The following is a 47117-nucleotide window of genomic DNA, read 5'->3' as shown; positions in this document are numbered from 1 at the left end:
CTCGCAGAACACCTACACCGCCAAGCAGTTCACCGGCGTTGAAGGCTCGACCGTGAGCATCAAGGACACCATCGAAGGCTTCAGCGCCATCTGCAACGGTGACCTCGACCACATCGCCGAGCAGGCGTTCTTCAACATCGGCGGGCTCGACGACGTCGAGCGCCAGTGGGCGAAGATCCAAGAGCGGACCGGAAAGTAAAGCTCATGGCCTCTGCAGAGCTCGAAGTCGAAATCGTCGCAGCCGACCACTTCGTGTGGTCCGGCCCGGCGACCATGGTCAAGGCGCGCACCAGCGAGGGCGAGATCGGGATCCTTCCCGGTCACTCGCCGGTGCTCGCCCTGCTCGGGGAAGGCGAACTCGCCATCCAGCCGGTGAGCGGTGAGCGCATCGTGGTGGCGGTCGACAGCGGATTCTTCTCCGTCGACAGCAACCGCGTGGTCATCGTTGCCGACAACGCCACGATCGGCGATTCGGTTTCCGCGGGAAACCGCTGACACCACCACCATGGACGGTCTGAGTCTGCTGTTGATTCTCATTGCGGCCGTCTTCGGCGTGCTGGTTCTGCTGGTCGGTGCCTTCCTGCTGCGCCGCTACCAGCTGGGCCGGACGCTCGGTACCTTCGACGCCTCCATCCGCCTCCCCGACAAGGGGTGGCGGATGGGGGTTTGTCGTTATACGGACACCCATCTCGAATGGCTGCGGCTGATGTCGCTCAGCCCCGTGCCGCCCCACCGCTACCTGCGCAGCTCGCTTGAGCTCAAGGGATGGCGCCAGCCCACCGAGGCCGAGGTTGGCCGCGTACTGCCCGGCTGCATCGTCGTCACCCTGGCCTATGAGGGCTCCGAGCTGCAGCTGGCCATGAAATATCCGGTCTATGCGGGCCTGTCCTCCTGGCTTGAGGCCGGTCCGGTGATCGGCATCGGCACCTGGCGCTAGGCAGGCCCCTGCCGTCAGGGCAGTTTCAGCCAGACCCCGGCCCTCAGGACGCCCAGCAGGTCGAGCCCGGCCGACACGATCACCGCGTCGGCGCGCAGCCCCGGCCGCAGGCTGCCCAGCTCATCGGCCAGCCCGAGCACGCCGGCAGGCACCGCCGAGGCCGACACCACGGCGTCGCGGAGCCCCACGCCGGCCTCCACGGCGCAGCGCACCACCTCCAGCAGCGTCCGGGTGCCACCGGCCGGTGCTTCCGACGCGCCCCTGCGGGCCACACCGTTCCGCACCGTGATCTCGCTGCGGCCCAGCCGGAACACCCCTTCGCCGCGCCCCGCGGCCGCCGTCGAATCACTGACCAGGCAGACATTGGCCGGTCCGGCGAGCGTGAAGGCCATCCGCGCGGTGTCGGCGTGGAGATGCACATTGTCGGCGATCAGTTCGACGGCGATCTCCCCGGCGCGTGCCCGCTCGAGCAGCAGCGGCACCGGCCCGGGGGAGCGGTGGTGGATGGCCGGCATCGCGTTGAACAGGTGCGTCGCCATGGGCCGGCCGCTGAACCCGTCGAAGCCCGTCGAGGCGAGCTCCTCATTGATCAGGTCGAGGGCGGCGGAGGCCTGTTCGGCGGTGCAGTCGGTATGCCCGATGGCGGGGATGACCCCGTGCGTGACCAGGTCGTAGACGAGCGTGTCGGTGCCCTCGAGTTCCGGGGCGTACGTCATGGAGATCAGATGGCCCCCCGCCGCGGCCGCCAGTTCCGCCAGCAGGTCCTCATCCGGGTCGGAAAGATGCGCCGGGTCGTGCATGCCGGCGCGTGCGGGGGACAGGAACGGGCCCTCTGCGTGGATCCCCGCGATCAGGCCCTCGTCGGCCGCGGTGGACAGGAGCGGAAATGCCGCCAGGAGGTCCCCGCCCGGGGCGGCGCCCGTGCTGGCGAGCAGCGTCGTCGTTCCGCTGCGGTGCTGGAAGGACACGGCCGTGCGGATGTCCTCGGCGCTGCCGGAGGTGAAGTCCCCGCCCCCGCCGCCGTGGCAGTGGAGGTCGACCAGCCCGGGAAGGATCAGCGCTCCCTCGGGCAGCGGCGGGGTGCCTGCTCCATCGGAGGGCCGGGCGGGGCCGGCGTAGGTGATGCGCGAACCCTCCCAGCTGAGCACGGCGTCCTCGATGATGCCGGAATCGGTCACCATCCGCCCGGAAAGGTGGTTGGACGTGCCCTGCAGGTTGGCCATGGTCCGATTCTATGCGCCGGAAGGGGCCCGTGCCGGAGCCGGGCGGACTGCTAGAACAGGCGGGACTCTTTATCGTCGACGCCGCGCATCGCATCGTAGTCGAGCGTGAGGCAGTCGATGCCGCGGTCGGCGGCCAGCGTGCGGGCCTGGGGTTTGATCTGCTGGGCCGCGAAGACACCGCGCACCGGCGACATCAGGGGGTCGCGGTTGAGCAGTTCAAGGTACCGGGTGAGCTGTTCCACGCCGTCGATGTCGCCGCGCCGCTTCAGTTCAATGGCCACGGTGGCGCCCGAGCCGTCGCGTGCCAGGATGTCCACCGGCCCGATCGCGGTCATGTATTCGCGCCGGATCAGGGTGAACCCCTCGCCGAGCAGCGTGATCTGCTCGGCGAGCAGGCGCTGCAGGTCCGCCTCGACCCCGTCCTTCACCAGGCCCGGGTCGACGCCGAGGTCGTGGGAGGACTCGTGGAGCTGCTCGCGGATATTGATCACCAGCCGGTCATCGCTCTTGGCGTGCTGGACGGTCCACACCTCGGTGATGCCCTCGGCGGCGTCGGCCTCGTCGGGCGTGCTGACGCGCAGCGAGGCCGGCGGGCTCATCCAGTTCAGCGGCTTGTAGGAGCCGCCGTCGGAGTGGACGAGGACGGAGCCGTCGGCCTTGACCATCAGCAGGCGGGTGGCCAGCGGAAGGTGGGCGCGGAGGCGGCCGATGTAATCGACGGAGCAGCGGGCAATGACTAGACGCACACGTTTCACTGTACCGTTTGGCGCACCGGTCTCCGGGCCGCCCGCCCGGAAGTGCGGTCCGCGGCGCGCCGGCCCGCCCACGCGCGGAGTTTCGGCCCGGAGGTAAGTTCGGGCAGACTTGGACCATGCCCCGCTCGAACCGCCCCCGCCGCACCAAGGGCCACTCCCGCGGCACGGCGCCGGTTCCGGCGGAGCTCGACCTGGAGCGGGCACGGGCCGGGTTTCCGCTGCGCGTGAGCGCCCCCGACGGCGAATGGTCGGTGCGCCGGATCACCGAGCGCAACGCGGCCAAGGAGTACACCTGCCCCGGGTGCCACCGGGTAATTCCGCCCGGGGTCGCCCATCTCGTGGTGTGGCGTGAGGATTCGCTGCTCGGGGCGGAGTCGGCCCTGGCGGACCGCAGGCACTGGCATGTGCACTGCTGGAACACCCGCAGCTACCGGTACTGAGGGCGCCCGACGGCGCACTGCAGGCCGCCGCCGGGCACCTAGAATGGGGGGATGGCCAGTGATCCCCAGGACTACGAGTTCACCCCAAGCACCGGACCGATCGACATCCGCGCCGCGACGGTGCTGCCCGCCGACCGGCGGAACATCGAGCTGAAGACCGCCGACGGCCTGACGCTCGTCGGCGAGTTCGCCGCCCCCCTGGACGGGGAGCCGAAGGCGACCCTGGTCACGCTCCATCCGCTGCCGACCCACGGCGGGTTCATGGACTCGCACCTGTTCCGCAAGGCCTCCTTCCGGCTGCCGGCCCTGGCCGGGATCGCCGTGCTGCGGTTCAACACGCGCGGCACCTGCTCACCGCGGGGATGCAGCGAGGGAACCTTCGACGGCGGCGGCGCCGAACGCCTGGACGTCGAGGCGGCGGTCCGGTGGGCGGTCGACCAAGGCCTGACGAACATCTGGCTCGTGGGCTGGTCCTTCGGCACCGAGCTGTGCCTGAAGTACGGCGCCTCCGACCCGGTCGCCGAGCACATCGAGGGCGCGGTCCTGATCTCCCCGCCGCTCCACCGCGCGGACGACGCCGACCTGGACAGCTGGGCAGCCTCGGGGCTGCCCCTGACGGTGCTGGTCCCCGAGCTCGACGACTACCTCCGCCCGCCGGCCGCGCAGGAACGCTTCGCCGCCGTCCCGCAGGCGGTGGTGACCCCTGTCGACGGCGCGAAGCACCTGTGGGTGGGGGAGAAATACGCCGCCCGGGCGCTGAACGAGATCGTCGAGGTCGTCCTTCCCGGGCAGGGGGCACCGCTGCCCACCCAGTGGGAGGGCGAGTCGGCCACCGCCTCCTGAACGCCGGCCGGTGCCCTTACTGCTGGTCCTGCCGGGCGATGAAGACCTCCTTGAGCAGCAGCATGATCGCCGCCGCGGTGGGGATGGCGATGAGGGCGCCGAGCACGCCGAGCAGGCTGCCTCCCGCGATCACCGCGATGACGGCGACGGCGCCGGGCACCGCCACCGCCCGCTGCATGATGCGCGGGGAGATGAAGTAGGCCTCGAACTGCAGGTACGCAAGGTACGGGATGGCGAACAGCAGCGCGGTCTGCCACCCGACGGTCAGGGCCACCAGGCTGACGAAGCAGGCGGCGATGAGCGCCCCCACCAGCGGGATGAACGCCAGCAGGACGACGATGAAGGCCAGCAGCACCGAGAACGGCACGCCCACGATGGACATGACGATGAATGCGAACGCGCCGTTGAGCAGGGCCACGCAGGCCTGCCCGATCACGTACATGCCCACGCTGCGGGTGATCTCCTCGGACAGCGACTGCACGCGGGCCCGCCGCGACCGGGGTGCCAGCCGGTAGGCCCACTTCTTCATCGAGGGGAGCGAGGCCAGGAAGTAAAGGGTCAGGACCAGCACGATCAGGGTGCCAAACAGGCCGTTGAGGATGACTGTGCCCACCCCCAGGACGCCGCCGAAGATTCCGCTGACGATGCCGTCCTCGGCGAAGAAGTTGTTGATTTCCGCCGTGGCCCGGTCACGGACCTGGAACTGCTGGTCCAGGGTGCGGAAGAAGTCGGAGTTCAGGAAGGTCTGGGCGTAGGCAGGGCCGCGCTCGATGATCTGGGAGGTCTGGTTCACGATGGTGGGGATCAGCGTGGCGAAGAACCCCACCACCAGTCCCACCAGGAGCGTCAGGGACAGGGTGATGCCGGCGGGGCGCGGCACCCCGCGTTGGTCGAGCCACCTCACGATCGGGTCTAGTCCCAGGGCGATGAACAGGGCCGCCCCGATCCACAGCAGCAGCTGCCCGACGTTCATGATCATGAAGTAGGCAAGCAGCGCCAGGCCCACCCCGACGCTGGCCATGAACCCGAAGTGGATCGGGTGCTGGCGCATCGAGCGGGGAGGCAGCCCGCCGAACTTCAGCCGCTCGTCGGTGAGCTGGACCGAGGGGTCCACGGGCACGGCCAGCGGTTCCACCTCGGGCGGGAACTCGAACCGCCGCCGCGGCTGGGCTCCGGGGATCGGCCGCCGCAGCCGGGTGAACAGCGTAGCCATCCGGCCCCGGGCGAGGGCAGGGTCGCCTCCGGGTTCGGCCGGGTCGATTCCGCCGCCGTCGCCGTTGCGGTCCGCAGAGTCCCCGTCGGGCCGCGGCAGCGGCTCGTTGACGGGCACTTCCTCATTGTTCGTCACGGTGCGGTCTGCTTTCACTGGTGCTGCATTCCACTTTGGATCACAAGCGAAACACTACAGCCGGGCTCCCGGGAAGACAGGCCTTTCCGCGCACGGCAGGCGGGCGTGGTGCCCCGCACGCGGTAGAGGCTGGCGTCGGGCCGGAGTGAGCCGGTGCACACGAATCAGTTCCCCACGGGCAACTTCGTTACCATGGGAAGACTAATCGAGAGAAAGTACAGCCTGGCCCGTGCGTGCCCGCGGACGGCCGGCGGTGCGCCGCGGATCGGGAGGTCCGCTCCACAAGACAACGAATAGGTACCCGCGTGCGCGTGAAAACTGCAGTCCCGATCATTATTGCCGGCGTGCTGCTGATGCTGATTGGCATCGGCCAGCGCACCTTCTGGGCCCCACCGGAGACGGTGACGTTCAGCGTGCCCGCCGGGGCGGAGGCCGGGCCTGTGACGGTCATCGACGCCGAGGCCCGGAACGACGACGCCGGCGACGTCGATATCACCGTCAAGAGCGGCGGTCCGTTCACCCTGGCCGTGGGCAGGGCGGCGGACGTCGACGCGTGGGTCGGCGACGCCGCCCACCTGCGGGTCACCGGCGTCGGCGACGAGGAGCTCACGACGAAGTTCACCGAGGGCGAGGCCACCGTGCCCGATCCCCGCGGCGCGGACCTGTGGACGAGCGAGGAGACGGCAGAGGGCTCGGTAACCCATCACTGGATCAACCCGGCCGAGGGCGACTTCTCGATCCTGCTCGTCTCCGACGGAACCGCAGCGGCGCCCTCGGACATCGCCATCACGGAGCCGAACGATGCCTCGACACCGCTGGCCGTACCCCTGATCGTCGCCGGCGCCCTGCTCGCGGTCCTGGGGATCGCACTGCTCTTCATCTCACCGCGCAGCACCGGATCCGGCCGCGGCCGCCCGACCCCTGCGCCCGAGGGGTCACGGGCCTACCTCCGGCAGCAGCGCGCCGCCGCGGACCGCGGGGTCCGTGCGCGCCGCAGAGTCCACCCTGTGGCCGTGGCCGCAGCAGCACTCCTGGCCGGAACGGCCGTGGCGGGCCCCGCCGCCGCCCAGCAGACGGTCAAGCAGCAGACAGTCCCGCAGCAGACGGTCAAGCAGGAGACCAAGGCCGCAGAGGGCGGCTCCGGAAACGCAAAGCCGGGCGCCCCGGCCGTGCTCGAACCCCAGCTCGAGCGCATCCTCGAGTCCGTCGCGACCACGGTGGCCGAGGCCGACGCCGCGGCCGACTCCAAGCTGCTGCAACCCCGCGCCGGCGGTGCGGCGCTCGAACTGCGCACCGCCGGATACGCGGTGCGCGCCAAGGACAAGAAGGCCTCGGCCGCCGCACCGGTGGCCGGGTCACCGGTGCTGACCCGCGTCATTCCCACCGCCGGGGAGTGGCCGCGCACGGTCGTGGCCCTGACCCAGGGGGAGGGGAACCCTGTTCCGCAGGCGCTGGTGCTGACCCAGGACAACCCGCGGACCAACTACAAGCTGGTCTCCGCCATCCAGATGCTTCCGGGCACCACCTTCCCGGCCTCCGCGGCCGACGGGGCTCTTCAGGAACTGGCGCCCGATGCCGAGGAAGGGCTCGCCATGGCACCGCAGACCGCGGTGGCCGCCATCGCCGACTTCCTGACCTCGCCGAAGGGCAAGCACAAGGGAACCTTCGAGGCGAACTCCTTCGCCGACGCCATCACCGGATTCCAGGCAGGTGTCGTCGCAGACCGGGACAACGCCGCGGCCACCATCTCCTTCCGCCACGTCGCCCAGGCGCCGAGCACCCGGGCGCTGGGCACCGAGGACGGCGGCGCCGTCGTCTTCGGATACCTCAAGCACACCTACTCGAGCGTCCCCAAGGGCAGGGGCGATTCCATCGACCTCAACGGAACGATCTACGAGACCCTCACCGGCCGGGAAAAGACCGAAAAAGGAATTGACGTCAACTACGGTGAGGCCGTGATGATGTACGTACCACCGGCCGGCAGCAAGGACAAGATCCGCGTGATCGGTGCCGCGCAGCAGCTGCTGGCCGCCAAGCTGAAGTAGACGCCCCCGCACTCCGGTGCACGAACCCCCCCATCCGAAAGGCAAGCCATTGTCCACACCAGCCGGCCGCGGCAACGTGCCGCCGTCAATGAACCTTCACGGCGCCGTCGACCTCGCCGCCGTCAAGGCCCGCGCGGAGGCGGCGGCCCGGCCGGCCGCGGACCGGCCCGCCGCCGCCAGCCCGTACATCGTCCAGGTGACCGAGCAGACGTTCCCGCAGCTCGTCCAGCTCTCCGCCACGGTCCCGGTGATCGTGGACCTCGGCGCGTCCTGGAGTGAGCAGTCGACCCAGGTCAGCGCCGTCCTCGAGGCGGCTGCCATCGACTTCGACGGCCGGTTCCTGCTGGCCAAGGCAGACCTCCAGGCCCAGCCGCAGATCGCCCAGGCGTTCCAGGCCCAGGCCGCGCCCACGGTCGTGGCCGTGGTCAAGGGCCAGCCGGTACCCATGTTCGAGGGTGCGCTGCCGGCCGAGCAGATCCGTGCCTTCATCGACGAACTGCTCAAGGTCGCCGAGGCCAACGGCGTCACCGGCACCCTCAACGACGGCGCGCAGGCGCCGGCCGCGGCGCCCGCGCCGGAACCCGAACTGCCGCCGCTGCACCAGGAGGCCTTCGACGCCATCGAGGCCGGGAACTACGCCGCGGCCGCCGCGGCCTACCGCCGGGCGCTGGCCGAACAGCCGGCCGACGCCGACGCGAAGGCCGGGCTTGCGCAGGTCGAACTCATGCAGCGCCTCGAAGGAGCCGACGCGGCCGCGGTCCGCACCGCCGGGGCCGGGCGGCCCGACGACGTCGAGGCGCAGCTCGCCGTGGCCGACCTCGACCTGAGCGGGGGACACGTCGAGGACGCCTTCGCACGCGTCACCTCCTTCATCGCCCGCAGCGGCGGCGAGGACAAGGAAACGGCCCGGAAACGGCTCCTCGAGCTGTTCGAGATCGTCGGCCCCACCGACCCCCGCGTCACCAAGGCCCGGGCCACCCTCGCCCGGGCGCTCTTCTAGGCAAACCCTTACCGGTCAGCAGCAGACCGTACCGCAGCACCCACTTCGTTAGGACTCCATGACCTCCGGCACCACCACTCCCGGCCTGTTCGACCCGATCACCCTGCGCTCACTGACAGTGCCCCACCGGGGGTGGGTGGCCGCGATGTGCCAGTACTCCTGCGATCCGGTCGGTGCCCCGGGAGTACCGACGGACTGGCACCTGGTGCACCTCGGCCAGTTCGCGACCGGCGGTGCGGCGATGATCATCACCGAGGCCGCCGCGGTCAGCCCCGAGGGACGGATCAGCCCGCGCGATGCCGGCATCTACAACGCCGAGCAGGTTGCCGCCTGGCGCCGCATCACCGACTTCATCCACACCCAGGGGACACCCGGCACGCTCACCGGAATCCAGCTGGCCCATGCCGGGCGGAAGGCCTCGACCTACTGGCCCTTCAGCAGGCTTCACGGGTCGGTGCCCGAGGCAGAGGGCGGCTGGGAGACACTCGGCCCCACCGATGAGGCCTTCGACGGCTATGCCGCCCCGCGGGCGATGACCGAGGAGGACATCCTCGCGGTGATCCGCGACTTCGGCCAGGGTGCCCGCCGCGCCGTGGAGGCCGGCTTCGACACCGTGGAAATCCACGGCGCCCACGGCTACCTGCTGCACCAGTTCCTGACCCCGCTGGTCAACACCCGCACCGACGGCTGGGGAGGCTCCGAAGAGGCACGGTTCCGCCTCACGCTGGAGGTCATCGACGAGGTCCGCAGGAACATCCCGGCCGAGATGCCGCTGCTCCTTCGCATCTCCGCGTCCGACTGGGTCGAGGGGGGCCTTGACGGCGCCGCATCGGCGCGGCTTGCTGCGAAGGCGGCAGAGCACGGGGTCGACTTCGTCGATGTCTCCTCGGGCGGAGCGGTGGCACATGTGCGGATTCCCGTCGGTCCGGGCTACCAGGTGGAGTTCGCCGAGACGGTGCGGGCGGCAGGGCTTCCCACCGGCGCCGTCGGGCTGATCGACGACCCGGAGCAGGCGGAAGGCATCATCCGCGAGGGGAAGGCCGACGTCGTCCTGATCGCCCGGGCCGCCCTGCGCGACCCCCACTGGTGGCTCCGGGCGGCGCACGTCCTGGAGCGCGAGCTCGCCCCGGTGCCGCAGTACCAGCGGGCCGGATCGTTCGCCCGGACCAGGTAACCGGCGAGGGGCCGGCGGTAGACTGGTTCCATGACGATGCCCGCAGACCCCTTTGCCAACGACCCCCTGGACAGCCCCGGCGCCGGTTCGACCGCCACCCTCGAGCGGGAGGAACAGCGCCAGGAGGTGGAGCCGGGCGACAGTGAGCGCTTCGCGCACTACGTGCGCAAGGAAAAGATCATGGAGTCGGCACTCACCGGAGAGCCCGTCATCGCCCTGTGCGGAAAGGTCTGGACGCCGGGCCGCGACCCGGAGAAGTTCCCGGTCTGTCCCGAGTGCAAGGAAATCTACAACGGCCTGCGCCCCGGCAAGGACGACACGCCAAAGTAGGCCTCCGGGCCGGTGCCCGGCCCCACCGCCTCCTGCGCCGCGCGGGAGGGAAGCAACGACGCGTAAGGTGCCATGACGGATACCCCCGCGCCCGAATCCGCAATGGCGGCACGCCTGCGCCCGCTGACCTTCGGGCTGATCGCAATCATCACCTGTGCGGCCTTCGAGGCCATGGCCGTGGCCACCGCCATGCCTGCGGTGGCGGACGAGCTCGACGGTGAGGCCAGCTACGGGCTCGCCTTCTCGATGTACCTCACCGCCTCGCTGCTGGGCACGGTCCTGGCGGGATCCTGGACGGACCGGCGGGGGCCCCGCCCGGCGCTGAGGGTCGGCATGGCCCTGATGATCGCCGGCCTGCTCCTGTCCGGGGCCGCACCGGAGTTCTGGGTGGTGACGGCGGGACGGGCGGTCTCAGGGCTCGGCGGCGGCTTTCTGATCGTCGCCGTGTACGTGGTGATCGGCCGGGCCTTCCCCGCCGGCGCGCAGCCCGTGGTCTTCGGCTGGCTCTCGGCCGCCTGGGTGGTGCCCTCGCTGGTGGGGCCCTTCGTGGCGGGAGTGGTGGCCGAGGAACTGCACTGGCGGTGGGTGTTCCTCGGGGTGGCCCCGCTGGTTGCGGCGGCCGGAGTGGTCGTAGCTCCCCGGATCCGCTCGCTTGGCCCTCCGGCGGACCCCGGCACCGGCGGAACCGGCGGCGCCGGCTGGCGCCGCGCCCTGCGGGGCCTTGGGCTGTCGGGCGGAGTATTCGCCGTGCAGTGGGCCGTCATCCGGCTGGCGGCCGACGGCAACAGCGCCGCCGCGACGGGCCTGCTTGCCGCCCTCGCCGCCGTCGGGCTCGCGGCGGTGTTCATCACCCTCCCGGGGCTGCTGCCGCGCGGCACCCTGCGTTTCGGCCGGGGCCTGCCGAGCATTATCGGCACCCGCGGCCTCGTGAACGTCGCCTTCTTCGGCGCCGAGGCGTTCATCCCCCTGATGCTCGTCAGCGCCCGCGGAGTCGACGCGTCCACCGCCGGCCTGGCCCTGAGCGCCGGGGCGCTCGGCTGGAGCGCCGGGGCCTTCCTGCAGACCCGCGTCGGGTTCCGCCGCCAGTGGCTGCTGGTGGCCGGCTCGACCCTGCTCTCGCTCACCCTGGGCGGCTTCGCCCTCGCCTCGGGCGCCCAGGCGCCCCTGCCGGTCCTGATCCTCATCTGGGCCTTCGCCGGAATGGCCATGGGGATGACCCTTTCGAGCACCTCGGTCCTCGTCCTGTCGCTCTCACCCAAGGCCGAGCAGGGGCGCAATTCGGCGTCGCTGCAGATCGCCGACCAGCTCGGCGGGGTGGCCGGGACGGCCGGGGCCGGCACCCTCTTCGCACTGCTGCGCGATCCCTCGGCGCCGGGCCGCGTCGAGGTGTTTGTTGCGATCTGGCTGGCTCTGTGCCTGTTCGCGGCAGCAGGTATAGTTTCCGGTCTGAGAGGGGCACAGGCACCCAAGGCCGGCCCCACGAAAGACACCAAGAAGTCTATGGAAGGTACTGTCCCGGCGTGAGTAGTGACACCCTGTTCGGGGCCGGCCCAGCCCTGCCGCCCGCCTACCCGGAGCGAGCGGCGTGGGGCACGGCACCCAAGCTCCGGCAGTGGCAGAGCGAGGCCCTGGAGAAGTACTTCGCCAACTCGCCCCAGGATTTCCTCGCAGTGGCAACCCCGGGCGCGGGGAAGACGACGTTCGCCCTGCGGGTCGCCACCGAGCTCGTCGAGCGGGGCATCGTGAACCGGGTCACCGTGGTGGCGCCGACCGACCACCTCAAGCGCCAGTGGGCCGACGCCGCCGCGCGGGTGGGCCTGGCGATCGACCCGAACTTCAAGAACGCGGACGGCCGTCACGGCAACGGCTTCATCGGCGTCGCCGTCACCTACGCCCAGGTGGCCAGCAAGCCGATGCTGCACCGGGCCAAGACCGAGGCCGCGAAGACCCTGGTGATCCTCGACGAGATCCACCACGGCGGCGACGCCCTGTCCTGGGGCGACGGAATCCGTGAGGCCTTCGAACCGGCCACCCGCCGGCTCGCCCTGACCGGAACGCCCTTCCGCTCCGACACCGCGGCGATTCCGTTCGTCGAGTACGTCGAGGACGGCGACGGCATCCGCCGCTCGCGCTCCGATTACACCTACGGGTACGGCCAGGCCCTGCGCGACCACGTGGTGCGCCCGGTGATCTTCATGGCCTACTCGGGCCAGATGCGCTGGCGCACCAGCACCGGCGACGAGATGGCGGCGTCCCTCGGCGAGGCGGCCGTCACCAAGGACATCACCGCCCAGGCCTGGCGCACCGCGCTGAACCCGGCGGGGGAGTGGATTCCCGCGGTGCTGGCGGCGGCCGACAAGCGCCTCACCGAGGTGCGGCGGACGGTGCCCGACGCCGGCGGCCTCGTCATCGCCACCGACCACGACGACGCCCGCGCCTACGCGGGCCGGCTGAAGAAGATCACCGGAGAATCCCCGACGGTCATCCTCTCCGACGATGTAAAGGCCTCCTCGAAGATCGAGGAGTTCTCCGCCGACACCACGCGCTGGATGGTCGCCGTCCGCATGGTCTCCGAGGGCGTCGACGTGCCGCGGCTGGCGGTCGGGGTCTATGCCACCTCCACCGCGACCCCGCTCTTCTTCGCCCAGGCCGTCGGCCGGTACGTGCGGGCACGGCGCCGCGGCGAGACGGCGTCGATTTTCCTGCCCTCGGTCCCGAACCTGATGGCCCTGGCCAACCAGCTCGAGGCCGAGCGCGACCACGCCCTGGACCGCCCCTCGACGGGGGAGGAGGACGGCTTCGCCCTCGAGGAGGGCCTGATGGAGGCGGCGAACCGGGAGGAGAAGGCTTCCGATTCGCTCACCAAGCAGAAGTTCGAGGCCCTCGAGTCCCAGGCCTCCTTCGACCGGGTGCTCTTCGACGGCGGCGAGTTCGGCACCGGCGGCGAGATGGGCAGTGAGGAGGAGTTCGACTTCCTGGGCATCCCGGGGCTCCTTGACGCCGATCAGGTGGGGCAGCTGCTCCGCCAGCGCCAGCAGGAGCAGCAGTCGCGGCGGCGCGGACGCGCCCCCGAACCCGCACCGGCCGACCCCGCGGTGCCCGACCACCGGCAGCTGACGGAACTGCGCGGGCAGCTCGCCAAGAACGTCTCGGCCTGGTCGGCGCGGACCGGCACCCCCCACGGCGTGGTGCACACCGAACTGCGCAAGGCCTGCGGCGGCCCGGCGGTGGCCCAGGCCAACGAGGAGCAGCTGCAGCGCCGGCTGAAGAAGCTCCAGGACTGGTTCATCGGGCGGAAGTAATTCCGCCCCTGCCTGCTCCGGCACCCCGGTCAAGGGGCGCCGGAGCGTGGTCAAGGGCGCCGGAGCGGCGTGCTCAGTGCTGGACCTCGACCCCCGCCGCTTCGAGTTCCTCGAAGGTGTTGTCAAGCTTTTCGGCGTGGACGGCCCGCGTCAGGTCCGTCAGCACCGACACCGAGTAGCCGGCGGCCACGGCGTCGAGGGCGGTGGCCCGCACGCAGTAGTCGGCGGCGAGACCCGCAACCACCACCTCGTCGACGTCCCGGTCGCGCAGCCAGTCGTCGAGGCTCAGCGGCGCCTCATCGGGTTCGGTCAGGGCCGCCCCCAGCTTGCGCTCCCCGGTGGGGACCTCGTCCTCGGGGGCCAGGACCCCCTCGAAGCCCGAGTAGGCCGCCTCGAACTGGCCCTTGCGGAACACCGCGTCGACGTTTTCGGTGTCGAGGTCGGGATGGAAGTCCGCCCCGCGGGTGTCGGCCACGCAGTGGACGGGCCAGGAGTCGATGAAGTCGGGGGTCTCGGAGAAGTGGGGGCCAGGATCGATGTGCCAGTCCTGGGTCGCGACGACGTAGTCGTAGTCGGCGGCGCGGGCGTCCGCGTGGTCGCTGATGGCGGCCGCCACCTCGGCGCCGCCCTGCACCGCGAGGGAGCCCCCCTCGCAGAAGTCGTTCTGGACGTCGATGATGATCAGTGCACGCGTCATGGAAGTGTCTCCTCGTACTCGGTGGGGATGGCAGGTTCGCCGCGCTGGAGCCGGTGCACCGACTCCGGGAGCTCTGCGATGGACTCTGAGTGGCGCAGTGCCGCCCGCTGGACGCCCTCGGGCCCGGTCCAGCCCGGAAGGACCTCCCCGCCCTTGACCAGCTGCTGCAGCAGGGGCCGGTCGTTGCCGTCGTCGGAGGGCGAGGCGGAGAGGCCCACCACCTCGGCGGTGGCGGTGCCGTTCTCGTCGAGCCGGCGCAGGGCGTACTTCCGGCCGCCCACGGAGGCCTTGTTCTTGGCGGCCTTGGCCACGGAGACGAAGGTGCCGTTGTTGTCCTCGCGGCTGACGAGCTTGTAGACCATCCCGGCGGTCGGGGCGCCCGAGCCGGTCACCAGGGAGGTGCCGACGCCGTAGGCATCAACCGGCGCCGAGGCCAGCAGGCCGATGGCGAACTCGTCGAGGTCGGAGGTCACCACGATCCGGGTGTTGGTGTTGCCCAGGTCATCGAGCAGTTCGCGCACCCAGCGGGCCTGGGTCACCAGGTCGCCCGAGTCGAGCCGCACCGCGCCCAGTTCAGGGCCGGCCACCTCGACGGCGGTGCGCACCCCCTGCTCGACGTCGTAGGTGTCGACGAGGAGGGAGGTGCCCCGGCCGAGGGCCTGGACCTGCGCCTCGAAGGCCTGGCGTTCGGTGTCATGGAGCAGGGTGAAGGAGTGGGCGGCGGTGCCCACGGTCGGGACCCCGTACCGCCGCCCGGCCTCGAGGTTGGAGGTGCTGGCGAAGCCGCCGATGATCGCGGCCCGGGAGGCTGCCACGGCCGACTCCTCGTGGGTGCGCCGCGAGCCCATCTCGATGCACGGCCTGCCCGCGGCGGCGCTGGTCATACGGGAGGCGGCCGAGGCGATGGCGCTGTCGTGGTTGAGCACCGAGAGCACGAGGGTCTCGAGGATGCACGCCTCCGCGAAGGTCGACTCCACGATCAGGATGGGGGAGTTGGGGAAATAGGCCTCGCCCTCGGCGTAGCCGAAGATGTCGCCGGTGAAGGAGAAGCCGGCGAGCCAGTCCAGGGTCTTGTCATCGACGATTGAATTGTCGGAGAGGAACCCCAGCTGGTCGTCCCCGAACCGGAACGCGGCGAGCGCCTCGAGGAGGCGCCCGGTGCCGGCGGTGACGCCGTACCGCCGGCCGTCGGGCAGGCGGCGGGCGAAGGCCTCGAAGACCGAGCGGCGGTGGGCCGCCCCCGAGTGCAGGGCCGCCTGCAGCATCGTGAGCTCGTACTGGTCGGTGAACAGTGCGGTGTTGGGCTGCCGGGGCGCCGAAGCGCTGCTGGGAGAAGTCACAGTCAAAACATTAGCCGTGCGTTCGCTTTGTGAGTACCGGGGCGGCCCGGGTCCGCGGCGCATCTTAGAATGAGGTACATGACACTTGGCACTACGACCGATACCCGTGTGCGGGACGAGGCCTCGACCCGTTCCGAGGCCGGCCTTGACCAGCCCTGGGTCGTTGTGGTGTGGAACGACCCGGTGAACCTGATGACCTATGTCAGCTATGTCTTCCAGACCTACTTCGGCTACAGCGAGTCCAAGGCGCGCAAACTGATGCTCGAGGTCCACGAGCAGGGCAGGTCGGCGGTGGCGACCGGCAGCAGGGAAAAAGCCGAGCGGGATACCGTCGCCATGCACTCCTTCGGACTGTGGGCCACCTTCGAAAAAGCCGGAAGCGAGTAGGGCCCCATGGCGAAACCCTTCAAGTCAACCCGCCGCGGAATTACCGGGCATTTCGAGCCCGGTGAGGTGCGCCTGCTGGGCAGTCTCTTCAGCGACATCATCACCATGCTCGAGCCGGACACCGCCCCCAGTACCGATCCGCTGGCCGCGATGGTGGGCGTCGACGCCGAGGCGGCACGGCCCGGGGATTCGGCGCTGCAGCGGCTGCTGCCCGACGCGGTGCGCGACGACGACGCCGAGGCGCTCGAGTTCCGCCGGCTCACCGAGCGCTCCCTGCGGGAGCAGAAGATCGGTGCGCTGCGCAGCAGCGCCCTGCTGATCGAGAGCAACCCGGTGACGCTGAACCCCGAGCAGGGGCGGCTGATGGCTCAGGCGTTCAACGACGTCCGGCTGGTGCTTGCGGACCGGCTGGGGATCGAGACGGACGAGGACGCCGCCCGCCTCCACGGAATCGACGACTTCGCCGACGCGGAGGACGTCGAGGCGTACCTGGCGCTGGTGTACAACTTCCTGACCTGGCTCCAGGAGTCGCTGCTGCAGGCACTGCTCAGCAGCGCCCGCACCGCCCGGTAGCCGGGAGCTCCCGCGGGGTGTGATGGATCCCACGCGGAATCCGTTAGTGTCCGGGCCCGACACGCCCTATTCTCAGTAGATTATGAGTTCAGAGCCTGCGGGAACACCGCCCTCGAGCAAGACCGGGGCGCCGATCGGTATTTTCGACTCCGGAGTCGGCGGCCTGACGGTCGCCCGCGCCGTCATCGACCAGCTGCCGAATGAATCGATCCTCTACGTGGGCGACACGGCCAACGGCCCGTACGGGCCCCTGCCGATTGCCGAGGTGCGCGCCCACGCGCTCGCCGTCATGGACGAGCTTGTCGATTCGGGCGTGAAGCTGCTCGTCATCGCCTGCAACTCGGCCTCCGCCGCGGTGCTCCGCGACGCCCGGGAACGCTACACGGCGCGGTACGGCATCCCCGTGATCGAGGTGATCCAGCCCGCGGTCCGGCGCGCGGTGGCTGCCACCCGCAGCGGGGACATCGGCGTGATCGGAACCGCGGCCACCATCGGCTCGCGGGCCTACGAGGACACCTTCGCCGCCGCCCCGCACCTGCGGATCACCTCGGCCGCATGCCCGGAGTTCGTTGAGTACGTCGAGGCCGGCGTCACCGCCGGGCCCGGGCTGCTCTCGGCCGCGAAACGCTACCTTGAGCCGCTGAAGCGTGCCGGCGTGGACACCGTGGTGCTCGGCTGCACCCACTACCCGCTGCTGACCGGAGTCATCTCCTACGTCATGGGGGACAGCGTCAGCCTGGTCTCCAGCGCCGAGGAGACCGCCAAGGACGTCTACCGCGCCCTGGTCTCCCACGACCTGCTCAGCAGCGAAACCGGTCCGGCGGTCCACCGCTTCCTGGCCACCGGCGACGCCGCGGGCTTCGAGGTCCTCGCCCGGCGCTTCCTCGGCCCCGAGGTGCTCAGCGTCCAGCACGTCGACCATGTCGCCGCCCAGTACCCGACGGGAAGCCTGGCGAGGATCACCCCGGACATGATTACGGCCTCCGGTGGCCCGCGATGAAGCTGACGATCGTGGGCTGCAGCGGCTCCTTCCCCGGCCCGCAGTCGCCCGCGTCGTGCTACCTGATCACCGCCGAGTCCGAGGGGCGGACCTGGCGGATCCTGCTTGACCTCGGCAACGGCTCCCTCGGAGCCCTGCAGCGGTACATGGACCTGCGGCAGATCGACGCGGTCTTCCTGAGCCACCTCCACCCCGACCACTGCATGGACCTGTGCGGGCTCCATGTCGCCGTCCACTGGGATCCCGCCGGCTGGGGCCGGGAACGGATCCCCGTCTGGGGTCCGGCGGCGACGGCCGACCGCATGGCGACCGCGTACGGCCTGGCCCTGAACCCGGGCATGCACGAGGACTTCGAGTTCCACTCCTGGCAGGACCGCACCGCGGTCCGGCTCGGGCCCTTCAGCATCACCCCCTTCGCGGTGCTGCACCCCGCCGAGGAGGCCTACGCCCTGCGCATCGAGGTCACCGAGCCGAACGCGGACGGCGTGCCCGAAACCCGCGTGCTGACCTATTCCGGCGACACCGACTCGTGCGAGGGCCTGATCGAGGCCGCGGCCGAGGCCGACCTCTTCCTCTGTGAGGCGGCGTTCCAAGAGGGACGCGACGACGGGATCAGCGGGGTCCACCTGACCGGCCTGCGCGCCGGGGAGATGGCGGAGGCCGCCGCAGCCAAGCGCCTGCTGCTGACCCACCTGCCGGTGTGGAACGACGCCAACGTCTCGATCGGGGAGGCGCGCTCGCGCTACAGCGGGCAGCTCGCCGTCGCGGTGGCCGGGGTGTCCTACACCGTCTGACCGGCTGCCCTGTCGACCGGCCGGAGCACCGGTTCCCGCCACAACTCCGCCACAACCCCTCCACAACTCCGCCACAACCCCGGCGCGGCCTGTAGCCTATGCGGAAGTACCGGTCCCGAGCGGACCGGTAGGTCTCTCCGATTGAAAGGCGCAGCCATGGCACCCTCGGCGCACCCCGACGAGCCCTCGGTCCCAGCGGAACCGGACGGGTCCGGGCACCCGCAGCAGGGCAGGTCCCGGCGCCGGGGCATCCTCGTTGCGCTCCTGGGCTTGGCCGCGGCGCTCGTGCTCGTCCTGTCGGTGATTCTTCCCCAGCTGCAGCAGGGATCGTCGGCGGCCGGTGATGACCGCCCCACCTCGACGCCCTCCCCGGCCCCGTCGGTCACCAGCGCCCCTGCCTCTCCCAGCGCGGCGCCCGCCGCGCCCCCCAAGGCGCCCCCGGTTAAGGCACCCGCCGGACCGGCCGCCGCCGCTCCCACCCACATCAAAGTGGAGGCCGCCGGCATCGACGTCGCGGTGCTCCCGCTGCAGCCCACCGCCGCCGACGTGGCGAGCCAGTCGATCGTGCCGCCGTTCACCGACGACGGCTACTGGCTTTCCTCCTACGGCGCCCCGGGCGCCGGGTCGGCCAACACGACCTACATCACCGGGCACAGCTGGGAGGGCAGGGAGGCGCCCTTCGACCGGTTCAGCACCCACACGGAAGTCGGTGACACCGTGACTGTCACCACGCAGACGGGCACGCTGCGCTACACCGTCGACGCGATCACCACCCACGACAAAGACACCCTGAAGACCAGCGACATCTGGAACATCATCCCGAACCGCCTCGTCATCATCAGCTGCTACACCGAGGACCCCTGGGGCAAGAACGTCGTGGTGACCGCCTCACCGGCTCCACCGACCGCGGGCTGACCGGCCGTCCGGCCCGCCCTGCGGCCGCTGCGCGCCGCCGGGCCGGACACACCGCCGGTTTAGACTGGCTCCATGAGCCCAGCCGATCCGCACTCCCTCCCATCCACCGCTGCCCCGTCCACCGCCGCCCCGTCCACCGCCGCAACGGCCACCCCCGACGGCGCCGCCCCCGCTCCGCCGGCAGTGCGGCGGGCCGACGGCCGCACCCCGGACCAGCTGCGGAACATCAGCATCACCCGGGGCTGGTCGAACCAGGCCGAGGGCTCGGCGCTGATCGAGTTCGGCAACACCCGCGTGCTGTGCACGGCCTCGCTGACCAGCGGAGTCCCACGCTGGCTCAAGGGGGAGGGAAAGGGCTGGGTCACGGCCGAGTACGCCATGCTGCCCCGGGCCACCAACACCCGCTCCGACCGCGAATCGGTCAAGGGGAAGATCGGCGGGCGCACCCACGAAATCTCCCGCCTCATCGGCCGGTCGCTGCGCTCGATCATCGACACCAAGGCGCTCGGCGAGAACACCATCGTGCTTGACTGCGACGTGCTCCAGGCCGACGGCGGCACCCGCACCGCGGCGATCACCGGCGCCTACGTGGCGCTCGCCGACGCCATCCGGTACGCCAAGGACAAGAAGCTGATCCCGGCCGGCGCCAAGCCGCTGACCGACACGGTCGCTGCCGTCAGCGTCGGCATTATCGACGGCGTCCCCATGCTGGACCTTCCCTACGTCGAGGACGTGCGCGCCGAAACCGACATGAACGTCGTGGTCACCGGCTCCGGGAAGTTCGTCGAGGTCCAGGGCACCGCCGAGGGTGCGCCCTTCGACCGGGCCGAACTCGACGCGCTGCTCGACCTCGCCCTGCTGGGCACGGCCCAGCTCGCGCAGATCCAGCACGACACCCTCAAGGAAGCGGCCGGTGCCTGAGCAGGTGCACCGGCTGGTGCTTGCCACGCGCAACCCGGGCAAGCTCCGCGAACTCCGTGAGCTGCTTCGCGGACAGGTTCCCGGGCTCGACGTCGACACCCAGGTCGTTGACGCCGAAACCGCGGGCGCTGCCGACGTCGTCGAAAGCGGAGTCACCTTCGAAGAGAACGCCGTGCTCAAGGCGCGCCAGACCGCGGCGGCCACCGGGCTGGTGGCCGTGGCCGACGACTCCGGACTCGCCGTCGACGTCCTCGGCGGGGCCCCGGGGATTTTCTCGGCCCGCTGGTCCGGCCGCCACGGCGACGACGCCGCGAACCTTGACCTGCTCCTCGCCCAGCTTGCGGATATCGGCCCCGAGCACCGCGGCGCGGCCTTCCACTGCGCCGCGGCGCTCGCCGTGCCCGGCGGTGCCGTGCACGTGGAGCTGGGTGAACTGCGCGGCACGCTGCTGACCGGGCCGCGGGGCACCGGCGGATTCGGCTACGACCCGGTGCTCGTCCCCGAAGGGCTCGACCGGACCTGCGCCGAGCTCGCCCCCGAAGAGAAAAACCGCATCAGCCACCGCGGCCTTGCCTTCCGGGCGCTGCTGCCGCACCTGATTCGGGCGCTCGACGGCGGCGTGGATGGCGTCCGGTCCTGAGCGTTTTTGGCGGCAGGCGCCGGACAGTTTTTCGCGGCATGCGCCGGACATAGGGCAGACTTGATGGCGATGACTATTTTTCTGCAGCAGGGCCTGACCTCCGAGTCCGACGGATCCGCACTGGGCGGGGTTGCCGAGTGGGCGGTGAACGTGATGGAGACGATCGGTGCTCCGGGCGCAGGCCTGGCGATCGCCCTGGAGAACCTCTTCCCCCCGCTGCCGAGCGAGGTCATTCTTCCCCTCGCCGGATTCACGGCCAGCCGCGGCAACTTCACGCTGTTCGAAGCGATCTTCTGGACCACCCTCGGCTCGGTGGTGGGAGCCTACGCGCTCTACGCGCTCGGCGCGGCGCTGGGCCGCCGGCGCATGCGCGCGATCGTGGCCCGGGTTCCTCTTGTCGACCTTGAGGACATCGACAGGGTGGAGGCCTGGTTCGCCCGCTACGGCTACCGCGCTGTCTTCTTCGGCCGGATGATCCCGCTCTTCCGCAGCCTGATCTCCATTCCGGCCGGCATCGAAAAGATGCCGCAGGGGAAGTTCCTGCTCCTGACCGCCGCAGGCAGCCTCATCTGGAATCTCATCTTCGTCCTGGCCGGTTTCTACCTGGGGGAGAGTTGGCACCTCGTGGAGAGGTACGCGGACACCTTCCAGAAGATCGTGATCGCCGCGGTGGTGCTCTGCGCCGCCTACTTCATCATCAGCAGGATCCTCAAGCGCCGCCGCGCCCCCGAGGCCCGATGACCGGGACCGCCGACCCGCGGCTGGCCGAGTTCTGGCCGCTCTTCGGGCTGTCGATCCGCACCCCCCGGCTCATCCTTACCCCGGTGCGCGACGACCAGCTACCCTGCCTCGTCGACGCGATCCTCGCAGGCGTCCACGACCCATCGGTCATGCCATTCGGAGTGCCCTGGACCGATGCGCCCCGGGACATCCTCATCCGCGAAAGCCTCAAGTACCAGTGGAGCCTCCGGGCCGCGGTGAGCCCTGAGGACTGGACCATCAGCTTCGCGGTCCAGTTCGAAGGCCGCATCATCGGCGTCCAGGACCTCTCGGCGCGCAGCTTCGCGCTGATGCGCCGGGTCAGCACCGGCTCCTGGCTGACGCTGGACGCTCAGGGCAGGGGCCTGGGCAAGGAGATGCGCTCCGCCGTCCTCTCCTTCGCCTTCGACCACCTCGGGGCGCACTCGGCCGTCTCCGACGCCGCCGTCTGGAACGCGGCCTCGCTCGGGGTGTCGGCGGCGCTCGGGTACCAGCCCAACGGCACCACCCTCGCCGAGGCGCGCCCGGGCGAGGTGCGCGAGCAGCAGCTGCTGCTGCTGGCACGTGAAGATTTCCGCCGCCCGCAGTGGACGGCCGCCGTGGAGGGCGTCGAGGCCGTCCGGCCTATACTGGCAGGCGCCTGAGCTCCCGCGAGAGGTCGGTCTCCCGCAGGTGCAGGCGGGCGTCGATTCCGAGGCCGCGTGCGGCCTCAATGTTCGCCGCCGAATCGTCGATGAACACCACCCCGCCGGGCTCGGTTCCCAGCTCGGCGAGGACGTGGGAAAAGATGGCGCCGTCCGGCTTGATCAGGCGCAGCGAGGAGCTGAAGAACATCTTCTCGAAGTGCTTCATCCAGGAAGCTCCCGTGAAGTGCCCCACCATGGGGGCAGGCATATTCGAAAGCAGGGCCAGGCGTGCGCCGGAGCCGGACAGTTCATCGAGCACGTCGAGGGTTTCGAGGTTGTAGTGCGACCACTGGTTGGCATCGAGGACATCGAGCCATGAGGCGCGGGCGTCGCTGACCGGGTGTCCGGTCACCCACGACCAGTACAACACCGGGGTCAGGTCTCCGGCGTCGTAGCCGTCACGGTGCTGCCAGTAGGCGGACGAGCGCTCCCGCAGCCCCGGAACGCCGGCCTCCTCCTCAAGCCGGTCCCAGTCCTCGCCGGTGGGCTCGGTGGAGATCACCATTCCGTAATCGAAGAGATACCACTGCGGGGGAGAAAGGAAACCGGGCATGGTCCAGCCTACGACCCCCCGGCGGTTCCCGGCACGCCACCGGCGTGAACGTTGGATGAACGGTTTCTCCATCCGATCCAAGTACCCTTGAGTAGTGGGAATTGAGTTCACGGCGATCGACTTTGAAACAGCCAACGGGTTTCGGGGCTCACCCTGCGCAGTGGGACTCACAAAGATCCGGGACGGACGCGTCGTTGACGAGGCCTCCTGGCTGATGCGTCCGCCCGCCGGCCACGACTACTTCGATTCCCGCAATACCGCCATCCACGGCATCACCGCCGACCAGGTGGCCACCGCGCCGCGCTTCGGTGAACTGTTCCCCGAGATCGGCGGCTTCATCGGCGGGGACATCCTGGTGGCCCACAACGCCGCCTTCGACCTCGGGGTGATCCGCTCGGCACTCGAAGTGTCGGAGCTCTCCGGGCCTGGCTGGGACTATGCGTGCACCGTGATGCTCTCGCGCCGCAGCTACTCCCTGGCTTCCTACTCCCTTCCGTTCGTTGCCGAGGCCGCAGGGGTCCCGCTGCTGAACCACCACGACGCCGTTGAGGACGCGCGGGCGTGCGCGGGCATCCTCGTGGACATCGCCCGGCGCAGCGGCGCGTCGACGGTCGAGGAGCTGATGGCCGTCCAGCGGCTCCCGCTTTCGCGCGCCGAGCCCTATGAGCCCGGTGTTGACGAACTGTCAAAGGCCACCCGGACGGCGCTGGAGCGCGGCGCCGCGGCAGGGTGGACCGGGTGGCCTGAGGAGGGCGACAACCCGCCGCCCAACCCGGCCGCCGATGCGAACCACCCGCTCTACGGACAGACCGTCGTCTTCACCGGCGACCTTGGCATGCCCCGCCCGCAGGCCAAGGAACGGGCGGCACGGGTGGGGGCCCAGCCCGCCAGCGCGGTCACCCGCCGCACCACGGTGCTGGTGGTCGGCGACGGCTTCGTGGCCTCCGACCTGCGCAACGGCCGCGTCACGGGCAAGGCGCGCCGGGTGCTTGAACTCCACGAGCGTGGGCAGCAGATCGAGGTGCTCTCGGAGGCGGAGTTCCTGCAGATGATCGGTGGCCTCTGGCCCGTCGGCAGCCAGTAGGCCCGCCGCAGCTTCCACCTCCGCGGCCCGCCCCCGCCACCGTGGGCCGGTTCCGGCTACTCGCCGGTTGCCGCCTTGATGAGGGATGAGCCCACGGCCCGGATCACCTCGGTGCCCTCCAGCCGGTCGAGCCACGGCCGGGGCAGGGCGGCCTCCCCGTGCAGTGCCCCCAGGATGTTCCCGGCGACCGAGCCGGTCGTGTCGCTGTCGCCGTCGTGGTTCACGGCCAGCACGACGCCGGCGGTGAAGTGCTCCGCGGGGTCCGGCCGGGCGGAGGCCAGCGCGGCGTAGACGGCGAGGGAGAGTGCCTCCGGCGCGAGCCATCCGCCGCCCAGCTCGTCGGGCAGCCGTTCGGGCGCGACCGGACCACCGGTCGCAAGGGCGGCCGCAGCGGTGAGGCTCCCCGCGAGCTCCGTATCGCCGAGGAACCCGGCATGGGCGACGGCTGACTGCACGGCGGCCTCGAGGTCCAGCTCGTCGAGGGCCAGGGCGCGGATGAGGTGGCTGAAGACGGCGGCCGGAGTCTGCGCGGCGGGATGGCCGTGCGTCAGGGCCGCGGCGTCGAGGGTCAGCCGGTCCGCCATTTCCCCGGGGATCCGCGGCACCAGGCCGAACGGAGCGGAACGCATCAGCGCCCCGGATCCCTTGGCCTGCGGGTTGAGCGGACGTTTCCGGGTTCCCATGACCCCGGTGAGCAGCCCGGTGAGGCAGGCGTTGCCGGGGTCCCTGCGGTGGTGAAGGACCTCCTGGACGTCGATCCACCGCGGCGGCGGAACCGGCGCGGGATCCGGAGGGGTTTCGCCCTGCGTGGCAAGCCAGCGCAGGTAGGCCAGCCAAAGAATGGCCATCTCGTCGGCCGACACGCCGTCATTGGCCCATTCGAGCGCCTCGACCAGCCCGTCGACCGTGTACAGGGTCAGCTGGGTGTCATCCGAGAAAACGAACGGCGAACCGTCCTCCGGCGGAGCGGTCACCCCGCCGGGGCCGAACCGGGTGCGGATCGCCTCGAGGCTGTCGCGTTCGACCGTGTAGCCGAGGGCGTCTCCGAGTGCGCCGCCGAGCAGACTCCCGGAGACCCGCTGGGGGTAGGTTGCGTGGTATGCCATCGTTCAAGTCTAGGTCCGCCTAGGATGGGAGACTGGACGGGTGTGCGCCGCCGCCCGGAAGCGCGAGTGAGGGCGGCGGGCACAGCCACTGGCCTCAATCGAAGGACGCACTGCCCTATGTCGCATGAAATCCATCCCGCCACGGACGCCGGTCAGGACCGGACCGGAGCCCTGCCCCTGCGCTCCTACGGCCCGGCTGCCCGGACCGCCGCCGAGGCGGTCGGCTCGTTCGTCGTCGTGCTCACCGGACTGGGCGTCACCATGCTGAACACCCAGTCGGGCGTGCCCCCCACCCTGGCCTTCGGAATCGCGCTGCTCGCGGCGATGATCGCCTTCGGCTACATCTCCGGCGGGCATTTCAACCCCGCCGTCACCCTTGGCTCGGCCATCGCCGGCCGCACGGGATGGGGCTCCGTGCTTCCCTACATCCTGGCCCAGCTTGTCGGCGGCCTCGCAGCCGCCGGCCTCCTGTGGCTTCTGCTCAGCGCCAACTCCCAGCTGACCGACGTCAACGGACTCTTCGCTGCGGCTTCCAACGGCTTCGAGGAGCACTCGGCGGCGCAGTTCCCGCTGAGCAGCTCGTTCCTGGCCGAGGCCGTCTGCGCGGCCATCCTCGTCGCTGTGTTCCTCGGTGCCACCGCCCGGCACGCCGGCCGGAGCACCGCGCCGTTCGCGGTCGGCCTGACCTACGCCGCCCTGCTCACCCTGCTGCTCCCCGTCACCAACGGCGGGCTCAACCCGGCACGATCCACCGCCTCGGCCCTGTTCACCGGTGACTGGGCGCCCGCCCAGCTGTGGCTGTTCTTCGCGGCGCCGCTCGTCGGAGCGATCATTGCCGGCCTGGTCTTCCGAAGCTTCGATGCAGCCGGCCGGAAGCCAGCATCGGAGCCCGCCACGGCGGTCGGACCCGCCACCGCTGCCCCTCCCGTCGCTCCCGACACGGACACGGTCGATGCCGGCTCCGGAACTCCGGCGGCAGCGCCGGCCGGCCCGGCGGCTCCTGCAGGTTCCCCGGACGACGCGCGCTCCTTCTTCGACAAGGGACCCGGGACGACGGGACGCGGCTGACGGCTCATCACCCCCAGCCGCCGGCGCCGGGAAACCCCTTCGGGGGTGGAATTTCCCCGGCGCCCGCGCGGTGCCCGCAGGAATGTCCGGGGCGGGCGGTAGCGTAAAAATATGCTGTTACTCCACACCTCGGATTGGCACCTCGGCCGTTCCTTCCACGGAGCGGGAACCCTCGCAGCCCAGCGGATGTTTATCGACAACCTCGAGAAGACGGTGCGCGACGCCCAGGTGGACGTGGTGCTCGTTGCCGGGGACGTGTATGACCGGGCCCTGCCCGGAGTGGATGTCGTCGCGCTCTTCGACGAGGCGCTCGACCGGCTGCGCGCGGCGGGCGCAGAGGTGGTCATCTCGAGCGGCAACCACGACTCCGCGACCCGGCTGGGCTTCGGCGGCCGCATCCTCGAACGGGGGGGAGTGCACCTGCGGACCCGGACCGAGGACATCGGGCGGCCGGTCACCTTTCCGCTCGGGCCCGGGGCCGAACTCGCCGTCTATGGCATCCCCTACCTTGAGCCCCGGGTCGTCGCCGGTGCCCTGTCGGCCGAGCCCACCCACTCAAGCGTCACCCGGGCCGCCGTGGGGCTGATCCAGGAGGACCTGCGCCGCCGGAGGTCCACCGGCACCGTGCACTCGGTGGTGATGGCCCACACCTTCGCCAGCGGCGGCATCAGCTCGGACAGCGAGCGGGAACTGGCACAGGGCGGGCTCGGCGCGGTCCCGCTGGACCTGTTCGATGCCTTCGACTACACGGCCCTGGGCCACCTGCACGGGCAGCAGAAGCTTTCGCCCACGGTGAGGTATTCCGGTTCGCCGCTCGCGTACTCCTTCTCCGAGGCCCGCCAGACCAAGGGTGCGTGGCTCGTGGAGATCACCGCCGCGGGACTGGGCCCGGTGACGCCCGTGCAATGGCCGGCACCGAAGGAACTCGCCGTGCTCAAGGGCCGCATCGAGGACCTCCTGAGTGATGAGTCCCTCGCCGACGCCGAACACGCGTACTGCTCGATCACCCTCACCGACGCCGAGCGCCCGCCGCGCGCCATGGAACGGCTCCGCGCCCGCTTCCCCGACACCCTCGTCCTTGCCTTCGAGCCCGAGGGCGGACACACCGGGGACGTGCGCACCTACAGCCAGCGCATCGCCGCGGCGACGAACGACGCCGAGATCTGCTGTGGGTTCCTCGAGCACGTGCGCTCGCGCGAGGCCTCACCCGAGGAGCGCGAACTCCTGTCCGCAACCGTGGACGCCGCCCTCAGCCTTGCCTCCGAGCGGTGAGCGCCGGTGGAGGGACTCAAAAGACGAGACCCAGATGATGACCAGACCCAGAGTATGACCGGCCCAGAAGCAGTCAAGTGAACAGGAACAGGGGAAACGCAGCGTGAGGATCTCCCGCCTTGAAATCCAGGCCTTCGGCCCCTTCGCCGGGCGGCAGGTCGTGAATTTCGACGCGCTGAGCGCCCAGGGTCTGTTCCTGCTCAACGGCCCGACGGGTGCGGGGAAGTCGAGTGTCCTCGACGCAATCTGCTACGCGCTGTACGGATCGGTGCCCGGGGTCCGCCAGGGCGCCAAGCGCCTGCGCAGCGACCATGCCCCCCTCGGGCTCGCTCCGGAGGTCGAACTCGAGTTCACCGTCGGTGCGCGCAGGTTCTCGGTCACCCGGTCCCCGCAGTGGGAGCGGCCCTCGAAGCGCGGCGGCGGAACCACCACCGAGCAGGCCCGGACCCTGCTTCAGGAATTCGTCGACGGCGCCTGGGTGCAGAAGTCCGCCCGTAACGACGAGGCCGGCCTTGAGCTGCTGAATGTGCTGGGCATGGACAAGGAACAGTTCACCCGGGTGGTGATGCTGCCGCAGGGCGAGTTCGCTGCCTTCCTGCGCGCCGATGCCGGGTCGCGTCGCGAACTGCTCCAGCGCCTGTTCTCCACGGACCGCTTCGAAAACATTGAAAAGCTGCTGGGCGACCAGGCCGGCCAGGCGGCGTCCCGCCTGGCCGCCGCGGAGGACGGACAGCGGCAGACCATCCAACGGGCGCTCGACGAGGCGGCACGGCACGGCATCGAAGCCGACGCCCCGGCCGAGGGCCACCCGGCGCCGGGCGGCCAGCCGGTCGTGCAGGCACTGCTCGAAGCCGTCGCGGCCCGGTCGGCCGAAGCGGGGGCAGCCGCAGACCGGACGGCACAGCAGCTGGAACGGGACAAGGCACGCTACTCCGGGCTCGCCACGGCCCGGGCACGGGCGGTCGCGCTCGAGCGGCACCGTACCGCCCAGGCGGAACATGATGCCGGCGCCGCGCAGGCCGCGGCGCTGGCGGCGGCCGTGGAGCGGCACCGTGACGCCCGCCTGCTGGCCGGGGTCCTCGACGCCGCGGATGACGCCGGCCTCGAACACGAGGACTGCAGTACCCGCTACGACAGCGCCCTCGACGCGCTGCGGGCCGACGGCGCCGCGGGCGCCTACCTCATGGGTGCCGATGACGGCACCGACGCCCTCTTCGACCTGGCGCCGACTTCCGCCCGGCTCGACGCCGCGGCCCGCGCCGCGGCCGCGGATCTGGGAGTGCTGAAGGCGGCACTCCCCGACGAGGACAGGCTGCAGGGACTCAACGACCGAATCCGCGACATCTCGGCGCAGCGTTCCTCACTGGCCGACCGGACCGCCGGGCTGGAGGAGCGGCTGGCCGAGCTGCGCGCGGATAAGGCGCTGCTTGAGCAGGAAGCCGCAGGGCTGAGAGAGACCGCGGGGCAGGAGACCCGGTGCGCCGAGGCGCTTGAAGCCGCCCGGGCGCTTGAGGCCACCATCGCCGAGCATGCCCGGGCGGAGCAGCGGCGCTCGGTGGCCGAGAAGAACTACACTGCAGCGCACGAGGAGCACCTCCGCCTCAAGGAAACCTGGCTGACCCGGCTGCAGCTGCGCCTGGAGCAGGCCGCCGTCGAGCTCGCGGGCCAGCTGGAGGACGGCAAGGAGTGCGCCGTCTGCGGCAGCCTCGAACACCCCGCCCCGGCCCGGGCGGGCGCCGACGAAAGGGTCACGCACGCCGACGAACAGGCTGCCCGGGAGGCACACGCAGCGGCGGAGGCACGCCTGAACGAGGCACGGGCACTGCGGGACGCGGCCGTGCTTGAAGCGGCCCGGCTCGCCGCCCTCGGCGGTGAACAGGACGCGGCCGGTGCCCGGGAGGCGACGCAGCAGGCGCAGGCCCGGCTCACCGAGGCACGCCGGGCCCAGCGGGAGCTTGAGGACGCCGCGGCACGGATCGACGCGCTCGTCGCAAGGGAACAGCAGATCCTCGCGCAGCAGGAGGACGCCGGCCGGGCCGCCGCCGAGGCCGCCGCCCAGCTGCGGAGCCTTGAGGACCAGGCCGGGGAACTCGCAGCGCGCCTCGAACACCACCGGGGCGGTTTCGGTACCCTCCACGAGCGCGCGGAGGCAGTCGATTCCGCTCGTGCCGTGCTCGTCGCGGCCCGGGAGGCCCTCGAAGCCCTCGACCGGGCCGCGGGGCGCAGGGACAAGGCCGGAAGCGCCCTCGCCGACGCCCTCGCCGGCTCCCACTTCGACGGGGCCGCCGCCGTCCGGGAGGCACTCCTCGGAACAGAGGCGCTCGAGGAAAACCTGCGCCGCATCCGCGCCCATGAGGCGGCAGGGCACCGGCTCGAGGCCGAGGGGGAAAGCCCCGACATCACTGCCGCCCTTCAGGACGAGGCCGAGGGCCGCCCTGTCCCCTCCGAGGACGAGGTCGAGGCCGCCGGCCGTGATTACACCGCGCTGGGGGAGAGGGCGGCCGACGAGGCAGTGGCCGTGCGGCTGCTTGAGCAGTCCCGCGCGCAGCTCCAGGCCTACAACGCCCTCCTGGTGGAACAGGAAGCGGCCGTTGCGCCGCTGCGGGAGCGGCACGCGCTGCTGCGCTCGGTGGCCGACTCCGCCCGCGGCGGCGGCGAGAACCGGTACAAGATGCCGTTGAGCACCTATGTCCTCGCGTCGCGCCTCGAACAGGTCGCCGAGGCCGCGAGCGAGCGGCTGCTGGCCATGACGGACGGGCGCTTCGCCCTCGTGCACAGCGACGCGCTGGCCGGGAACAAGAAGGCCGGCCTGGGGCTGAGTGTGATCGACGGGTGGACCGGAAACCGCAGGGACACCTCGACGCTCTCCGGAGGGGAGTCCTTCATGGCGTCCCTGGCCATGGCGCTCGGCCTCGCCGACGTCGTGCAGCAGGAGGCAGGGGGCATCGACATTGAGACGCTGTTCGTCGATGAGGGCTTCGGCTCGCTCGACGACCAGGCACTGGAACAGGTGATGGACGCCCTCGACGGCCTGCGCCGCGGCGGCCGGGTCGTCGGCCTCGTCAGCCACGTCGCAGAACTGAAACTGCGCATCCCGGCCCAGCTCCAGGTCCACAAGGACCGGGAAGGCTCGCGACTGGAATTTGTGGACCAACTCCAGATGGTGTAGATTCACTCAGTTACCGGGTAGGGCGCATCGGGAGGAGGGACGATGCGCGATTCGAAGTACCCGGATGACAATGAACGCAATCCCTTCCCTCAGCCCCGCTGCCGAACGTTCCCCCGCCGCCCCTGAGCGCCCTCCCCGGTTTGGCCGCTTCGGCCGCCTTCCGCAGCTGGCCGGCACCTCCTTCCTCTCCGTCGGTTTCCTGGCACGGCTGCCCCTTGCCATGCTCACCGTCGGCGCCCTGACCATCGTGACCTCGGCCAGCGGTTCCTACGCGCTGGGGGGATTCGCGGCCGGCGCCGTCGGGATCGGCTCTGCCCTCGGCGCGCCGATCCTCGGCTTCCTCGCCGACCGCTTCGGCCAGCGGGTCGTCCTGCTGCCGGCGGCCGCCCTCAACACCGTCGCCATCGTGGCGTTGGTGGTACTCGCCCTTGCCCTCACCGGGACCGCCGCCGCAGCCGCGGTCCCCGTCCTGGCCGCCGCCTTCCTCACCGGTTTCACGTCCCCCCAGATCGGGCCGCTGGCGCGGGTGCGCTGGGTGGCGATGACGCGCAGGCCCGCCGACCTCGACACGGCCATGTCCTACGAAAGCACCGCCGACGAGCTGACCTTCGTCCTCGGGCCCGCCCTGGTCGGCCTGCTCGCAAGCCTCGCCGCCCCCTGGGTGCCCCTGACCCTTGCCGCGGTGCTGACCCTGGCCATGGTGAGCGCGTTCGCCGTGCACCCGACCGGCCGCCTGGCCGGGTCCTCGCGCGGCCGCTCTGAGGTCCAGGAGCCGGGGCCGGCCGTGACCGGTCGGCGCTCACGCCTGCTGATCTCCATTCCCGTGCTGGGCATGGTCGCGATGGGCACCTTCTTCGGCGGGACCCAGACGACGCTCACCGCCTTCGCCGGGCAGTTCGACGCCGCCTCCGCCGCGGGGCTGCTCTACGCGGTGATGGGGCTGAGCTCGGCCGGTGCTGCCCTGTCGGTGGCCTTCTGGCCCGCCGCCTTCCAGCACTCCTGGCGGTGGATCGCCTCGGCGGCCGGCATGGTCGGCCTGGCCGCCCTGCTGTTCCTGCCCTCGGGCATTCCGGCAATGGTGCTCGTGCTGTTCCTCCTCGGCATCTCCGTCGGGCCGACCATGGTGTCGATCTTCAGCATCGGGTCGATGGTGGCGCCCCGGCGCCTGCTCGGCACGGTCATGACCCTGCTCGCCAGCGGCATCGTCGCCGGGTCGGCCCTCGGCTCCGCCGTCGCCGGGTCCCTCGCGGAGCGGGTGGGGACCGGGGCCGCCTTCGCGGTGCCGGTGCTGGCAGCCGCCGCGCTCCTGGTGCTGGGTCTGGCCGGTGCGGCCGGACTCCGGGCGCACCGGAGGTCCGTCGAGGCCACCGCCGGCGCGTCCGTGGCCGTGGGCGCCTGAGGCGCGGACAGTCCGCCGCGGGATCACGCCCCGCCTCGACCGGCACTCCGGCCGCATCGCATTTCTGACGCGCGGAAATTGATCCGCAGGACCTCCCCCATCCCGGGGAGGTCCTGCGTATGATTTAGCTCACATGACCGAACGTTCTGTCGGTAATGTTTTTCCGTCCCTTGGAGTGACAATGACGTCTTTCACCGCTGCGAACGCCACGGAGCATCGCACCTCACGCGAGGAGCGCCGCGTCCTGGCCGGGACCCTCGTTGGAACAACCATCGAGTGGTACGACTTTTTCATCTTCGCCCAGCTCACCGCTACGGTCCTGGGCGCGCTGTTCCTCACTCCGCTCCGGGAGTCCAACCCGGGGCTCGCCCAGGTCCTCGCCTTTTCCCTGATCGGCATCAGCTTCCTCTTCCGGCCCCTCGGAGCGATCGTCGCCGGGCACCTCGGTGACCGCATCGGCCGCAAGTCGGTCCTGGTTTTCACCTTGATCCTGATGGGCGCGGCGACCGCGCTGATCGGGCTCCTGCCCACCTATGCCTCCATCGGGGTGTGGGCGCCGGTCCTGCTGATCCTCCTGCGCATCGTCCAGGGTTTCTCCGCCGGCGGAGAATGGGGCGGGGCGGCCCTGATGTCCGTGGAACACGCCCCGGTGGGCAAGCGGGGCCTGTTCGGCGCCTACCCGCAGATCGGCGTGCCGATCGGCATGATCCTGGCCACCGGCACCCTGCTGCTGCTGCGCACCGCCATCCCCGAGGACCAGTTCCTCGAATGGGGCTGGCGGGTGCCGTTCCTGCTGTCGGTGGTGCTGATCATCGTCGGCTACCTGATCCGGCGTGCCGTCAGTGAAAGCCCGGTCTTCAAGGAGATGCTGGCCCGCAAGGGTGAGAGCAAGGCACCGCTGCGCCAGCTGTTCCGGAAGAACACCCGCGAGGTGCTCCTCGCCGCCGTCATCTTCATCGGCAACAACGCTGCAGGCTACCTGGTCATCGCCTTCTTCATCTCCTACGCCACCACGGCCCTGGAGATGCCCGTGGTGCCGGTGCTGCTGGCGACGACGCTCGCCTCCTTCGGGTGGCTGATCTTCACCATGGTCGGCGGCTGGCTCTCGGACCGGATCGGCCGCGTGCGGACCTTCCAGCTCGGCTACGCGCTGGTGTTCGTGTGGATGCTGCCGATGTTCCTGCTCGTCGACACCGCCAACATCTTCCTCTACGGACTGGGCCTGTTCGTCCTCACCATCGGCCTGGGACTTTCCTACGGGCCCATGTCCGCGATGTACGCGGAGATGTTCCCCGCCAACGTGCGCTACTCCGGAATCTCCATCGGGTACGCGCTCGGCGCGATCCTGGGCGGGGCGTTTGCGGCGATGGTTGCGCAGCTGCTGCTCGAGACCTACCAGTGGTCGGGGGCCGTGGCGATCTACATCATGATCCTGTGCGCCATCTCCTTCGTCGGGGTCACCCTGGCCCGGGAGACCCGCGGTGCGCCGCTTGGAGTCTCCCAGCACTGAGCCGGCACGCCCGGGACCGTCGATGGCGGCGTCCGGGCGCACACGGGCAGCGCAGAGAAAAGGCCGGAGCGCCAGGAAACCCACCTGGCCCTCCGGTCTTTTGCGTTGCCGTCCGGGCTCATAAGATCGAAGGAACGAAGGAACGAATGAACGAACACCTACGCCGGAGGATGACATGACCGAGACGCCGAACGGCAAGAAGCAGGACACCGACGGGCAAGACACCAGCGGGCAGGACACGGGGGCGGGTCCCGAGGGCACCATCCCCGACAACCAGGAGGGAATCGGGGCCACGACGCTCGATGAGCCCTCGAACTTCGAGCCCGAAGAGGACGACGTCGAGGGCGGCGAACCCCGCTGAGCACGGTGCCGGACTAACGCCCCGGAGTAACGCCCCGGAGTAACGCCGCCCCGGACGAGCGCTGCCCCGGACTAACCCAGGCTCGGGGCCCGCGAGGGCGGATCGGGGATGTGGATGTTCCCGGTGGTGATTCCACCGGTTGAGACCCCGTCGCCGTCGTCGGTGGAAGCGGGACCGGCAGCGGCCAGAGGCGTGCCGATCCCCGAGAAGCCCGCGCCCTCGTCGGAGTGGGCCCGCAGGAGCAGGGCAACCTCGTGCGCGTCGGGACGGTCCTGAGGGTTCCGGGCCGTCATGCGGGTGAGCAGGCCGGCCCAGTCGGCGCCCAGCCATTCCGGAATCTCGGGATCACGGAGCAGGCGCGCCAGGGCCGCCTCCACAATCGGCCCGGGAAAGGCCTTGTTGCCGGTGATGCACTCGAGCAGGACCAGGCCGAGGGAGTAGATGTCGCTGCGCTCGTCGATGGCACCCGACTGTGCCTGTTCGGGGCTGAGGTAGTTCGCCGTGCCGATGGTCGCGCCGGTGGCGGTGGCCATCGTGGCATTGATCATGCGCGCGATGCCGAAGTCGGTGAGCTTGGGGTAGAGCCGGGTGTCGTTCTCGCCCGAGTGGAACATCAGGATGTTCGCCGGCTTCACGTCGCGGTGGACCACCCCATGGGAGTGGATATAGGCGAGGGCGTCGGCGAGGTCCGCTCCGACCTGGGCGACGGCCGCGGGAGCCAGCGGGCCCTTCTTCAGCAGCTTGCGCAGGTCCTCGCCGTCAACGAGTTCCATCACCAGGAAACCGGTGGTGCGTCCGTCCTCATCCTGGTGCAGCCCCGCATCGTGGAGGGTCACCAGCCCGGGGTGGTTGAGGGTGGAAAGCAGGAGCGTCTCGGTGTGCTGCCGGCGGTAATCGTCATCATCGGCCGTGGTGGGGTTGAAGACCTTCACCGCGACGTCGCGCTGCAGGTTCCGGTCGATCGCCCGATAGACGGACGCGGCGCCGCCGACACCGAGCAGGTCGGTGGTCTGGTACCGCTCGGCAAGGAGCACATCCATGGGTGTTCTCCCGGGAAGGTGTTGAGTAAAGAGGGAAGCTTGGTTTCGCAAAAAGGTAAGTCTGCTGACGACTTATTCCGATTGTATCCTGCGCCAACCATTTTTTGCCCACGACGCAGACCCCTTTACCTAAAGTTTATCCGCTACGGCGGGCACCGGCGGCGGGCGCCGCGCTGCACGGGGGCGGGCTCAGGCGGCCAGGAAGGCTACGGCGGCGGACTTGAAGGCGCGCGAGGTCACCGCGTTGGCGTGGGTGCGGGCCGGCAGCTTCAGCAGTTCGGCGTTCGGGGCCAGGTCCGCCAGTTCCTGCGCCGTCGCGGCAAGGTCGTCGTTCTCGCCGGCCACCAGCAGCAGCGGCATCCGGGGCACGGCCTCGGCGGGGATGAACGGTTCGTCCTTCACCGCCTCCACCATGGTCAGCAGCGCGAACACGTCGTTGGTCGGCACGAGCCGGGCCATCCGCATCAGCTCGGCGGTCCGGGGGTCCTGGATCGGCGTGCCTTCGGCCAAAAGCTCCTGCGCTGCGGCGAGATCGAATTCGGCAAGCGGGTCACCGCTGCCGGGGCCGCCGAGGACCATGCGGTGGACCAGTTCCGGCTGGGTGGCGCCGAATTCCCACGCCAGCCGGGAGCCGAGGGAGTACCCGATGATGTCGACGCCGCTGGCCGGCACGCCCTCGCGCAGGGGCACCACGTGGTGGTCCTGGAGGACCTGCAGGACGTCGGCGCGGATGCGGCTGGGGGAGTAGGAGTCACGCGCCTCGGGTGCGGCGCTGTCGCCGTGTCCGGGAAGGTCGACGGTGAGAACGGCCCGGCCCGCCTCGTTGAGGAAGCGGATCCAGCCGGTGTCGACCCAGTTGAGCTTCGTCGAGGAGGCGAAGCCGTGAAGGAGCAGCACCGGGCGCAGCCCGGCGTCGGAGGCGGGCGGATGCAGCGCCACGCTCAGCTGCGGATCCGATCCCTCCACCAGGTGGTCGCGGTGCCGTCCCATGCCTTGTCCTTTCCTGCCGTTGAAATCCCGCGCTGCGGGCCGGTGCCTAGTCGTCGTCGAGCACGGCGCTGAGCCGTACCCGCCGGGCCGGGGCCTTCTCGGCGGGCACCGTGCCCACGATGCCGGCCGTGTCGTCCGGCACCTCGAAAACGATCAGCGGATCGCCGACCGCGATCACCGAGCCGGCTTCGCCGTGAACCTTCATGACTGTACCGGCCTGCGGGGAGGGCAGTTCGACGGCGGACTTGGTGGTTTCGACCTCGACGAGGGGCTGGTTCCGTTCGACCTGGTCGCCCTCGGCGACGAGCCACTCGAGGATGGTGGCCTCGATGAGGCCCTCACCGAGGTCCGGCAGGGGGAATGAGAGTTCAGCCACGGCGGTGCTCCAATACGCGTTGGATTCCGAACAGGATCCGGTCAATGTTGGGAATGTATTCGTCCTCAAGGTCGCCCGACGGGTAGGGGACGTCGAATCCCGTCACCCGTTCCACCGGCGCCTTGAGGGTATTGAAGCACCTTTCGGTGACGAGGGCTGCGATTTCCGCCCCCAGCCCGCTGCTGCGCGGCGCCTCGTGGACGACGACGGCGCGCCGGGTGCGGGAGACCGATTCGGCGAGGCCGTCGGCGTCGATCGGGCTGAGCCAGCGGAGGTCGAGCACTTCCACCTCGATGCCGTCCTCGGCCGCGAGTTCGGCGACCTGCAGGCAGCGGGCGACCATGGCACCCCAGGCGATCAGGGTCAGGTGGCGGCCGGGCCGGGCGATCCGTGCGCCCTCAAGTGCGCCGGCGTCGGCGGGATCGACAGGGCCCTTCTGCCAGTAGCGCGCCTTGGGTTCCATGAAGATGACCGGATCGGGCATCGACCCGGCGAGCCGGAGCAGGTGGTAGGCCTGGTGCGGGTCCGCGGGGGAGACGACCTTCAGGCCCGGCACGTGCACGAAGAGGCTCTCAAGGCTCTCACCGTGGAGCTCGGGTGCGCGGATCCCGCCGAAGCTGGGCACGCGCAGGGTGACCGGCATGGGCAGGGCGCCGCGGCTGCGGTAGTTCATGCGCCCGATCTGGGAGACGATCTGGTTCACGGCCGGGTACGCGAAGCCATCGAACTGCACCTCGGGGATGGGGTGGAAGCCCGCCATCGCCAGGCCGACGGACATGCCCAGGATGCCCGATTCGGCGAGCGGGGTATCGAAGACGCGCTCGGCGCCGAAGCGGGCCTGCAGCCCGTCCGTGATGCGGAAGACGCCGCCCAGGCGGCCGACGTCCTCACCGAAGATCAGGGCCTTGGGGTTGTCTTCAAGAACCTCCCCGAGCGCACGGTTCAGGGCCCCCTGCATCGAGAGCGTCAGCGGTGCGGGTGCGGCCGGCCCGTCGCCGGCGGCCGGGGACAGGGGGCTCGACAGGGTCTCAGACATGCTCGGATTCCGTCCTCCAGGCGGCGGCCTGGGCTTTCAGTGCGGGGGTGGGCTGCTGGAAGACGAAGTCGAACATCTCGCTTCCCGGGCGGGGAGCGAGGCCTTCAAGGCCCTGCCGGACCGCTTCGGCCTCGGCCTCGCCCGCGGCGAGGGCCCCGGCGAAGAAGGAGTCGGGCGTGCCGAAGCGCGTGCGCAGCAGGGCCTCGCAGGCGGCCAGCGGATCGGACCGGCGGGCCGCCTGCTCCTCATCCAGGCTTCGGTAGCGTCCTGGGTCATCGCTCGTCGAGTGCGGGCCCAGCCGGTAGGTCCGGGCTTCGATGAGGATCGGGCCGCCGCCGTCCCGGCAGTGCGCCAGGGCCTGCCGGGTGGCCTCAAGCACCGCCGTGACGTCGTTGCCGTCCACGCTCAGGGACGGCATGCCGTACCCGGCGGCCCGGGCGGCGACGGACCCGCCCGCCACCTGGCGCTCGGTGGGCACGGAGATGGCCCAGCCGTTGTTCTGCACGAAGAAGATGACGGGTGCCTTCATCACGGCCGCGAAGTTCATCGCCTCATGGACGTCGCCCTGGGAGCTGGCGCCGTCGCCGAAGTAGCTCACGGCCACGTTGTAGCCGTCCTCGCCGGGCCCGGCCAGCTTCTGGCCGTGCGCCCAGCCCACGGCGTGGAGCACCGATCCGCCGACCACGGCCTGGATGGGGGCGAAGTGGGTGGTGGCGGGGTTGTAGAGCCCGCCATGCCAGGTGGCCTTGTGGGTGGCCATGTATTCGACCATGTCCACGCCCACGGCGCGCGCAACGCCGAGTTCGCGGTAGGTCGGGAAGAGAAAGTCCCGCGTGGGATCGACGGCGTAGCCGCTGCCCACCTGGGCTGCCTCCTGCCCGAGCAGGGGGGCGTAGCCGGGGATGATGCCCTGGCGCTGCCAGCGGACTGCGGCGGTATCGAGCTGCCGGACGGCGGCGAGGAGCCGGTAGAGCTCCTCGAGCTCGCTCGGGTCCGCAGGTGTCGGAGATTCCATGGTGCGTCCTTGCGTAGGGGGTCTTGGGCGACGGTATCCGCACCCGGAGGTTCTGCGCAATCTGCCGCGTTCCCCCTCCGCAGTTTGCCGCAGTGAACGCCTCCTGTGCGTAACCGACTGTACAGATTGCTCCAATCTGCCGTTATCGTCTGTACAAACAGGCGTCCGGCCCCAATCAGCCCGGTCGGCGCCGCGGCAGGGCACGGTGTGTCCGGGAGGAAGGCAACCGATGGAGATCGACCGGCTCGACGTGCGCATCGCCGACCTGTTCGCCGACAACCCCCGGATCTCGGTGCTCGAGGCATCGCGCGTCCTGGGGGTCGCGCGGGCCACGGTGTCGGCGCGGCTTGAGCGGATGCAGCGCAGCGGAGTGATCAACGGCTGGGGCCCGCGCATCGACCCCGGCTCCATGGGGTACGGCGTGACGGCCTTCTGCTCGCTGATCATCCACCAGGATTCGGGCCACGACGCGGTGGCCGAGGCGCTCGCGGACATCCCCGAGATCCAGGAACTGCACACCGTGTCGGGGGAGAGCGACCTGCTGGCACGGGTCACTGCCCGCTCCAACGCCGATCTGCAGCGCGTGATCGACGCAATCATCGCCACCCGGACCGTCATCCGTTCCTCGAGCGTCATCGTGCTCAATACCCACTTCGAGGCGCGGACCCTGCCGCTGATGCGGGCCGCGGCCTCCGGGGGCCCTGCCGCAGGAGCCGGGAACCTGTTATAGTCATAGTGACTTTAACCCGGGCTGCCGCGGCGGACTGAACCTCGAAGGCGGTGCAGGCATGGACTTCGGCTCGGCGAACGTGACCGAACGCAATCAGCTCCCCCCGGCACTGGCGATCTCCACGGTGATCTTCGCCCTCCGCTCCGACGGGGGCCGGCAGGCGCTCTGGATGCCCCTGGTGCGGCGGATCCGCGAGCCGCACCTGGGCAAGTGGGCGCTGCCCGGGGGGCCGCTGTCCGGCCGGGAGTCCCTACAGGACGCCGCGGCGCGGAACCTGAACGAAACCACGGGCCTCGCCCCCCGGTACCTCGAACAGCTGTACGCCTTCGGCGGGCTCGACCGTGCCGCCACCCAGCGGCTGGTCTCCATCGTCTACTGGGCCCTCGTGCAGCCGGGGGAGGCGTTCCTGGCGCGGGAATCGGAGAACGTGAAGTGGTTCCCCGCCGACGCCCTGCCGGACCTTGCCTTCGACCACAACACCATCGTGGAATACGCCCTCTGGCGGCTGCGCAACAAGATGGAATACGGGCCGATCGCCTTCTCCTTCCTGGGCGAGTCCTTCACCCTCGCCCAGGTGCGCGGGGTCTACGAGGCGGTCCTGGGCCGGGAGCTCGACCCGGCCAACTTCCGCCGCCACCTCCGGGCCACCCCCGACATCGTTCCGACGGACACCTTCCAGCAGGGCGGCAGGCACCGCCCGCCCCGCCTCTACCGCTACACCGGCGCCGCCTCACCCGATCCCGGCTTCCCCAGGAGAACCTCATGACCTCTGTCAACACCGCGGTCCAGCTCATCACCCGGGCCCAGGCCGAGGCCGCACCGGCCGGCGGCAGCACCTGTTCGCCAGCGCTCGCCGAGGGCCCGTGGGCCTTCGACAGCCCCGTGCCCACCTACGGGCCGGGCGCCTCGATGGCCGACTCCGCGCCCGCCGCGACCCCCCGCCAGGGCGAACTGCCCGAGGAATACCGAAGGGCCGGTGACGACGAACTGGACCGGCGCATCACCGCGGCGCGGCAGGCCCTGGGCAACCGGGTGGTCATCCTCGGGCACTTCTACCAGCGCGACGAGGTCATCCGCCACGCCGACTTCGTCGGGGACAGCTTCCAGCTCGCCCGCGCGGCTACCCAGCGCAGCGAGGCGGAGGCGATCGTCTTCTGCGGCGTGCACTTTATGGCCGAGACCGCCGACCTGCTCTCCCGGCCGGACCAGGCGGTGATCCTGCCCAACCTCGCCGCCGGCTGCTCCATGGCGGACATGGCCGACATCGACTCGGTGACCGACTGCTGGGAGCAGCTCGCCGAGGTGTACGGCACCGAACCCGACGCCGAGGGCAGGGTCCCGGTGCTCCCGGTCACCTATATGAACTCCTCGGCTGCGCTCAAGGGGTTCTGCGGGGAGAACGGCGGGATTGTCTGCACCTCCTCCAATGCCGCCGCGGTGCTCGAGTGGGCCTTCGAGCGGGCGCAGCGGGTGCTCTTCTTCCCCGACCAGCACCTGGGCCGGAACACCGCCAAGGCGATGGGCGTCCCGCTGGAGCGGATGCCGCTGTGGAACCCGCGCAAGGACCTCGGCGGCCTCGCGGAGCAGGAGCTGCTCGACTCCCGCGTCATCCTGTGGAACGGGTTCTGCTCCGTCCACAAGCGGTTCACTGTCGCCCAGATCGAGAAGGCCCGGGCGGAACACCCGGGCGTGCGCGTGATCGTCCACCCCGAGTGCCCCATGCCCGTCGTTGACGCCGCCGACGAGGCCGGGTCCACCGACTACATCCGCAAGGCGATCGCCGCCGGTGCGCCTGGCACCACCTTCGCCGTCGGCACCGAAGTCAACCTCGTGAACCGCCTGGCCGCCGAACACCCCGAACACACGATCTTCTGCCTTGATCCCGTCATCTGCCCGTGCTCCACGATGTACCGGATCCACCCCGGGTACCTCGCCTGGGTGCTCGAGGGCCTGCTCGAGGACGAGGTGCGCAATCGGATCACCGTCCCGGCTGCTACCGCAGGCCCTGCCGGGACCGCCCTGCAGCGCATGCTCGCGGTCCGGCCATGACCCCGGCCCCGGCCAACCACCCGGGCGCCCCGCGCCGGGTGGTCATCGTGGGCGGCGGGGTGGCAGGGCTGGCAACGGTGCTCCGGATCCGCCGTTCCCTGCCGGGCGCGCAGCTGACCCTGATCACGAAGGCCGCCCTCGAGGAGAGCAACACCTGGTATGCCCAGGGCGGCATGGCCGCGGTGCTGTCCGGTGCCCCCGGACAGGAGCCGTCCGGGACCGGTCCCCGGGGAGGCGCTCCGGACAGCGTGGCCGCCCACGTGGCCGACACCCTGGCCGCCGGCGCGGGCCTCGCCGCCCCGGACGCGGTCGGGCTGCTGTGCGGCGGGGCACAGGATCAGGTGGGCTGGCTTGAGTCCCTCGGGTTCCGCTTCGACAGCGCCGGCGGTGCGCCCGCCAGCGGCCGGGAGGCCGCCCACAGCGCGGCCCGGATCCTCCACGCCGGTGGCGACGCGACCGGCCGTGCGCTGGCCGGCGCCCTGATCCGCGCGGTGCGCGCCGACCCCTCCGTGCGGATCCTTGAATCCACCGTCGTCACAGCCCTGCTGCGTGCGGGCGCACCCGGGGAGCCCCGCGTCTCGGGCGTGTGCCTCCGCGCTGCGGGCCCCGCCACCGCCGGGGAGCCCGCTGCACGGGAGATCGCGGCCGACGCCGTCGTGCTCGCCACCGGCGGGGCGGGCAGGCTCTTTGAGCACACCACCAACCCGGCGGTGGCCACCGGCGACGGCGTGGCCCTGGCCTGGCGGGCCGGGGCGGTGGTGGCCGACGCGGAGTTCTTCCAGTTCCACCCCACCGCGCTCGATGCTCCCGGCAGCCCGCTCATCTCCGAGGCGGTGCGGGGTGAAGGTGCGGTCCTCCGCGACGCCTCCGGAACCCGCTTCCTCTCCGCCTACCACCCGGACGGTGAACTGGCACCGCGCGACGTCGTCTCCCGCAGCATCGCGCAGCACCTCGCCGCGCGGGGTGAAAGCTGTGTGTACCTCGACGCGACCGCCCTGGGCGGCCCGTTCCTCGCCCGCCGGTTCCCCTCACTGACCTCCCTGACGGCGCGCCACGGCTTCAACTGGGCGCGCGAACCAATCCCGGTGGTGCCGGCCGCACACTATTGGATGGGCGGGATCCGCACCGACACCTCGGGCCGGACCTCACTCCCCGGCCTGTACGCGGTGGGGGAGGCCGCCTGCACCGGCGTGCACGGCGCCAACCGGCTCGCCTCGAACTCCCTCCTCGAGGGACTCGTCTTCGCCGGGCGGACGGCCGAAGCCCTGGCCGCGCCGGAGGCCCCGTGGCCGGTGTTCCCGGCAGACCCGCTTGCCCTGAACTCCCCGGACGCCGGCGAACCCTTCGACCGGGGGCAGCTGCAGCGCCTGATGACGCGGCAGGCCGGGGTCGTCCGGGACGCGGCCGGGCTCGAACTGGCCGCCAAGCAGCTGGCCGCGTATGCGCCCGCCGGCAGCACCGTGGAGGAACTCGAAACCGCCAACCTCCTTCTGTGCGCGCGGCTGCTAGTGCATGCCGCCGCGGCCCGCCGGGAAAGCCGGGGTGCCCATCACCGGTCGGATTTCCCGCTGGCCGATCCGCAGTCAGTTCCCGGGAGCGCGGCGTACGTCCGCGCTTCCATAACCGAGGAAGGATTCCGACAATGACCCCACCGGCAGCAGCCTCCGTCCCGCCCGCCCCGGTCTTCGATGCGGTGATCGCTGCCGCGCTCGCCGAGGACTCGCCCTGGGGCGACATCACCTGCCAGGGCCTCATCGCGCCGTCGGTCCTGGCCACCGGCTCCGTCACGGCCCGGGAGGCCGGAGTCTTCTGCGGGGCGCACGTCATCGAGTCGGCAATGCGCCTGACCGACCCGCGCATCACCGTGGAGCTGCGGCTGAGCGACGGTGATGCCTTCGCCCCGGGTGCCGTGCTCGCAACCCTTTCCGGTCCCGCCGCGGGGATCCTCGCCGCCGAGCGCACCGCGCTCAACCTGGCCCAGCGGCTCAGCGGCATCGCCACCCTCACCGCCCGGTATGTCGAGGCGGTCCGCGGAACCGGCGCACGCATCGTCGACACCCGCAAGACCACCCCGGGCCTCAGGGCGCTGGAGAAGTACGCGGTGCGCTGCGGTGGCGGGTTCAACCACCGGTTCAGCCTCTCGGATGCCGTGCTGGTGAAGGACAACCACCTGGCCCTGCTGTCCGCGGACGGCCCGGAGGCGCTCACCGCAGCCCTCGCGGAGGCAAGGGCGCGGCTGCCGCACACCGTGCATTTCGAAGTCGAGGTCGACCGGCTCGACCAGATCGATCCGGTGCTCGCCGCGGGGGTCGACACGATCATGCTCGACAACTTCTCCCTGGCCGAGCTCGCCGAGGGGGTCCGCCGGATCGGGGGCCGCGCGCTCGTCGAGGCCAGTGGCAACGTCACGCTGGAAACCGTCGCCGCCATCGCCGCGACCGGCGTCGACCTGATTTCCTCGGGGGCACTGACCCACAGCGTCCGCAGCCTCGACCTAGGCCTCGATTTCCGGCCCGCGGCCCCCGGCTACGCCGGTTCCGGCGGTGCGGGGGCGGAGGCTGGTGGGCGGCTCCCGGCGGAGCTGCGGTCATGATCTACCTCGACGCTGCCGCTACGACGCCGGTGCGGCGGGAGGTGCTCGAGGCGATGTGGCCGGTGCTGACGGGCGGGTTCGGCAATCCCTCAAGCCACCACGCGGTCGGTGAGGCCGCCGCGGCGGCCCTCGATTCCGCGCGGGAGGCCGTCGCAGCGGAACTGAACTGCCGTCCGGCGGAGGTGGTCTTCACCTCGGGCGGCACCGAGGCCAACAACCTCGCGCTGAAGGGGATAGCCCTCGCGGCGCCGCGGGGACGGCACATCGTCACGAGCGCGCTCGAGCACGCCGCGGTCCGCGAGCCGCTGTCCTACCTCGAGCGGTTCCACGGCTTCCGGATCACTGTCCTGCCCGTGGACGGTGCCGGGCTGGCCGACCCGGAGGAGCTTGAGGCGGCGCTGACCTCGGAGACGACGCTGTGCAGCGTGATGTATGCCAACAACGAGGTCGGCACCGTGCAGGACATTGCCCGACTCGCCGGGATCTGCCGGAGCCGCGGGGTGTATTTCCACACCGACGCCGTCCAGGCCGCGGCGTGGCTTCCCCTCGACGTCCAGGCGCTGGGCATCGACGCGCTGAGCATCTCGGGACACAAGCTCGGGGCGCCGAAGGGCTCCGGGGTGCTCTACCTCCGGCGCAGGGTCCCGGTGGAACCGCTGATCCACGGCGGCGGCCAGGAGCGGGGGCGCCGCTCGGGCACCGAAAACGTGGCCGGCGCCATCGGCGCTGCGACGGCGCTGACGGCAGCCCGACGGGGCTGGGCCGCTGCCGCGGAGTCCTCCACCGCGCTGCGGGACCGGCTCACCGCCCAGGTTCGAGCCGGGGTGCCGGGCGCCGTCCTGACCGGGCATCCGGAGCGGAGGCTGCCGAACCTCGCTTCCTTCTGCTTTCCCGGCCTGAGCGGCGAATCGGTCCTGCTTGAACTGGAGCGCCTCGGCGTGGTGGCGTCGTCCGGCTCCGCCTGTGCCGCAGGGTCGGACGAGCCCTCCGCCGTCCTGCTCGCCCTGGGCCTCGACGCCGACACCGCCACCACGGCGCTGCGGCTGTCCTGGATCCGGGAAACGACGGCGGCGGACCTGGAGGCGGCGGCCGCCGCGGTGGTCGAGGCAGTCGCCCGGGTGCGAGCCCCGCACGCCGCACGGCTCTAGGTCGCTGCAGTCCGGCCGGTGCGGGGCAGAGCCTGATGCGCCACGGCTTTCCTGCAGCTGCCCACCGGCTGTCAGTCAGCTGTCAATCTCCGGGCTGAAGCGGACCGACTGGAGCCCGGGTGTCAGGCGTGCGGCTCCAGTGCCCGGTAGTCGACGCCGGTGAGTTCGACACTGCGCTCCCAGAGCCGCGCGGCGGCTTCGGGGTCGAGGACGCGCGGGGAGGGTGCCACGAGGCGTACGTTTCCGCGGGTCTCTCCGGGGCCGTCCGGCCCGTAGTAGTCCCCGCCCTCAACGTCGGGGGCGGTGGCCGCGTAGAGCACCGGCAGCGCCCCGGCCTCATCGGACTGGCTCAGCACACCGAGGAAGCCGCCGAGCAGGTCGAGCATCGGTCCGGCCTGGCGGTTCCGCACCAGATTGGTGCGGGCGAGGCCCGGGTGCGCGGCCGCCGCCGTGAGCGGCCACCCGGCCGCGCGTGCGCGCCGGTCGAGTTCGACGGTGAAGTAGAGGTTGGCTGCCTTGCTCTGGCCGTAGGCGGCCCAGGGACGGTATGTCCGGGCGGACTGGAGGTCCGCGAAGTTCAGGCGCCCGCGTTTGTGGGCGAGGCTCGAGACGGTTACGACGCGGGAATCGCCGGCTGCCCGGAGTTGCCCGAGGAGGAGCCCGGTCAGGGCGAAGTGGCCGAGGTGGTTAATTCCGAACTGCGACTCGAAGCCGTCCTCGGTGAGCACCCTGCGCGGCGGCGCCATGACCCCGGCGTTATTAATCAGCAGGTCCAGTGGGTGCTCCCAGCCCGCGGCGAACTGCCGGATGGAGGCGAGGCTGGCCAGATCGAGCAGGCGCAGCTCCACCGCCGAACTGCCGCTGCGGGAGCGGACGTGCTGCTCGGCTTCCGCCCCCCGTCCCGCATCCCGGCAGCCGAGCACCACGTGGGCGCCCTTCCGGGCCAGGGCGACGGCGACCCGGAGGCCGATGCCGCTGTTGGCCCCGGTGACGATGGCGCGGCGGCCGGTGAGGTCTGGGACGTCGTCGGGGGTGAAGCTGTGCATGGGGCCGCCTTCGCAGGTACGGCTGACCTCGGATGGTCAGTGCCGTGCCCCCAGCATAGGTGCCGGCGGCCGGCCCCGGGTCAGGAGTGGCGCTCCACCCCGGCACTGATCTTGGTGGTGAGCGTGCGGAGCTGTTCAAGTTCCTCGACGCTCAGGATCGGCCCCAGGGTCTCCTGGATCACCCGCACGTGCGAGGTGCCGATGCGCTTCTGGAGCGCCCGGCCCTCCTCGGTCAGGGAGAGCTCCACGCCGCGCTGATCGTTCTTGGCCGGCCGGCGCTGGATCAGCCCCTTGGCCTCGAGCCGCTCCACCATCCGGCTCAGGCTCGGCTGGCTGATCAGCAGGTTCGCGTTCAGCTCGTTCAGCCGTGCCCACCCGGTGGCGCACCTGCTCAGGTTGAAGAGCACGTCGTAGTCGCGGATGCCGAGCTGTTTGAAGGCCTCGTCCTGCCTCAGCACCTTCATCACCGCGACCTGGGCGCGGAACAGCGACTCCCACGCCTCGGCCGTGAGGCGCACGGGAGGGAGTTCCGGGCCCTCACCCACGGGACACCGCCGGTGAGGTTGCCCCCGCGGCGCGCCGGTTCTCGAAGGTCGGAGGGGCCGGAACCGTGGCCGGGGTGCGCTTGGCGAACTCGGCGCGCAGCGTCGGCAGGACCTCGGAGCCCAGCAGGTCCAGCTGCTCAAGGACGGTCTTCAGCGGCAGGCCCGCGTGGTCGACCAGGAACAGCTGGCGCTGGTAGTCGCCGAAGAACTCCCGGAAGGTCAGGGTCTTCTCGATCAGTTCCTGCGGGCTGCCGACCGTCAGCGGAGTCTGTGAGGTGAACTGCTCGAGGGACGGGCCGTGGCCGTAGACCGGGGCGTTGTCGAAGTACGGCCTGAACTCCCTCACGGCGTCCTGCGAGTTGCGGCGGATGAAGAACTGGCCACCGAGGCCCACGATCGCCTGCTCCGGCGTTCCGTGGCCGTAGTGGGCGTAGCGCTCCCGGTACAGGCTGATGAGCTGCTGGTAGTGCTCCTTGGGCCAGAAGATGTTGTTCGCGAAGAACCCGTCGCCGAAGTAGGCGGCGATCTCGGCGACCTCCGGGGTGCGGATCGAGCCGTGCCAGACGAAGGGGGCGACGCCGTCGAGCGGGCGGGGTGTCGAGGTGAAGTTGCGCAGCGGGGTGCGGAACTTGCCGTCCCAGTTCACGACGTCGTTGTCCCACAGCTGGCGCAGCAGGTTGTAGTTCTCGATGGTCAGCTCGACGCTGTCCTGCTGGTTCTTGCCGAACCAGGGGTAGACCGGCGCGGTGTTGCCGCGGCCCAGGATCAGGTCGACCCGGCCGTCGGCCAGGTGCTGGAGCATGGCGAAGTCCTCGGCGATCTTTACCGGGTCGTTCGTGGTGATCAGCGTCGTGGAGGTCGAGAGGATGATCCGCTCGGTCTGTGCGGCGATGTACCCGAGCATCGTGGTCGGCGAGC

At 70.8% G+C, this 47117-nt stretch carries 47 protein-coding genes and 1 pseudogene; 33 read left to right on the top strand and 15 right to left on the bottom strand.

Annotated elements, in window-relative coordinates:
- From QZX79_RS06655 to QZX79_RS06645, 3 genes and pseudogenes are all read left to right on the top strand, one after another.
- Window positions 1-199 (top strand): annotated as a pseudogene (locus tag QZX79_RS06655) (F0F1 ATP synthase subunit beta); the annotation flags it as partial.
- A gap of 5 nt (window positions 200-204) precedes the next feature.
- Window positions 205-495 carry a F0F1 ATP synthase subunit epsilon gene (locus tag QZX79_RS06650; RefSeq protein ID WP_120165206.1) on the top strand — a complete coding sequence of 97 codons (291 nt, stop codon included), beginning with the start codon at window positions 205-207 and terminating at the stop codon, window positions 493-495.
- 10 nt (window positions 496-505) lie between these two features.
- On the top strand, window positions 506-937 hold the full coding sequence (locus QZX79_RS06645; protein WP_120165207.1) for a DUF2550 domain-containing protein: 432 nt from the start codon (window positions 506-508) through the stop codon (window positions 935-937).
- A gap of 14 nt (window positions 938-951) precedes the next feature.
- Here QZX79_RS06645 and QZX79_RS06640 read toward each other — a convergent pair whose 3' ends face one another.
- Window positions 952-2160, bottom strand: a complete 1209-nt coding sequence (locus QZX79_RS06640; protein ID WP_294566395.1) for an N-acetylglucosamine-6-phosphate deacetylase — start codon at window positions 2158-2160, stop codon at window positions 952-954.
- A 50-nt stretch (window positions 2161-2210) separates the two neighbouring features.
- Complete coding sequence (gene nucS / locus QZX79_RS06635; RefSeq protein WP_120165209.1) at window positions 2211-2906, bottom strand: endonuclease NucS; 696 nt, start codon at window positions 2904-2906, stop codon at window positions 2211-2213.
- 125 nt (window positions 2907-3031) lie between these two features.
- On the opposite strand from nucS, the gene QZX79_RS06630 reads away from it, so the two are divergent.
- Together QZX79_RS06630 and QZX79_RS06625 are read left to right on the top strand one after the other, a co-directional pair.
- Window positions 3032-3355 (top strand): hypothetical protein, encoded by a 324-nt coding sequence (locus QZX79_RS06630; protein WP_120165210.1) that lies wholly within the window; start codon window positions 3032-3034, stop codon window positions 3353-3355.
- A gap of 51 nt (window positions 3356-3406) precedes the next feature.
- Window positions 3407-4198, top strand: coding sequence for an alpha/beta hydrolase (locus tag QZX79_RS06625; protein ID WP_294566391.1), 792 nt, complete (start codon window positions 3407-3409; stop codon window positions 4196-4198).
- 16 nt (window positions 4199-4214) lie between these two features.
- On the opposite strand, the gene QZX79_RS06620 is transcribed toward QZX79_RS06625, so the two are convergent.
- A complete protein-coding gene (locus tag QZX79_RS06620; protein WP_294566403.1) occupies window positions 4215-5411 on the bottom strand; it encodes an AI-2E family transporter in 1197 nt (398 codons plus the stop codon).
- A 446-nt stretch (window positions 5412-5857) separates the two neighbouring features.
- Between QZX79_RS06620 and QZX79_RS06615 the strand changes: the two genes are divergently transcribed.
- From QZX79_RS06615 to QZX79_RS06590, 6 genes are all read left to right on the top strand, one after another.
- Complete coding sequence (locus tag QZX79_RS06615) at window positions 5858-7591, top strand: hypothetical protein (RefSeq protein ID WP_294566388.1); 1734 nt, start codon at window positions 5858-5860, stop codon at window positions 7589-7591.
- A 49-nt stretch (window positions 7592-7640) separates the two neighbouring features.
- Entirely contained in the window at window positions 7641-8591 is a 951-nt protein-coding gene (locus tag QZX79_RS06610; RefSeq protein WP_294566385.1) for a co-chaperone YbbN, read from the top strand.
- Between the two features lie 58 nt (window positions 8592-8649).
- Window positions 8650-9765 carry an NADH:flavin oxidoreductase/NADH oxidase gene (locus tag QZX79_RS06605; protein ID WP_294566382.1) on the top strand — a complete coding sequence of 372 codons (1116 nt, stop codon included), beginning with the start codon at window positions 8650-8652 and terminating at the stop codon, window positions 9763-9765.
- 30 nt (window positions 9766-9795) lie between these two features.
- Window positions 9796-10095, top strand: a complete 300-nt coding sequence (locus QZX79_RS06600) for a DUF3039 domain-containing protein (RefSeq protein WP_120165215.1) — start codon at window positions 9796-9798, stop codon at window positions 10093-10095.
- Between the two features lie 72 nt (window positions 10096-10167).
- Window positions 10168-11619: an MFS transporter gene (locus tag QZX79_RS06595; protein WP_294566377.1), complete on the top strand. Its 1452-nt coding sequence runs from the start codon at window positions 10168-10170 to the stop codon at window positions 11617-11619.
- On the top strand, window positions 11616-13397 hold the full coding sequence (locus tag QZX79_RS06590) for a DEAD/DEAH box helicase (RefSeq protein ID WP_294566374.1): 1782 nt from the start codon (window positions 11616-11618) through the stop codon (window positions 13395-13397). The genes QZX79_RS06595 and QZX79_RS06590 overlap by 4 nt, the downstream gene beginning before the upstream one ends.
- Window positions 13398-13470: 73 nt before the next feature.
- Here QZX79_RS06590 and QZX79_RS06585 read toward each other — a convergent pair whose 3' ends face one another.
- Together QZX79_RS06585 and QZX79_RS06580 are read right to left on the bottom strand one after the other, a co-directional pair.
- Window positions 13471-14094 (bottom strand): isochorismatase family protein, encoded by a 624-nt coding sequence (locus QZX79_RS06585; RefSeq protein WP_294566371.1) that lies wholly within the window; start codon window positions 14092-14094, stop codon window positions 13471-13473.
- On the bottom strand, window positions 14091-15434 hold the full coding sequence (locus tag QZX79_RS06580; protein ID WP_294566368.1) for a nicotinate phosphoribosyltransferase: 1344 nt from the start codon (window positions 15432-15434) through the stop codon (window positions 14091-14093). The genes QZX79_RS06585 and QZX79_RS06580 overlap by 4 nt, the downstream gene beginning before the upstream one ends.
- A gap of 78 nt (window positions 15435-15512) precedes the next feature.
- On the opposite strand from QZX79_RS06580, the gene clpS reads away from it, so the two are divergent.
- From clpS to QZX79_RS06535, 9 genes are all read left to right on the top strand, one after another.
- Window positions 15513-15821 (top strand): ATP-dependent Clp protease adapter ClpS, encoded by a 309-nt coding sequence (gene clpS, locus QZX79_RS06575; RefSeq protein WP_294566365.1) that lies wholly within the window; start codon window positions 15513-15515, stop codon window positions 15819-15821.
- Between the two features lie 6 nt (window positions 15822-15827).
- Window positions 15828-16394 (top strand): DUF2017 domain-containing protein, encoded by a 567-nt coding sequence (locus QZX79_RS06570; RefSeq protein WP_294566362.1) that lies wholly within the window; start codon window positions 15828-15830, stop codon window positions 16392-16394.
- A gap of 82 nt (window positions 16395-16476) precedes the next feature.
- A complete protein-coding gene (murI, locus tag QZX79_RS06565; RefSeq protein WP_294566358.1) occupies window positions 16477-17394 on the top strand; it encodes a glutamate racemase in 918 nt (305 codons plus the stop codon).
- Entirely contained in the window at window positions 17391-18188 is a 798-nt protein-coding gene (locus tag QZX79_RS06560; RefSeq protein ID WP_120165223.1) for an MBL fold metallo-hydrolase, read from the top strand. Before murI ends, QZX79_RS06560 begins: the two co-directional genes overlap by 4 nt.
- Before the next feature lie 156 nt (window positions 18189-18344).
- Window positions 18345-19103: a class F sortase gene (locus QZX79_RS06555; protein WP_294566353.1), complete on the top strand. Its 759-nt coding sequence runs from the start codon at window positions 18345-18347 to the stop codon at window positions 19101-19103.
- 72 nt (window positions 19104-19175) lie between these two features.
- Window positions 19176-20024, top strand: a complete 849-nt coding sequence (gene rph, locus QZX79_RS06550; protein WP_294566350.1) for a ribonuclease PH — start codon at window positions 19176-19178, stop codon at window positions 20022-20024.
- Entirely contained in the window at window positions 20017-20664 is a 648-nt protein-coding gene (gene rdgB / locus QZX79_RS06545; RefSeq protein ID WP_294566348.1) for an RdgB/HAM1 family non-canonical purine NTP pyrophosphatase, read from the top strand. The genes rph and rdgB overlap by 8 nt, the downstream gene beginning before the upstream one ends.
- A 69-nt stretch (window positions 20665-20733) precedes the next feature.
- The gene (locus tag QZX79_RS06540; RefSeq protein WP_294566345.1) at window positions 20734-21405 is read left to right on the top strand and encodes a DedA family protein; all 672 of its coding nucleotides are present in this window, start codon (window positions 20734-20736) and stop codon (window positions 21403-21405) included.
- Window positions 21402-22067, top strand: a complete 666-nt coding sequence (locus tag QZX79_RS06535; RefSeq protein ID WP_294566342.1) for a GNAT family N-acetyltransferase — start codon at window positions 21402-21404, stop codon at window positions 22065-22067. Before QZX79_RS06540 ends, QZX79_RS06535 begins: the two co-directional genes overlap by 4 nt.
- On the opposite strand, the gene QZX79_RS06530 is transcribed toward QZX79_RS06535, so the two are convergent.
- Window positions 22048-22662, bottom strand: a complete 615-nt coding sequence (locus tag QZX79_RS06530; RefSeq protein WP_294566340.1) for an HAD family phosphatase — start codon at window positions 22660-22662, stop codon at window positions 22048-22050. The genes QZX79_RS06535 and QZX79_RS06530 overlap by 20 nt on opposite strands.
- A 94-nt stretch (window positions 22663-22756) precedes the next feature.
- Between QZX79_RS06530 and QZX79_RS06525 the strand changes: the two genes are divergently transcribed.
- Window positions 22757-23746, top strand: coding sequence for an exonuclease domain-containing protein (locus tag QZX79_RS06525; RefSeq protein ID WP_294566337.1), 990 nt, complete (start codon window positions 22757-22759; stop codon window positions 23744-23746).
- A 56-nt stretch (window positions 23747-23802) separates the two neighbouring features.
- Here the strand turns inward: QZX79_RS06525 and QZX79_RS06520 are convergent, their stop codons facing one another.
- Complete coding sequence (locus QZX79_RS06520; protein WP_294566335.1) at window positions 23803-24852, bottom strand: ADP-ribosylglycohydrolase family protein; 1050 nt, start codon at window positions 24850-24852, stop codon at window positions 23803-23805.
- A 117-nt stretch (window positions 24853-24969) separates the two neighbouring features.
- On the opposite strand from QZX79_RS06520, the gene QZX79_RS06515 reads away from it, so the two are divergent.
- From QZX79_RS06515 to QZX79_RS06490, 6 genes are all read left to right on the top strand, one after another.
- Window positions 24970-25920, top strand: a complete 951-nt coding sequence (locus QZX79_RS06515) for an aquaporin (RefSeq protein ID WP_294566331.1) — start codon at window positions 24970-24972, stop codon at window positions 25918-25920.
- 111 nt (window positions 25921-26031) lie between these two features.
- Window positions 26032-27192, top strand: a complete 1161-nt coding sequence (locus tag QZX79_RS06510) for an exonuclease SbcCD subunit D (protein WP_294566328.1) — start codon at window positions 26032-26034, stop codon at window positions 27190-27192.
- A 103-nt stretch (window positions 27193-27295) separates the two neighbouring features.
- The gene (locus QZX79_RS06505) at window positions 27296-30361 is read left to right on the top strand and encodes an SMC family ATPase (RefSeq protein WP_294566325.1); all 3066 of its coding nucleotides are present in this window, start codon (window positions 27296-27298) and stop codon (window positions 30359-30361) included.
- Between the two features lie 64 nt (window positions 30362-30425).
- Window positions 30426-31760: an MFS transporter gene (locus QZX79_RS06500; RefSeq protein WP_294566297.1), complete on the top strand. Its 1335-nt coding sequence runs from the start codon at window positions 30426-30428 to the stop codon at window positions 31758-31760.
- Between the two features lie 181 nt (window positions 31761-31941).
- Window positions 31942-33270: an MFS transporter gene (locus QZX79_RS06495; RefSeq protein ID WP_294566294.1), complete on the top strand. Its 1329-nt coding sequence runs from the start codon at window positions 31942-31944 to the stop codon at window positions 33268-33270.
- A 175-nt stretch (window positions 33271-33445) separates the two neighbouring features.
- Window positions 33446-33631 carry a hypothetical protein gene (locus QZX79_RS06490; RefSeq protein ID WP_294566292.1) on the top strand — a complete coding sequence of 62 codons (186 nt, stop codon included), beginning with the start codon at window positions 33446-33448 and terminating at the stop codon, window positions 33629-33631.
- A 71-nt stretch (window positions 33632-33702) separates the two neighbouring features.
- On the opposite strand, the gene QZX79_RS06485 is transcribed toward QZX79_RS06490, so the two are convergent.
- From QZX79_RS06485 to QZX79_RS06465, 5 genes are all read right to left on the bottom strand, one after another.
- Window positions 33703-34671 carry a serine/threonine-protein kinase gene (locus QZX79_RS06485; RefSeq protein ID WP_294566290.1) on the bottom strand — a complete coding sequence of 323 codons (969 nt, stop codon included), beginning with the start codon at window positions 34669-34671 and terminating at the stop codon, window positions 33703-33705.
- Between the two features lie 189 nt (window positions 34672-34860).
- Complete coding sequence (locus QZX79_RS06480) at window positions 34861-35661, bottom strand: alpha/beta fold hydrolase (protein ID WP_294566285.1); 801 nt, start codon at window positions 35659-35661, stop codon at window positions 34861-34863.
- A 46-nt stretch (window positions 35662-35707) separates the two neighbouring features.
- The gene (locus QZX79_RS06475) at window positions 35708-36037 is read right to left on the bottom strand and encodes a biotin/lipoyl-containing protein (protein ID WP_294566282.1); all 330 of its coding nucleotides are present in this window, start codon (window positions 36035-36037) and stop codon (window positions 35708-35710) included.
- Complete coding sequence (locus tag QZX79_RS06470) at window positions 36030-36995, bottom strand: alpha-ketoacid dehydrogenase subunit beta (RefSeq protein WP_294566399.1); 966 nt, start codon at window positions 36993-36995, stop codon at window positions 36030-36032. The genes QZX79_RS06475 and QZX79_RS06470 overlap by 8 nt, the downstream gene beginning before the upstream one ends.
- Window positions 36996-37065: 70 nt before the next feature.
- The gene (locus QZX79_RS06465) at window positions 37066-38088 is read right to left on the bottom strand and encodes a thiamine pyrophosphate-dependent enzyme (protein ID WP_294566279.1); all 1023 of its coding nucleotides are present in this window, start codon (window positions 38086-38088) and stop codon (window positions 37066-37068) included.
- A 229-nt stretch (window positions 38089-38317) separates the two neighbouring features.
- Here QZX79_RS06465 and QZX79_RS06460 point away from each other — a divergent pair, with 229 nt between their 5' ends.
- From QZX79_RS06460 to QZX79_RS06435, 6 genes are read left to right on the top strand one after another with little or no spacing between them, the layout of a single operon-like run.
- Window positions 38318-38818, top strand: coding sequence for an Lrp/AsnC family transcriptional regulator (locus QZX79_RS06460; RefSeq protein ID WP_294566276.1), 501 nt, complete (start codon window positions 38318-38320; stop codon window positions 38816-38818).
- Between the two features lie 58 nt (window positions 38819-38876).
- On the top strand, window positions 38877-39584 hold the full coding sequence (locus QZX79_RS06455) for an NrtR DNA-binding winged helix domain-containing protein (RefSeq protein ID WP_294566273.1): 708 nt from the start codon (window positions 38877-38879) through the stop codon (window positions 39582-39584).
- Window positions 39581-40867: a quinolinate synthase NadA gene (gene nadA, locus QZX79_RS06450; protein ID WP_294566270.1), complete on the top strand. Its 1287-nt coding sequence runs from the start codon at window positions 39581-39583 to the stop codon at window positions 40865-40867. Before QZX79_RS06455 ends, nadA begins: the two co-directional genes overlap by 4 nt.
- Window positions 40864-42513 carry an L-aspartate oxidase gene (nadB, locus tag QZX79_RS06445; RefSeq protein WP_294566267.1) on the top strand — a complete coding sequence of 550 codons (1650 nt, stop codon included), beginning with the start codon at window positions 40864-40866 and terminating at the stop codon, window positions 42511-42513. The genes nadA and nadB overlap by 4 nt, the downstream gene beginning before the upstream one ends.
- The gene (nadC, locus tag QZX79_RS06440; RefSeq protein WP_294566263.1) at window positions 42510-43460 is read left to right on the top strand and encodes a carboxylating nicotinate-nucleotide diphosphorylase; all 951 of its coding nucleotides are present in this window, start codon (window positions 42510-42512) and stop codon (window positions 43458-43460) included. The genes nadB and nadC overlap by 4 nt, the downstream gene beginning before the upstream one ends.
- Window positions 43457-44608 carry a cysteine desulfurase family protein gene (locus QZX79_RS06435; RefSeq protein WP_294566260.1) on the top strand — a complete coding sequence of 384 codons (1152 nt, stop codon included), beginning with the start codon at window positions 43457-43459 and terminating at the stop codon, window positions 44606-44608. The genes nadC and QZX79_RS06435 overlap by 4 nt, the downstream gene beginning before the upstream one ends.
- Window positions 44609-44730: 122 nt before the next feature.
- Here QZX79_RS06435 and QZX79_RS06430 read toward each other — a convergent pair whose 3' ends face one another.
- The 3 genes from QZX79_RS06430 to QZX79_RS06420 form a co-directional block, all read right to left on the bottom strand.
- A complete protein-coding gene (locus QZX79_RS06430; protein ID WP_294566256.1) occupies window positions 44731-45654 on the bottom strand; it encodes an oxidoreductase in 924 nt (307 codons plus the stop codon).
- 80 nt (window positions 45655-45734) lie between these two features.
- Window positions 45735-46199, bottom strand: coding sequence for a MarR family winged helix-turn-helix transcriptional regulator (locus QZX79_RS06425; protein WP_294566253.1), 465 nt, complete (start codon window positions 46197-46199; stop codon window positions 45735-45737).
- Window positions 46192-47117: CE1758 family FMN-dependent luciferase-like monooxygenase (locus tag QZX79_RS06420; protein WP_294566251.1), on the bottom strand; the 926-nt coding region annotated here is incomplete at its 5' end. The genes QZX79_RS06420 and QZX79_RS06425, both read right to left, overlap by 8 nt.

The organism is uncultured Arthrobacter sp. (assembly GCF_902805515.1).
Taxonomy (GTDB): domain Bacteria; phylum Actinomycetota; class Actinomycetes; order Actinomycetales; family Micrococcaceae; genus Arthrobacter_D.
This window is presented reverse-complemented; position numbering and strand designations above follow the sequence as displayed.

Coding starts and splice junctions, on each gene's coding strand:
- QZX79_RS06650 (WP_120165206.1), top strand. CDS start 205: ATGGCCTCTGCAGAGCTCGAAGTCGAAATCGTCGCAGCCGACCACTTC.
- QZX79_RS06645 (WP_120165207.1), top strand. CDS start 506: ATGGACGGTCTGAGTCTGCTGTTGATTCTCATTGCGGCCGTCTTCGGC.
- QZX79_RS06640 (WP_294566395.1), bottom strand. CDS start 2,160: ATGGCCAACCTGCAGGGCACGTCCAACCACCTTTCCGGGCGGATGGTG.
- QZX79_RS06630 (WP_120165210.1), top strand. CDS start 3,032: ATGCCCCGCTCGAACCGCCCCCGCCGCACCAAGGGCCACTCCCGCGGC.
- QZX79_RS06625 (WP_294566391.1), top strand. CDS start 3,407: ATGGCCAGTGATCCCCAGGACTACGAGTTCACCCCAAGCACCGGACCG.
- QZX79_RS06620 (WP_294566403.1), bottom strand. CDS start 5,411: ATGGCTACGCTGTTCACCCGGCTGCGGCGGCCGATCCCCGGAGCCCAG.
- QZX79_RS06605 (WP_294566382.1), top strand. CDS start 8,650: ATGACCTCCGGCACCACCACTCCCGGCCTGTTCGACCCGATCACCCTG.
- QZX79_RS06600 (WP_120165215.1), top strand. CDS start 9,796: ATGACGATGCCCGCAGACCCCTTTGCCAACGACCCCCTGGACAGCCCC.
- QZX79_RS06595 (WP_294566377.1), top strand. CDS start 10,168: ATGACGGATACCCCCGCGCCCGAATCCGCAATGGCGGCACGCCTGCGC.
- QZX79_RS06585 (WP_294566371.1), bottom strand. CDS start 14,094: ATGACGCGTGCACTGATCATCATCGACGTCCAGAACGACTTCTGCGAG.
- clpS (WP_294566365.1), top strand. CDS start 15,513: ATGACACTTGGCACTACGACCGATACCCGTGTGCGGGACGAGGCCTCG.
- QZX79_RS06570 (WP_294566362.1), top strand. CDS start 15,828: ATGGCGAAACCCTTCAAGTCAACCCGCCGCGGAATTACCGGGCATTTC.
- murI (WP_294566358.1), top strand. CDS start 16,477: ATGAGTTCAGAGCCTGCGGGAACACCGCCCTCGAGCAAGACCGGGGCG.
- QZX79_RS06560 (WP_120165223.1), top strand. CDS start 17,391: ATGAAGCTGACGATCGTGGGCTGCAGCGGCTCCTTCCCCGGCCCGCAG.
- QZX79_RS06555 (WP_294566353.1), top strand. CDS start 18,345: ATGGCACCCTCGGCGCACCCCGACGAGCCCTCGGTCCCAGCGGAACCG.
- rph (WP_294566350.1), top strand. CDS start 19,176: ATGAGCCCAGCCGATCCGCACTCCCTCCCATCCACCGCTGCCCCGTCC.
- QZX79_RS06540 (WP_294566345.1), top strand. CDS start 20,734: ATGACTATTTTTCTGCAGCAGGGCCTGACCTCCGAGTCCGACGGATCC.
- QZX79_RS06535 (WP_294566342.1), top strand. CDS start 21,402: ATGACCGGGACCGCCGACCCGCGGCTGGCCGAGTTCTGGCCGCTCTTC.
- QZX79_RS06530 (WP_294566340.1), bottom strand. CDS start 22,662: ATGCCCGGTTTCCTTTCTCCCCCGCAGTGGTATCTCTTCGATTACGGA.
- QZX79_RS06520 (WP_294566335.1), bottom strand. CDS start 24,852: ATGGCATACCACGCAACCTACCCCCAGCGGGTCTCCGGGAGTCTGCTC.
- QZX79_RS06515 (WP_294566331.1), top strand. CDS start 24,970: ATGTCGCATGAAATCCATCCCGCCACGGACGCCGGTCAGGACCGGACC.
- QZX79_RS06510 (WP_294566328.1), top strand. CDS start 26,032: ATGCTGTTACTCCACACCTCGGATTGGCACCTCGGCCGTTCCTTCCAC.
- QZX79_RS06500 (WP_294566297.1), top strand. CDS start 30,426: ATGACAATGAACGCAATCCCTTCCCTCAGCCCCGCTGCCGAACGTTCC.
- QZX79_RS06495 (WP_294566294.1), top strand. CDS start 31,942: ATGACGTCTTTCACCGCTGCGAACGCCACGGAGCATCGCACCTCACGC.
- QZX79_RS06490 (WP_294566292.1), top strand. CDS start 33,446: ATGACCGAGACGCCGAACGGCAAGAAGCAGGACACCGACGGGCAAGAC.
- QZX79_RS06485 (WP_294566290.1), bottom strand. CDS start 34,671: ATGGATGTGCTCCTTGCCGAGCGGTACCAGACCACCGACCTGCTCGGT.
- QZX79_RS06480 (WP_294566285.1), bottom strand. CDS start 35,661: ATGGGACGGCACCGCGACCACCTGGTGGAGGGATCGGATCCGCAGCTG.
- QZX79_RS06470 (WP_294566399.1), bottom strand. CDS start 36,995: ATGCAGGGGGCCCTGAACCGTGCGCTCGGGGAGGTTCTTGAAGACAAC.
- QZX79_RS06465 (WP_294566279.1), bottom strand. CDS start 38,088: ATGGAATCTCCGACACCTGCGGACCCGAGCGAGCTCGAGGAGCTCTAC.
- QZX79_RS06460 (WP_294566276.1), top strand. CDS start 38,318: ATGGAGATCGACCGGCTCGACGTGCGCATCGCCGACCTGTTCGCCGAC.
- QZX79_RS06455 (WP_294566273.1), top strand. CDS start 38,877: ATGGACTTCGGCTCGGCGAACGTGACCGAACGCAATCAGCTCCCCCCG.
- nadA (WP_294566270.1), top strand. CDS start 39,581: ATGACCTCTGTCAACACCGCGGTCCAGCTCATCACCCGGGCCCAGGCC.
- nadB (WP_294566267.1), top strand. CDS start 40,864: ATGACCCCGGCCCCGGCCAACCACCCGGGCGCCCCGCGCCGGGTGGTC.
- nadC (WP_294566263.1), top strand. CDS start 42,510: ATGACCCCACCGGCAGCAGCCTCCGTCCCGCCCGCCCCGGTCTTCGAT.
- QZX79_RS06435 (WP_294566260.1), top strand. CDS start 43,457: ATGATCTACCTCGACGCTGCCGCTACGACGCCGGTGCGGCGGGAGGTG.
- QZX79_RS06430 (WP_294566256.1), bottom strand. CDS start 45,654: ATGCACAGCTTCACCCCCGACGACGTCCCAGACCTCACCGGCCGCCGC.